The sequence below is a fragment of the Microvirga guangxiensis genome (assembly GCF_900102135.1).
Taxonomy (GTDB): Bacteria; Pseudomonadota; Alphaproteobacteria; order Rhizobiales; family Beijerinckiaceae; genus Microvirga; species Microvirga guangxiensis.
Genome location: NZ_FMVJ01000002.1, coordinates 530,231 through 582,231, shown reverse-complemented (window position 1 = coordinate 582,231; position 52,001 = coordinate 530,231). Strand labels below are relative to the sequence as shown.

Annotated in this window: 51 protein-coding genes and 1 pseudogene; 24 read left to right on the top strand and 28 right to left on the bottom strand. The window is 60.7% G+C overall.

The genetic code is table 11. From position 1 onward, the window contains the following. Positions 1-353 (top strand): transposase (locus BLP10_RS02775; RefSeq protein ID WP_139165425.1); only part of this gene is annotated, 353 nt, incomplete at its 5' end. On the opposite strand, the gene BLP10_RS02770 is transcribed toward BLP10_RS02775, so the two are convergent. The 5 genes from BLP10_RS02770 to BLP10_RS22780 all read right to left on the bottom strand — a co-directional run bounded on the left by BLP10_RS02770 (position 350) and on the right by BLP10_RS22780 (position 6,186). Further along, positions 350-1,333: a GDP-mannose 4,6-dehydratase gene (locus BLP10_RS02770; RefSeq protein WP_244510358.1), complete on the bottom strand. Its 984-nt coding sequence runs from the start codon at positions 1,331-1,333 to the stop codon at positions 350-352. The two genes, BLP10_RS02775 and BLP10_RS02770, sit on opposite strands and share 4 nt — an antisense overlap. Positions 1,334-1,340: 7 nt before the next feature. After that, the gene (gene gmd / locus BLP10_RS02765; RefSeq protein WP_091129453.1) at positions 1,341-2,318 is read right to left on the bottom strand and encodes a GDP-mannose 4,6-dehydratase; all 978 of its coding nucleotides are present in this window, start codon (positions 2,316-2,318) and stop codon (positions 1,341-1,343) included. A gap of 316 nt (positions 2,319-2,634) precedes the next feature. Next, complete coding sequence (locus BLP10_RS02760) at positions 2,635-3,768, bottom strand: class I SAM-dependent methyltransferase (RefSeq protein ID WP_091129450.1); 1,134 nt, start codon at positions 3,766-3,768, stop codon at positions 2,635-2,637. Further along, a complete protein-coding gene (locus BLP10_RS02755) occupies positions 3,765-5,645 on the bottom strand; it encodes a glycosyltransferase (RefSeq protein WP_175493750.1) in 1,881 nt (626 codons plus the stop codon). The genes BLP10_RS02760 and BLP10_RS02755 overlap by 4 nt, the downstream gene beginning before the upstream one ends. Before the next feature lie 235 nt (positions 5,646-5,880). Continuing rightward, positions 5,881-6,186 carry a hypothetical protein gene (locus BLP10_RS22780; protein ID WP_139165416.1) on the bottom strand — a complete coding sequence of 102 codons (306 nt, stop codon included), beginning with the start codon at positions 6,184-6,186 and terminating at the stop codon, positions 5,881-5,883. Positions 6,187-6,574: 388 nt separating this feature from the next. Here BLP10_RS22780 and BLP10_RS02745 point away from each other — a divergent pair. Continuing rightward, positions 6,575-7,633 (top strand): annotated as a pseudogene (locus BLP10_RS02745) (IS3 family transposase); the annotation flags it as partial. Positions 7,634-7,788: 155 nt separating this feature from the next. On the opposite strand, the gene BLP10_RS02740 reads toward BLP10_RS02745, so the two are convergent. Together BLP10_RS02740 and BLP10_RS02735 are read right to left on the bottom strand one after the other, a co-directional pair. Beyond that, a complete protein-coding gene (locus BLP10_RS02740; RefSeq protein ID WP_175493749.1) occupies positions 7,789-8,931 on the bottom strand; it encodes a glycosyltransferase family 4 protein in 1,143 nt (380 codons plus the stop codon). After that, entirely contained in the window at positions 8,921-10,150 is a 1,230-nt protein-coding gene (locus BLP10_RS02735; protein ID WP_091129432.1) for a glycosyltransferase family 4 protein, read from the bottom strand. Before BLP10_RS02735 ends, BLP10_RS02740 begins: the two co-directional genes overlap by 11 nt. A gap of 89 nt (positions 10,151-10,239) precedes the next feature. Between BLP10_RS02735 and BLP10_RS02730 the strand changes: the two genes are divergently transcribed. After that, positions 10,240-11,661, top strand: a complete 1,422-nt coding sequence (locus BLP10_RS02730) for a mannose-1-phosphate guanylyltransferase/mannose-6-phosphate isomerase (protein ID WP_091129429.1) — start codon at positions 10,240-10,242, stop codon at positions 11,659-11,661. A gap of 614 nt (positions 11,662-12,275) precedes the next feature. Here the strand turns inward: BLP10_RS02730 and BLP10_RS23995 are convergent. Together BLP10_RS23995 and BLP10_RS23815 are read right to left on the bottom strand one after the other, a co-directional pair. Further along, entirely contained in the window at positions 12,276-12,551 is a 276-nt protein-coding gene (locus BLP10_RS23995; RefSeq protein WP_139165424.1) for an HNH endonuclease, read from the bottom strand. A gap of 81 nt (positions 12,552-12,632) precedes the next feature. Beyond that, positions 12,633-12,767, bottom strand: coding sequence for a hypothetical protein (locus BLP10_RS23815; protein WP_280141065.1), 135 nt, complete (start codon positions 12,765-12,767; stop codon positions 12,633-12,635). Between the two features lie 186 nt (positions 12,768-12,953). Between BLP10_RS23815 and BLP10_RS23360 the strand changes: the two genes are divergently transcribed. Continuing rightward, positions 12,954-13,226, top strand: a complete 273-nt coding sequence (locus BLP10_RS23360; protein WP_210183584.1) for a hypothetical protein — start codon at positions 12,954-12,956, stop codon at positions 13,224-13,226. A gap of 433 nt (positions 13,227-13,659) precedes the next feature. Here BLP10_RS23360 and BLP10_RS02715 read toward each other — a convergent pair whose 3' ends face one another. The 4 genes from BLP10_RS02715 to BLP10_RS02700 form a co-directional block, all read right to left on the bottom strand. Continuing rightward, a complete protein-coding gene (locus BLP10_RS02715) occupies positions 13,660-14,529 on the bottom strand; it encodes an aldose 1-epimerase family protein (RefSeq protein ID WP_091129418.1) in 870 nt (289 codons plus the stop codon). A gap of 223 nt (positions 14,530-14,752) precedes the next feature. Beyond that, positions 14,753-14,989 (bottom strand): HGGxSTG domain-containing protein, encoded by a 237-nt coding sequence (locus BLP10_RS23810; RefSeq protein ID WP_091129415.1) that lies wholly within the window; start codon positions 14,987-14,989, stop codon positions 14,753-14,755. Further along, on the bottom strand, positions 14,982-15,593 hold the full coding sequence (locus tag BLP10_RS02705) for a hypothetical protein (protein WP_091129413.1): 612 nt from the start codon (positions 15,591-15,593) through the stop codon (positions 14,982-14,984). The genes BLP10_RS23810 and BLP10_RS02705 overlap by 8 nt, the downstream gene beginning before the upstream one ends. 531 nt (positions 15,594-16,124) lie before the next feature. Beyond that, entirely contained in the window at positions 16,125-17,042 is a 918-nt protein-coding gene (locus BLP10_RS02700; protein WP_091129409.1) for an aldose 1-epimerase family protein, read from the bottom strand. A gap of 185 nt (positions 17,043-17,227) precedes the next feature. Between BLP10_RS02700 and BLP10_RS02695 the strand changes: the two genes are divergently transcribed. After that, entirely contained in the window at positions 17,228-18,175 is a 948-nt protein-coding gene (locus BLP10_RS02695) for an NAD(P)/FAD-dependent oxidoreductase (RefSeq protein ID WP_091129405.1), read from the top strand. Between the two features lie 6 nt (positions 18,176-18,181). On the opposite strand, the gene BLP10_RS02690 is transcribed toward BLP10_RS02695, so the two are convergent. Continuing rightward, positions 18,182-19,201 carry an alpha/beta hydrolase gene (locus BLP10_RS02690; protein ID WP_091129402.1) on the bottom strand — a complete coding sequence of 340 codons (1,020 nt, stop codon included), beginning with the start codon at positions 19,199-19,201 and terminating at the stop codon, positions 18,182-18,184. Positions 19,202-19,380: 179 nt separating this feature from the next. Between BLP10_RS02690 and BLP10_RS02685 the strand changes: the two genes are divergently transcribed. Further along, positions 19,381-20,709, top strand: coding sequence for a solute carrier family 23 protein (locus BLP10_RS02685; protein WP_091129398.1), 1,329 nt, complete (start codon positions 19,381-19,383; stop codon positions 20,707-20,709). Positions 20,710-20,817: 108 nt separating this feature from the next. After that, a complete protein-coding gene (locus BLP10_RS02680) occupies positions 20,818-21,678 on the top strand; it encodes an SDR family oxidoreductase (protein WP_091129394.1) in 861 nt (286 codons plus the stop codon). Positions 21,679-21,729: 51 nt separating this feature from the next. Here BLP10_RS02680 and BLP10_RS02675 read toward each other — a convergent pair whose 3' ends face one another. Continuing rightward, entirely contained in the window at positions 21,730-21,933 is a 204-nt protein-coding gene (locus tag BLP10_RS02675; RefSeq protein ID WP_139165415.1) for a hypothetical protein, read from the bottom strand. A gap of 198 nt (positions 21,934-22,131) precedes the next feature. On the opposite strand from BLP10_RS02675, the gene BLP10_RS02670 reads away from it, so the two are divergent. Next, positions 22,132-22,305 carry a DUF1328 domain-containing protein gene (locus BLP10_RS02670; RefSeq protein WP_009494036.1) on the top strand — a complete coding sequence of 58 codons (174 nt, stop codon included), beginning with the start codon at positions 22,132-22,134 and terminating at the stop codon, positions 22,303-22,305. Between the two features lie 67 nt (positions 22,306-22,372). Here BLP10_RS02670 and BLP10_RS02665 read toward each other — a convergent pair whose 3' ends face one another. Both BLP10_RS02665 and BLP10_RS02660 read right to left on the bottom strand, forming a co-directional pair. Next, entirely contained in the window at positions 22,373-22,912 is a 540-nt protein-coding gene (locus BLP10_RS02665) for a sigma-70 family RNA polymerase sigma factor (RefSeq protein ID WP_175493748.1), read from the bottom strand. Further along, the gene (locus BLP10_RS02660; RefSeq protein WP_175493747.1) at positions 22,909-23,124 is read right to left on the bottom strand and encodes a NepR family anti-sigma factor; all 216 of its coding nucleotides are present in this window, start codon (positions 23,122-23,124) and stop codon (positions 22,909-22,911) included. Before BLP10_RS02660 ends, BLP10_RS02665 begins: the two co-directional genes overlap by 4 nt. A 182-nt stretch (positions 23,125-23,306) precedes the next feature. Here BLP10_RS02660 and BLP10_RS02655 point away from each other — a divergent pair, with 182 nt between their 5' ends. From BLP10_RS02655 to BLP10_RS02635, 5 genes are all read left to right on the top strand, one after another. Beyond that, positions 23,307-24,113, top strand: a complete 807-nt coding sequence (locus BLP10_RS02655) for a response regulator (protein WP_091129387.1) — start codon at positions 23,307-23,309, stop codon at positions 24,111-24,113. Between the two features lie 290 nt (positions 24,114-24,403). Next, positions 24,404-24,925, top strand: a complete 522-nt coding sequence (locus BLP10_RS02650; RefSeq protein ID WP_091129384.1) for a hypothetical protein — start codon at positions 24,404-24,406, stop codon at positions 24,923-24,925. 249 nt (positions 24,926-25,174) lie between these two features. Next, positions 25,175-25,918 carry a PRC-barrel domain-containing protein gene (locus BLP10_RS02645; protein ID WP_139165414.1) on the top strand — a complete coding sequence of 248 codons (744 nt, stop codon included), beginning with the start codon at positions 25,175-25,177 and terminating at the stop codon, positions 25,916-25,918. Between the two features lie 289 nt (positions 25,919-26,207). After that, entirely contained in the window at positions 26,208-26,444 is a 237-nt protein-coding gene (locus BLP10_RS02640) for a hypothetical protein (RefSeq protein WP_139165413.1), read from the top strand. Positions 26,445-26,474: 30 nt separating this feature from the next. Beyond that, positions 26,475-27,023, top strand: a complete 549-nt coding sequence (locus tag BLP10_RS02635; protein ID WP_091129376.1) for a hypothetical protein — start codon at positions 26,475-26,477, stop codon at positions 27,021-27,023. Between the two features lie 76 nt (positions 27,024-27,099). Here BLP10_RS02635 and BLP10_RS02630 read toward each other — a convergent pair whose 3' ends face one another. Further along, on the bottom strand, positions 27,100-27,294 hold the full coding sequence (locus BLP10_RS02630) for a con-10 family general stress protein (protein ID WP_091129372.1): 195 nt from the start codon (positions 27,292-27,294) through the stop codon (positions 27,100-27,102). A 559-nt stretch (positions 27,295-27,853) separates the two neighbouring features. On the opposite strand from BLP10_RS02630, the gene BLP10_RS02625 reads away from it, so the two are divergent. Continuing rightward, positions 27,854-28,276, top strand: a complete 423-nt coding sequence (locus BLP10_RS02625) for an HIT family protein (protein WP_091129368.1) — start codon at positions 27,854-27,856, stop codon at positions 28,274-28,276. Positions 28,277-28,319: 43 nt separating this feature from the next. On the opposite strand, the gene glpK is transcribed toward BLP10_RS02625, so the two are convergent. The 8 genes from glpK to BLP10_RS02585 form a co-directional block, all read right to left on the bottom strand. After that, positions 28,320-29,816 carry a glycerol kinase GlpK gene (gene glpK, locus BLP10_RS02620; protein WP_091129364.1) on the bottom strand — a complete coding sequence of 499 codons (1,497 nt, stop codon included), beginning with the start codon at positions 29,814-29,816 and terminating at the stop codon, positions 28,320-28,322. An 18-nt stretch (positions 29,817-29,834) separates the two neighbouring features. After that, entirely contained in the window at positions 29,835-31,355 is a 1,521-nt protein-coding gene (locus tag BLP10_RS02615) for a glycerol-3-phosphate dehydrogenase (RefSeq protein WP_091129358.1), read from the bottom strand. Between the two features lie 54 nt (positions 31,356-31,409). Next, the gene (locus BLP10_RS02610; protein ID WP_091129355.1) at positions 31,410-32,639 is read right to left on the bottom strand and encodes an MFS transporter; all 1,230 of its coding nucleotides are present in this window, start codon (positions 32,637-32,639) and stop codon (positions 31,410-31,412) included. Positions 32,640-32,682: 43 nt separating this feature from the next. Continuing rightward, complete coding sequence (locus BLP10_RS02605; RefSeq protein WP_139165412.1) at positions 32,683-33,318, bottom strand: HAD-IA family hydrolase; 636 nt, start codon at positions 33,316-33,318, stop codon at positions 32,683-32,685. 848 nt (positions 33,319-34,166) lie between these two features. After that, complete coding sequence (locus BLP10_RS02600; RefSeq protein WP_091129348.1) at positions 34,167-36,245, bottom strand: hypothetical protein; 2,079 nt, start codon at positions 36,243-36,245, stop codon at positions 34,167-34,169. A gap of 8 nt (positions 36,246-36,253) precedes the next feature. Continuing rightward, complete coding sequence (locus BLP10_RS02595) at positions 36,254-39,058, bottom strand: DUF4159 domain-containing protein (RefSeq protein ID WP_091129344.1); 2,805 nt, start codon at positions 39,056-39,058, stop codon at positions 36,254-36,256. A gap of 2 nt (positions 39,059-39,060) precedes the next feature. Beyond that, the gene (locus tag BLP10_RS02590) at positions 39,061-39,987 is read right to left on the bottom strand and encodes a DUF58 domain-containing protein (RefSeq protein ID WP_091129341.1); all 927 of its coding nucleotides are present in this window, start codon (positions 39,985-39,987) and stop codon (positions 39,061-39,063) included. 10 nt (positions 39,988-39,997) lie between these two features. After that, entirely contained in the window at positions 39,998-41,014 is a 1,017-nt protein-coding gene (locus BLP10_RS02585) for an AAA family ATPase (RefSeq protein WP_091129337.1), read from the bottom strand. A gap of 201 nt (positions 41,015-41,215) precedes the next feature. On the opposite strand from BLP10_RS02585, the gene BLP10_RS02580 reads away from it, so the two are divergent. The 4 genes from BLP10_RS02580 to BLP10_RS02565 are packed head-to-tail and all read left to right on the top strand — an operon-like array spanning position 41,216 to position 43,951. After that, positions 41,216-41,818 carry a DUF1285 domain-containing protein gene (locus BLP10_RS02580; protein WP_091129334.1) on the top strand — a complete coding sequence of 201 codons (603 nt, stop codon included), beginning with the start codon at positions 41,216-41,218 and terminating at the stop codon, positions 41,816-41,818. Beyond that, entirely contained in the window at positions 41,815-42,453 is a 639-nt protein-coding gene (locus tag BLP10_RS02575; protein ID WP_091129331.1) for a CoA pyrophosphatase, read from the top strand. Before BLP10_RS02580 ends, BLP10_RS02575 begins: the two co-directional genes overlap by 4 nt. Beyond that, entirely contained in the window at positions 42,450-42,707 is a 258-nt protein-coding gene (locus BLP10_RS02570; RefSeq protein ID WP_091129327.1) for a DUF6111 family protein, read from the top strand. The genes BLP10_RS02575 and BLP10_RS02570 overlap by 4 nt, the downstream gene beginning before the upstream one ends. Then, on the top strand, positions 42,704-43,951 hold the full coding sequence (locus BLP10_RS02565; protein WP_091129324.1) for a CCA tRNA nucleotidyltransferase: 1,248 nt from the start codon (positions 42,704-42,706) through the stop codon (positions 43,949-43,951). The genes BLP10_RS02570 and BLP10_RS02565 overlap by 4 nt, the downstream gene beginning before the upstream one ends. Before the next feature lie 399 nt (positions 43,952-44,350). Here the strand turns inward: BLP10_RS02565 and hemF are convergent, their stop codons facing one another. Both hemF and BLP10_RS02555 read right to left on the bottom strand, forming a co-directional pair. Beyond that, positions 44,351-45,247 (bottom strand): oxygen-dependent coproporphyrinogen oxidase, encoded by an 897-nt coding sequence (gene hemF / locus BLP10_RS02560; RefSeq protein WP_091129321.1) that lies wholly within the window; start codon positions 45,245-45,247, stop codon positions 44,351-44,353. Between the two features lie 142 nt (positions 45,248-45,389). Next, a complete protein-coding gene (locus BLP10_RS02555) occupies positions 45,390-45,884 on the bottom strand; it encodes a tRNA (cytidine(34)-2'-O)-methyltransferase (protein ID WP_091129317.1) in 495 nt (164 codons plus the stop codon). A gap of 99 nt (positions 45,885-45,983) precedes the next feature. Between BLP10_RS02555 and BLP10_RS02550 the strand changes: the two genes are divergently transcribed. The 6 genes from BLP10_RS02550 to BLP10_RS02525 all read left to right on the top strand — a co-directional run bounded on the left by BLP10_RS02550 (position 45,984) and on the right by BLP10_RS02525 (position 51,969). Continuing rightward, entirely contained in the window at positions 45,984-47,849 is a 1,866-nt protein-coding gene (locus BLP10_RS02550; RefSeq protein WP_091129314.1) for an ABC transporter ATP-binding protein, read from the top strand. Between the two features lie 208 nt (positions 47,850-48,057). Next, positions 48,058-48,606, top strand: coding sequence for a ubiquinol-cytochrome c reductase iron-sulfur subunit (petA, locus tag BLP10_RS02545; protein ID WP_091130107.1), 549 nt, complete (start codon positions 48,058-48,060; stop codon positions 48,604-48,606). A 24-nt stretch (positions 48,607-48,630) separates the two neighbouring features. Beyond that, positions 48,631-49,911, top strand: coding sequence for a cytochrome b (locus BLP10_RS02540; RefSeq protein WP_091129311.1), 1,281 nt, complete (start codon positions 48,631-48,633; stop codon positions 49,909-49,911). Between the two features lie 24 nt (positions 49,912-49,935). Continuing rightward, complete coding sequence (locus BLP10_RS02535) at positions 49,936-50,820, top strand: cytochrome c1 (protein ID WP_091129309.1); 885 nt, start codon at positions 49,936-49,938, stop codon at positions 50,818-50,820. A gap of 111 nt (positions 50,821-50,931) precedes the next feature. Beyond that, entirely contained in the window at positions 50,932-51,297 is a 366-nt protein-coding gene (locus tag BLP10_RS02530) for a hypothetical protein (RefSeq protein ID WP_091129305.1), read from the top strand. 63 nt (positions 51,298-51,360) lie between these two features. Then, positions 51,361-51,969 carry a 2'-5' RNA ligase family protein gene (locus BLP10_RS02525; protein WP_091129302.1) on the top strand — a complete coding sequence of 203 codons (609 nt, stop codon included), beginning with the start codon at positions 51,361-51,363 and terminating at the stop codon, positions 51,967-51,969. Positions 51,970-52,001 lie beyond the last annotated feature (32 nt).

The following is a 52,001-nucleotide window of genomic DNA, read 5'->3' as shown; positions in this document are numbered from 1 at the left end:
ATGATCGCGCTGAGGTGGGACAGTTGGCCCAAGCCGTGCAGGCGGCCACCGGCGAGAGCGTGGACCTGGCCTATGTCGATCAAGGCTATACAGGCGAGAGGGCCGCGGCGGCCGCCCGCGAGCATGGGATTGAGCTGGAGGTGGTCAAACTGCCTGAGGCCAAGCGCGGTTTCGTGCTGTTGCCGCGCCGGTGGGTGGTTGAGCGGACCTTCAGTTGGGCCACGCGCTTCCGTCGTTTGGTGCGCGATTACGAGCGCTTACCTCAAACTCTTGCTGACCTCCACGTCATCGCACTGGTCTGCATTATGTTAAGACAGGCCGTAAACTACATCGCAGTCCATAACAGCCTCTAAAGTGAGGTACGCCAGTAGCTCATCACATCCCGTACCGTGACCTCCCAAGGAATCGTTGGTTGCCATCCAAGTAAACCGCGAGCAGCTGATGCGTCACCGGTTGTTACGGGAGTATCGCTGGGGCGTAACCTTGCAGGATCCTGTCTGATTTGTATGGGAACGGTGGCTTGGCTGACGAGCTCTTCCAATATATCTCCAACTCGGCGAGGGCTGCCTGATGCAAGATTGAAAACCTTGCCGTAGAGGTTAGGAACCTCTTGGAACAATGCAAGTATATAAGCTGCCACTACGTCGCGCACGTCAAGGAAGTCTCTTTCTGCATCAAGGTTCCCAACCTCAATGACGGGTTTCTGAACCCCTTTCTCGATCCGAGCAATTTGTGAAGCAAACGCAGGGACAACAAAGGTATCACTTTGTCCCGGACCTGTGTGATTAAAGGGCCTAAACCGAACCGCGTTTAGGCCTTCGCGCACCATCTGCCCGATCATCAGATCTGCAGCTGCCTTGGAAGCGGCATACGCGTTAGTGGGGTCAAGGGGAGCACTCTCATCAACGGGCCCGTCCCACCATCCGAATGTGCCTCCATAGACCTCTGATGTGCCTGCAAAAATTACTTTAGCCCTAGGAGCAAAGCGCAATACTGCCTCAGCCACATTCATCGTGCCGCTAAGATTCACCTCCCACGCACGGCGCGGACTACGTCGAGCGTCCTGAACTGCAGTAACACCTGCGAGGTGGACGACACAGGTTGGCTGAATCGATGCAATGAGGGCCGATATCGCCTCTGCATCAATTAGATCGCACAGCACACTACTCTCGTTTGTGCTCGCAATAGCAACGGCGTTAGTGTGCCCCAGCGCGTATACTTGATCAACGCTGGAGAGTTTTGATCGCAAAGCTCGGAGCAGCCAGCTGCCAACGAAGCCACCTGCTCCGGTGACAAGAACACGCATACCTGGGGCGGAGCAGGTAACCATCATCAGAACCTTAGCGAACTAACGCCAAACGCTTGATGTCAGCATCGACCATTTCCCTGATCATTTCCTCCAGCGTCGTCTCTGCACTCCAGCCAAGCCTCTCCTCGGCCTTTGCGGGATTGCCAAGCAAGACGTCTACCTCCGCTGGCCGGAATAACTCTGGATCTATAATCAAATGTTCGTCCATCTTAAGTCCAGCATACTCGAACGCAATACGGCACATGTCTCGCACGGTGGTGGTACGGCCTGTTGCAACGACATAGTCGTCAGGCTTATCTTGCTGCAACATCAACCACATGGCTTTGACGTAATCGCGTGCATGCCCCCAATCGCGCTTTGCGTCAATGTTCCCTAGGCGCAGCTCCTGTGCGAGCCCCAGCTTAATACGAGCAACACTATCGGTCACCTTGCGGGTGACAAATTCGATACCACGCAGTGGGGACTCATGATTGAATAGAATGCCACTGGATGCATGCATTCCAAAGCTCTCACGATAGTTGACTGTGATCCAGTGGCCATACAGCTTGGCAACGGCGTACGGCGAGCGAGGATAAAATGGCGTAGTCTCGCTCTGCATCTCTTCCTGAATCAGACCATACATCTCCGATGAGGAGGCTTGATAGAAACGGGCGTCGGGACAGACCAAGCGCATTGCCTCAAGCATATTAGTGACCGCTAGAGCTGTAACGTTTCCCGTCAGGATTGGCTGGCTCCAAGAGGATTTCACAAAGGACTGAGCTCCAAGATTGTAGATTTCATCCGGTTTGATGTCGCCAAGCGCTCGTACGAGGCTCGACAGATCTGTGAGATTGCCATCGACGAGTTTTACTTGGTCGGCAATGCCGAGCCAGCGAAGCCGCACATCGTTGACATCTGCCGTGCTTGATCGCCGGATTAGCCCATATACCTCGTATCCTTTGCTAAGAAGTAGCTGAGACAGGTATGCGCCGTCTTGCCCTGTGATGCCAGTTATGAACGCTTTCTTCATTGGTTTATCCCAACTGTAGATTTAATCTGGGCGTGACATATGCCCTGCACTTAACCTTAGCGCAAGCCATCGCTCTCAAAAGTGCCAATCAAACCGATCGGTGCTTGCTTAGGCCCTTATCCTAGGATTAAAGTAATGTTGTTTCCCTGGGGTGAAAACTTATCCATTAGCTCGACTCTAGTCGGACGGAGCGCATCTCTCATGCGGCCTGTTGCCTTGCCTGCAGTCCTGCATAGTATTCCCGACCGATAAATTGCTACTCAGGCTTCCACGCGAGTAAATTGATCGGAATCTATACTTTGGCTTAGCGCGACCTTTACCTTCCTTGGACGAGCTCTCTGAGCTTCGTGATTAGCTCTTCCTGCTCCTTAATCAGATGATCTCGATATGAGATTTCACTGCGAAGACGGTCGATAAACTGTTCCTGTTCTTGAACCAATTTACTAACGTGCGGATCAAGCCCACCGGATGCTGATGTTGAAGTCTCCGCCATCAACTTGAGAAGGTCAGCTCCAGGCACAGCTTCACTCGGAGAAAATGTCTTGGCAACCAGCTCTCGTGTGCTTTCCGAAGGTGCCGCCCACCCGTTATCTTTGGCAGGGTACCGATCGGATTTTTTGAGAGCCACGTGCACAGAACAAAACAAATAACCCTCGTGATAAAGTACAAGATTAGGATAGTGCGCAATTTTCTTCTCGGCAGAAAACTCGCCACTGGTGCCTCGTAAAAAGGGGACGAGATCGCGACGAACCTTAAGTGTTGCATCTGAGATACTGGTATCTAGCTCATCAATGGGCTCTAGTCCGCTCGCCTCAATAATGTACTTTTCGAGCTTTTCATTTGTGAATAGAATTACATTGGGGTCCCAGCCGTCCGAGCCTGGTGGTCCAGCAAGCTTGAACTCTGTTGCAATGGTCGCAACCCCGCCGGGCTTTAGTACTCTGCCGATTTCGTAGGCTGCGTTCGCCACGTATTCAAGAGATCCGAAATGTTCAATAGACCCAGATGAGTAAATGCCGTCGAAGAACTTATCTGGGAATCTGAGGACCCGCGCATCCATATGAAGTGGTACCAGACGGGACTGATCAAACTCGTACGGTGAGAATAGAGCTGGATTCGCAAGAAATCCCAGGGGCGCTACGTCCACCCATTGTTTTGACGCTGCGTAGATGTCAGTGGCAAAAACCTGCTCGACATGCCGGGTAAGATAGAACGAGGTCACTTCTGTCCCCGCACCAACTCCCAGGATTTTGGAGGAACGGTTCAGTAACCCTGTATCGCGAAGTGTTCGGACTGACATTGCGATCTCCCACTGCTTGGAGTCAGCAACGCCATTCGGGTATCCTTGCGGGAAGGCACCGATTTCGTAAAAAAAGATCTCACGAATAAGATCAGAGATCGCGGGATCATCGAAATCTTCAAGGCTGCAGACTTTATTGTAGGGAATCATTGCTTCCTCGGCGCTTCAGAAAGATAGTCGGCACGCATAGCGTCTAGCGTGCCGTTGGAGAGGAACCACTTTCGCGCGGACATTGCATGCGCCTTTAGCGTCGCAGGATCAGATGCAAAACCAATGAGTAACGCACTCAGTTGCTTTAGGGCAGTTTCCCCAGGTGTTACACGCGGACAAACCTCTTCAGGAATCTCGCGCCATTCTGGGATGTCGCTAATTATGGTCGGTTTGCCGGCGGCAAGAGCCCTAACCAAGATTGCGGACATCCCAAGACGACTCGGCCAACGGATGTTCACCACAACATCGACCAGTGCCATGAGAGCATGAAATGCATTCGGAGACGCATAATCGATTAGAGCTATTCGCTCACCAAATCTACTTTCCTTTGTCAGCGCCTCAAGCTTCTGCCTGTACTCAGCGTCATAAGCTCGGCCAACTATCAGAAGGACGGAAGTTGGATACTGGTTGCAAAGTTCCTCAAAGGCCCGAGCGACAAGATCTAACCGCTTCCACTTGTCTACTATGCCAAAGCAACCAATGCACAGGGCATTAGGCTTAATCCCAAGTGCTTGCCGCCATGACTGCATAGGCAAGTGGCGGACCTTAGGTAACATGTCAGTCGCACCCATACGTATTGTGCGGGTATTAGCGTCTGGATACTCTTCTTTCAACTGAGAGCGAAGCGGCTCAGTGTGGACCAAAAGCGAGTCTGTCGACTCAACTAGCCACCGTAATAGCTTATGTCGGTCAAAAAAACCGTCCAAGACGTCCCGTGGCGGATCCCGGAACTGCGCAAGCATACGCCCGTACTCTTTATGCGCATGCTCTCCCTCTGGTAAGACGACCTTGTCTTCGAACTCGTTTAGAGCGTCACCACCCTTGGCCAGAAAATAAAAACCCAACGACATCGAGAGATCATGGAGTACAACAGTCCCACGATGCCTACGGATTGGCTCGTACATGAACTGCTGATAGCTCCGCCCGCCCATTTGGAAAATGTTCATAGTCGGCTCGGGCAACAGATCAAAATCGCGAGGGTGGCGATACCGTGCGCAAGTCGGGATAAAAGCGTCTGGGCGGTACTTTCCATCTACATAAACATCCACATCATGGGTCGCCGCCAGTGCGTCGACTAGTTCTCGCGAATAATCAGCGACGCCGCAGTCCAAGGGCGGCATTGAACTCCAGATTGCCGCAATCGGGCGCCTATCTGGAGATGCCCGGCACTCGGACCGAGCCACCCGCTTATATGCTTCGTATGTAGCTGTCCCTAGTGCCGTCGGATCATGAAAAAGGCGGGCGCGGGTTATAGCCCTTTGTTTAAGTTCTGCTCTTAAGCCTCTGTCAGTCGCTAATGTTACTATAGCTTGCGCCATTTCCTCTACGTTGATTGGATCCACAAGGAGCGCAGCATCTCCCGCAATTTCAGGCAGAGAAGATGAGGTAGTCGTAATTACGGCCGCTCCGCAGCTCAATGCTTCGGCTACGGGATAGCCAAATCCCTCGTAGAGAGAAGGCTGCACAACAAAATCAGCGCGATTGTAGAGGTAGGCAAGTTCCTCCTCGGAGACAGCAGCGATAGGAATGACATTTAAAGGTGTCCCGAATTGACGAATGAATTCAAGCCGGGCCCCCTCACTTGGAAGGACGATAACAAGTGGTATCTCTCGCCCAATTAGGCTTAGAGATTGCATATAGGCTTCTAGCAGAGTTTTGACGTTTTTACTTCTGTGGATCCCTGTTACGCTCAAAATAAAGCGCTGGCTTAGATCAATATCTTTCAGAGACGGAGCTGAAAATGAATTAAGCTCTTCTGGATTGATTTTTCTAAATCGATCCTCAACTAAAGGATATACGATTTGCGTTTTTGCCAAATCGTATCCTGTATATAAATATAGATCTCTCGCGGCCGACTCTGAAATCGCTATGACACCATCCGACCTAATAACATTTTGCAGGCACTGGGTATGGAATGCTCTTGCCGCATGTGAGGTGAAGTAGTCTTTCGGGAAAATTAATGGGATTGCATCATAGAAAGTTGATACTACCCCGCATACTGATACAGATGCGTATTGTGGTGTCATAAACGGAGTAGAATTGTGAAATACGTCAATTTTTAAAAGATTTCAGAAGCGTCTGAAGCCGGTGCGAGTATTCAAGTAAAGCATCAAAACTTGAAAGCTGCGATAGGCTTAAATCATATCCGTCAACTGAGACTGGAACGATTTGGACGCGACTTTCGGATATCCAGTCGTGAAGCATTGAAGATTTATCGATTTGCCCGTGCATGAGCAGAAAAATCTCAACGCCGCGATCAAGCTGAAGTACTTCTCGAACCTGCTGCTGAGTGTAACGCCCCATACCTCGCATGGCAGCATCGGTCGAGAGTACCTTGAAGTCTACAGCGATACGCACTCTCGTTCCCCTTGGAAACTGCCGTACACAAGGCTTGATGCAGCCTACGATGGTCTTGTAGCGACAGGATTCCCTTACCCGTAAGTTCCCTGATAATCGTGTAATACCTATCCAGTGGGGTGGTGAGACGCAAGTGGTTACTCGCACTCGGATTGGCAAGCGTGACGTCATTCATTGCTCGCCTGTGACCTGCTATGGAGATTTCCTCTAGATGAGGTTAGAGTTCGCTGGTTGATTGCGCTGCAGCTGATGTGAGCCCGTAAAACTGGGTCGCTTTTGGCTAGACTTTTCCGCGCTAGGATACCGGGCTGGTAATGGAGCGGAGAGCCATGAAAGCCTCGCAGTTTTCGCTTCGCGGACCTTCGGTTCAGACGCCCAGAAGGCGTTCATCTCAAGCAGGGCCAGGACGGCGTGCCGGTGGCGGAGATCTGCCGCAAGGCCGGGATCAGCCAGGCAACCTACTTCAGCTGGAAGAAGTATGACGGTCTGCTGCCGCCGGAGATGCGCCGCCACAAGCAGCTTGAGGAGGAGAACGCCAGGCTGAAGAAGATCGTCGCCGATCTGACGCTGGATCGCGAGATGCTGCAGGATGTCATCCGCCGAGAACTCTAAGGCCTGCTCGCAAGCGCAAGCTGGTGGAGGGGGTGCGTGGCGAGTGGGGTGTGTCGATCCGGCGGGTGTGCCGGGTGCTCGACGTGGACACCTCGACTTACCACTACTAATCCCGTCGCCCCGAGCAGGCCGACCTCGAGCGGCGGATCCGGGAGATTTGCCAGATGCGGGTGCGGTATGGCTACCGGCGCGTTCATACTCTGCTGCGCCGTGAGGGCTGGCGCGCCAATCACAAGAAGACCCGGCGGATCTACAAGGAGTTGGGGCTGCAACTGCGCAGCAAGACACCGAAGCGGCGGTTCAAGGCGAAGCTCCGGGAGGACCGCTGTGCCGCCACGCGGCCGAACGAGATCTGGGCGATGTACTTCGTGCACGACCAGCTGGCGACCGATAGAAGCTGTGGATCCTAACCATGGTGGACATCTTCTCGCGCTACTTACCGATCATCGATCCGCGCTTCAGCTACCGGGGTGAGGACGTGGTGCAGGTGTTGGAGCGGACCTGTGCTGAGACTGGCTATCCGACAACGATCTAGGTCGACCAGGGCTCGGAGTTTGTCAGCCGTGACCTAGATCTGTGGGCGTATGCCAGGGGTGTCATGCTGGGCTTCTCCCGCCCCGGAACGCCTACAGACAATGCGTACATCGAAGCGTTCAACAGCCGCCTGCGGGCAGAGTGCCTGAATGCCTCGTGGTTCCTCTCCATGGCCGATGCCCGGGAGCGGATCGAAGACTGGAGGAGAGATTACAATGAGACCAGACCGCATACTGCGCTCGGCGGCTTGACCCCGAGCGCCTTCGCCCGACAAACTTACCTAGCCCGGAAAGTTGCATAGACCGTGGATCACATATGGGGGCAGGTCCACCAGGACCGGAGAGTCTCACATGATCTGGTCCAACTTCTGGGATGCAGCCAGGGTCTTCCGCTCCTTTCCCAGCTAGAGAAAATACCGCGGAAAACTCTAACCCAAACTGATCCAGCGTTAAGGTATCAGATCAACTGATTGCTGCTTAAGTCTATCCAACCCGTCTCGCTTTGGCGTTCAATCAGTAATTTGGCTGACGCAGAAGACAACTCCGCAAGACGCCCTGGCTCTTCAAGGATGATTTGCACGCTGCGGCGGAAGCTAGCTGCATCAACTGTTTCGGCAACGACACCAGCTGTTCCGAAGCCGATCTGCTCTGGTAGCGCTCCTGAAGGCATGACCAGACATGGCATTGCCCACGAGAGTGCCTCAGCGACAACACCAGATTGGCTGGCTTCCGTATACGGACACAGGAGCAGGTGGTGAGTGGAGTAAAGGGTCATTGTTCGCTCATTGGAAATCCATCCCAACTCTAGCTCAACTTGCGGCCACTCGGAGAAGGTATGTCTGATCTCAGCCTCAAGAGGGCCTGAGCCAGCAATGGTCAGCTGCCAACCGGGAGAGGTTCGCAGAGGAGCCAGAGCTTGACCGAGAAGATCGAGGCCTTTGTACGGGAGGAGACGGCCATAAAACAGAAACCGGATCGGATCGCCCGCAGTCGCGCAAAAAGGTAGGTGTGTACGTTTCGTTGGGTAAACAGACTCCAACGAGAGTACGGATATTTTGCTGCGCGTTGATGGAATTCTCTCAGTCACCCGCTGAGCGACACTCTTGGACAGTACTACGATCTGATCCGCGCTCTTGAGCAAGAGGTCCTGGGTGACACGCTGCCAAAGGGCGGCATAGTCGCCTGGATGCGGTTCGGCATCATGGGCCACATATGCCACTCGAATCCCAAGTCTCTGCAGAGCATAGATGAAGGGCCACGCGAACGGTGAGTTCATCGTAATGATAACGACGTCGGGCCTGAGCATTGCAAGTTCGTTGGCATGCATCCGGAGGCGTTTGGGGAGACGCCATCCTGCGTGCCAAAGGGTCGAGAGATGCGGCCGCTCAAGCGTCAGAATAGGCAGGCCGGTCGCCCTAAAGGACACCATGTCATCGTTGCTGTCGGCCAGCGACAGAAACACATCAACGGGATCCTGCGACGCTTTTAAATGCTGGGCCAGAAGCAGTGTGAACAGGGAGCCGCCCCCCCGGCGTCCCCAGTAATGAAGGACAACCCGAGGCCGGACGGATGCAACGCCGGGCGCGCGGTTATTCGACATGCTGCCTGATCCTAGCTTCCAGACCGAGGCCTGCCTGCAACTGCTCGAGGGAGAAGATGCGCTGGGCGGCCTCAACGGAGGCCGCACCGCGACGCGAAACCTCCTCATGGTTCCGAGCTGCGCCTTTCATGGCTTCGACGGCAGCCGTCAGGTCGGGTTCAGCCCATCGGGCCCCCGCAAGTTCGTAGCGGCCCGTGGCGTCGATCACAGGCACCAGAGTGACCGGTACAGGCCAACCGGTCTCTAGCGAAATATACTCGGCGGTCGCTGACCAGTCTGTCGAAATCACCGGAATGCCACGGAGCATGGCCTCAGCGGGCAACAGCCCGAAGCCTTCGGAACGGTGAAGCGAGACGAAAACATCAAGGCCCCGCCACCATTCCTCCATGCGCGCAGGCGGAAAATCTCCACTCAGGACCTCCACAGGGGGGCCATCGGTTGCCGCCAGGGTCTGCAGCTGCGCAAACATAGCGGGATCAGCGCCGACATCCCGAAGCTTGATAGAGAGCGTAACGGCATCCCCGTGCCTGAAAGCCTGACGATAGGCTTGCAGCACCGCCAGCGGGTTCTTGCGGGCCGCAGTGGAGCCAAGATCCATCGCGGCACCGAAGCGGAGTGTGCCGCTCTTGCCCCTGGGGGCCAGAGGAGCCTGCGCGATGCCGATCGGATAGCGTAGGAGCCTGACAGGAAGGTCCATATGGCGCGCGAAGGTCTCCGTGCAAAAACGGCTTGGGCCGGCCAAGGCATGGACCAGCCGCGATTGCTCGATCCAGCTCTCGGGCAGGACCTCCAGATCCCACACCCAGCAGCCGATCCGGAGCTTGTCGGCGAGCATCGGGCGGCCAATCAGGGTGAGCGCGTGCCCCACATTGGGAGGCTGGACCGCCAAAAGAAGGGTACCGGGCCCGGTCGAGGGCGGTGGCAGGTCGGGGAGAGGGATCATGCTCTTTTGAGCGAGATCCTTCGACAGGTCGATGGCGCTCACCCGGTATCCCCCGGCGATGAGGCCGTAGAGAAGTTGCCGCGCGGCCTCGCCGAGACCAGTCGGAGCGCTCAGAGCGCCTGCGACAATAAATGGCTCGGCTGGCTCCCGCGGCGTTTTCTCCGTCCAGGTTGCCTTTGAGCTCACAGCCGTGGTGGCCTTTTCATAGACACGCCTGCGGGCCTGTGCCGGAAACAGGCGCCAGATACGGTGAAGGAGCGGGAGCAGGCTGACCATGATAGATATTTGCAATAATCCTGCAGGCTGAGTTGACGAAGAAGAGGCTGGTGTTTACGACGCGCCAAACTGAAAGAGAAGGGCAGAATATGAGCGAGGGCAGCACCAAGATCCTCCCTGTTGTGATGTGTGGCGGTTCTGGCACCCGGCTGTGGCCAGCCTCCCGCGACAGCATGCCGAAGCAGTTCATCGATCTGCTCGGTGAGCGCTCGACCTTCCAAACCGCGGTTCAGCGTGTCACGGCGCCGCAGGTGTTTCTGCGCCCCACCATCATCTCCAGCAACGATGTGCGCTTCATCGTGGCCGAGCAGCTGGCCCAGATCGGGGCCGAGGCCGATATCATCCTCGAGCCCGTCCAGCGCGACTCCGCCGCCGCGATCGCCGTGGCCGCCTGCCATGCCGCCCGTCACAACCCGGAGACGATCGTGCTCGTCATCGCGGCCGACCACGTAATCGACGATCCGGCGGCCTTCGTGGCCTCCTGTGAGGATGCCATTGGGCCAGCCGGCCAGGGGCACATTATGACCCTCGGCGTGGTGCCGCAATACCCGGCGACCAGCTACGGCTACATCCAGCCTGGCAAGCCGATCAAGAACACCGATGCCTTCCGCGTCGACCGCTTCGTGGAAAAGCCGAATGCGGAAACGGCGCAGGGCTATATCGACCAGGGCTTCCTCTGGAACAGCGGCAACTTCCTGTTCCGCGCCGACGTGATGATCGAGGAGCTGGAGCGCTTCCAGCCCGAGATCCTGGCCGCTGCACGGGAGGCTCTCGAAACCGCGACCGTCGACCTCGACTTCATCCGGCTCAACGATGAGGCCTTCAAGAAAGCCCCGAAAACCTCCATCGATTATGCCGTCATGGAGCGCACGGAGCGGGCGGGCGTGGTGCCGGTGTCGTTCCACTGGTCTGATATCGGCTCCTGGGGCGCCCTGTGGGACGCCTCGCCGCGCGACGAGGATGGCAATGCCCTGCGCGGCAACGTGGAAGTGGTGGAGGCCCGCAACAGCCTCATCCACAGTGACGAGATCCTCACCACGGTCGTCGGCCTCGACGATGTGGTCGTGGTGGCCAAGCCGGACGCGGTGCTGGTGACCTCGCGCAGCCGCTCCGAACTGGTGAAGGACCTTGTGGTCGCCATGCGCGCCAAGGCGCGCCCTGAGGCCAGCGAGCACCACCGCATGTACCGTCCCTGGGGCTGGTATCAGCGCATCGACCACGGCACGCGCTTCCAGGTGAAACGCATCATGGTGAAGCCGGGCGGGCGTCTCTCGCTGCAAAAGCATCACCACCGCGCCGAGCACTGGGTGGTAGTCAAGGGCACCGCCGAGGTGACCGTGAACGAGAACGTGAGCCTGATCCACGAGAACGAGTCAGTCTATATACCGATCGGCGCTATGCACCGCCTCGTCAATCCAGGCCGCATTCCGCTTGAGGTGATCGAGGTCCAGGTGGGAAGCTACACCGGTGAAGATGACATCATTCGCGTAGAAGACATCTACGGTCGTTAAAGCCGATTGTACGGGTCGCAAATTGGCTCCGGTCTCAAGCAGGCCGGAGCTTTTTCGGACGCAGGGGCTCTTCGGAAGCGTCGGGCAGCTCAAGGAAGATCGTCATCAAGTGTCGTGGCTCTGACCTAACGGGACGGTCACGATTACCGGGCAATCATTGCGTTTTCCCTCGAACCTGACAGGGTGACATAGCCAAAGCTCAATGCCCTCGGTCTGCAGGGAGCTTCACCTCTATGCCAGTTGCGGCACGCTGAGGGGGGCATGCTGAGGCAGCGCGCTGGTGTGCCATCTGTCTGCGCGCCTTACCCTGAAGCAAGTCGTCGTAAGGCGACAGGCGGTCGCCCCTTACGAGCGTCACACGTGGCTGCTCCAATCCGTCCCTCGGGCAAAGTGTGCTAGGAACTCGTCGCGCTAGCCTCGAAGAGGATTTCGTGCGCATTGCGGCTCCCTCGATCGGGCGACCGGACGACAATAGTCCAGGTGTGGGAGGTCCCTGTGACTTAAGCCTCTTGTGGAAGCATGCCATCGGGCTTGAGTAGTTCACTTTGAGATGAGCAGTGCCGTGTATCAAGTGAAGCGGAGGCAGGCCATTGCATGAAGCTCCTGCTGGAATCTCACCGCCTAACGATCCGTCCTGAAAGTGTCCTCTTCCATGGACTCCGTTTACCACTAGGCAGGGGCCGTTTCGACCCGTAAGCTCCAATGTCTTGGATCTTCTGCCGTTTAGCTTTGGCTGCTCGACGGTGATCATCCTGGGTTTTAACCATAGCGCAGGCCTCATGCGCCGGTCCCATATTCTCCAGTGTATCAGCTCCTCCCAGCTCAAGTGCCCGGATGTGTTCCGCTATCCACCGCTCGCGCGCGCCATCGATCCTGCGATCACAAAGTATGCATGTGCCGCCGGTTTGGCGTCATTTTCCGGCGGGGAGTTGTAACCACATCTTCAACTTCGATGTAGGGCATAGCCCACCCTAGTCGTGTGATGAAGGATTGAGACGGTCGAGAGCGTCGACCGCCAAGGCCTCCTCATTGAGAAGGGCAATGACCTGCTGAAACAAGTGCTCCCATTCAGCGCGTAATGTTTCGCACGAGGTAATTAGATCCATGAGTTGGCGCTCCCGGTCAGGATTTGGTGGAGCCAGGTGCACACGCATTCCTAGGGAAGCGACCGTCAAAAGATTTCCGTTAGCGGGTGTGTGTTTCGATACTGCCTGAGGGCTAGAAGACAGGGGATGCTTTGTTGTCATCGGGAAATTTCCTTCACGAGGGACTTTCCTACCTGGGTGATCCACATGGCGCGGAAGATGCTGTGCCTGCAGCGTCGTTCCTACGCCTATGTTCTTACGACGAAGCCTACGCTGCTTAAAATTCATTGCAGCTCTTGGCGAGAACAGCGGAATACGCCACAACGAATGCCAACGGTTGTGCCCTTTACTGGCGCAATGGCCCTTCTGGAAAGCAGCATAGTTGGCGAGCTGAAACTGGAGTCGTCTTTGATCGAAAAACAATCACTTGATATATTTCATATCATTTTGGACTTGAGCTGTCAATATGAGATCAAGTGATTGTTCTGCGATCACGGGGTCCCAGATCCGTGCTGCACGCGCGTTCTTACGATGGAGTGCTGAGGAGCTTGCAGCGCGAGCTCAGTTGGGGGTTGCCACAATTCGACGTGCAGAGGCTCAGGATGGTCCTGTCGCCATGACGCTGGCCAATGCAGGTGCTATTCAGCGTGCGTTTGAGACTGCCGGTATCCAGTTCATTCCAGAAAACGGCGGTGGGCCTGGTGTGCGACTGCGCCATCCAATCCAAGACGGTCCTAGCAAAGATCCAAACTCGTATCGCCGGGGCTCAACCAAATTCGGCTAAAGCGCCAGGTCTGGTCAGAAAGCGTGATGGCTCAGATGCATCCTCTTGCACCAGCTAAAGTCCAGAGGTGACTTAAACAGATCAGAATTACACTATGGTGTAGGATCAGGGGCGCAGACAGCCGAGACTTCAGACCGTTGCTAACGAGATCGCCATCTCAAATGTGCGCACTTCACCTGGACCGATCAGAGCGATGCCTGGCTTCTCAGCGAACTCACCAATGAAGTTTTCGGGGTCGGCATAGCCATGCCAGGGCTCGATGCAAATGAATCCTGCCCCAGGTTTTGTCCAAATGCCCAAGTGAGGCAATCCTGGAAAGGCGACGCGGATTGAGCGCTGACCTGGCACCCCGTAGGACAAAAGCTGGCTATTGAGCTGATCGAACACAATCGCGCCTGTATCAAACAAATGATCGCCCAGAACCAGCCGATTCCCAGTCACCGGTGTGGGGTGTGGGGTTGTCTCAATCAGGCCATCGCGAGACCGCCGTGTCGGTTCAGGCTCTGGAACCTCGAAGCGGATCTCGTGTGCCTCGCGCGCGCCGTCATAGGGCAACGGCCAGCGGAATGCGGGATGGAAGCCGAAGGATACTGGCATAACAGGGCGCCCAGCATTCATGACTACGGCTTGCACAAGAAGGGTAGAGCCTTCGAGGCCGTAGATCACATCGAGCCCGAACTCGAAAGGATATTGCGCCCTGGTTGCCGCATTTGCGGAGAGGCGAAAATGACAGAACGCTTCACCCTTGGTGATCACCCCAAATAAGGAGGTGCGAGCAAAGCCATGCTGCTTCAGACCGTACTCTTGACCCATGATTCGCGCGCGATCGTTGCGCACCCGCCCCACAATGGGAAACAGGAGGGGAGATTTTCCAGTCCAAATAGCTGGGTTCCCGTCCCAGAGGAGATCGTGACCGTTTCGATCACGCAGGCGTACTAATTCCGCCCCCATCGTTGAAATCTGGGCTTCCAGCTCCGAACAGGCGATCGTAACCAACATGAAATCTTCGCACTCCTGATGCAGGAACAAAATTCTGGCTGAATCCACTCCGGAAGCAAGTCACGGATGCGGTGACCGCGATGTTTCGAGCAAAGATCAGCAATACGTCCAGCACCAGAGGTTCCCAGTTTGCCAGCATACAGCGACCGACCTGGGTTCGAAAGTTCGCGGGACGGGCAGCATGCCGACCCGGTCGGGAGTGGACCGACGCTGAGACGCTGGGTCACTCGATCTGCTCCAGTGTCTGCTGTGCCTCTCGAAGCAAAGCCCGAAGCGCCCGCCGTGTCTCGATCGCTTCCCGCGTGTACAGCCCATTTTTAAGAGCGTTGCGGTTGCCGATCGGAGCGCCCGACCCGGCGGCTCCACCGTGCATTCGGCAACGCTCTTTGCCATTGACCGCAGGGGCTCGGCAGCACCCGCCGGTGCGAGTTTTAGCCCTGCATCGGGGAGCCTTAAGCATCGCCAATCGGCTCATTGGAGCCTCGGCCCAAAGGTTGCTCGATCAGCTCATTGGCCCCGCCAAGGCCAATCGGGATCACTGGGCTTGACGTGAGTGCCGGGATCCTTGGCTCGTGAGCGGGCCTCTTGTGCTTTCGTGGCGGCTTGGCTTCCACGCTGCCAACGATGGCTTGACCACCAGACTGGACATTCACGGCCCCGACATTCACCTGTGGGGCTCCCTTGCCACGATGCCGGTTCAAACCATCGAGTTGCTGGAGGTAGATAGCCAGGAACTTGGACGCAAGGCGCAGATTGACCTCAGCGCCCGTCACATTAGCGCCTGCTTCTGCCGCTCGCTTGAGACATTCCATCGCTGCATTGTGCGTGCCAACCATCTGGCTCGCCAACAGTCCCTCGAAAATGTCCTGGGGCTTCATTTCATGAAGGACGGCAAGTGCAGCCACAGCCCTAGAGCCATCCTCGTCTTCAGATAGTGGGAACCATAGCGCTTCGACCACTTGCCTGAGAAGGCCGATCTGTACATCGTCGTTGCTGGTGCCAAAGATAGCGCCGAGGTTGGAAAGCGCGTTCTGAAGGGATTTGTTTTCGCTAAGCTGGCTCACGTTCCGTCTCCATAGGTTCGTTCAACGTCCACCAGATGTACCGCGTCATAGGAGTAGTGCGGCAGAGGCCAATGAAAACGGCCAAGTCTCATAACAGTGGATAAATCCCAATGCGACTGGGATGGTCACGCCGATGTTACGGGGCGACATGAGCAACCGTAGTGGCATCCTGCGGCCTTTGCATGGGGTTGATTTTCGAAATTTTTTGTCTTGGTGCCAGCTGGCCTTCGTCATGGAGTAGTGGCCCGTCCGCGCGGCACGAGAGAACTTTCATGTTCAAATGCACCAGAGCACACCTTCACCATGGAATTTTGCTCACCCGTCGGGGAATGAGAGCAATCACTCGTATCTCCGAACCAACCTCATGGGGTGTGCGAGATTGGCTGAACGACCCAATCGCCTCAAGCTCATTCCTCGCCAGCAAATCGAAATCCGTTTGGGCAGCCACAAGGCGACGCTGACATCGATCGCGTTGCGGATATCAGCGGCCGAAGGTGGTCTCTGATCAAGACTTCGTCTGAGGCTTCAATCTTAACAGGCGGGGTCCCCTTGTTGGGAGGGGCCACGCTTGTTGGACGAGTTCGGCGGATCAACGATGATCTCCGTCGAAAAATCACGGTTCTCCCCGGCCGGGATCATCACGATCCCGGGCTTGTCCTTAAACTCGCCTGCAAACCCAACGGGGTCGGCATAGCCCTGCCAGGGCTCGATGCAGACATAGCCCGCCCCAGGCTTCGTCCAGATGCCGAGATGCGGCATATCCGGAAATGACACCGAAAGGGAGCGGCGACCGGGAACGCCATAGCGCACCGTACGGCTCTTGAGTTCGCTCCAGACAAGTGCTCCATCCTGAAACAGGCCATCATGCAGCGGCAGGCGGTCGCCTTGTAGGGGAGATGGACGCGAAGCCTCTCCAACCAATCCCTCCGCCAGCGTGTGCAGGGAGGCTGCCTCCGCCTTTTCAAAGCGGATCTCATGCGCCTCGCGCTTGCCGCCATAGGGCAGGGGCCAGCGCAGGGCTGGATGGAAGCCGAATGAGACCGGGATTGCTCGGTTTTCCAGATTGAAGACGGATGCAGTGAAGACCAGCCGGGCACCATCGACCCGGTAGGTCACGTCGAGCCTGAAATCGAAGGGATATTGCTCGCGCGTCTCGTCGCTCGCGCTCAGGCGGAGGCGGCAGCTCTCAGTGCCGGCATCGACGATGTCGAACGTGGATGCGCGGGCAAAGCCGTGCTGTTTCATGGAATAGGGGCGGCCCTCGATCAGAGTCCGGTCATCGCGCAGACGGCCAACGATGGGAAAGAGAAGAGGAGAGCGTCCGGTCCAGAACGTAGGTTCTCCATCCCACAAAAGGTCATGACCTGCTTCATCTTGAAGCGCCACCAGTTCGGCCCCAAGTCCGACAATTTGAGCCTTTAGGTGAGAGTTCGAGAGGGTTATGCGCATAGAGAGCCAGCCTAATTGGCAAGGAGAAATCTGTTAAATGAGACCCTACAGATATGCGGCTCTTGGGCAATGGATAGTTGGGCAGTGGTTGTAGTTGCTGGACGAGCCAGTGCTGCTCCGGATGATCTTTTGGCTCTCTTGCGAGTTGTGCTCCCTCTAGGGTTATTTCGAGGGAACAAGGCTGGATGGAATCCAATGGAGACATGCTCGACTGCCTGATCGTCGGCGGTGGACCGGCGGGCTTGACGACGGGGCTTTATCTGGCGCGGTTCAAGCGCCGTTTTCTGATCGTCGACAGCGGCACGCCGCGGGCGGCTTGGATTCCGACCAGCCACAACATTCCCATGTTCGCGGACGGCATTTCCGGCAAGGATCTCTTGGGCCGGGCGCGCGCCAATCTGGAGCAATACGGCAAATGCATCCGGGCAGGGCGGGTGACGGGCTTGAGCAAGCAGCCGGACCGCTTCATTGCCATGGTCGAGGACGATGAGGGCGGCACCAGCCAGATCTCGGCCCGGCGGGTGGTACTGGCGACCGGCGCGGTCGATATCGAGCCCGACCTGCCGGACGTGCCCAATGCCGTGCAGCGCGGATTGGTGCGCTATTGCCCCATCTGTGACGGCTTTGAATCCCGCGACCGTAAAATCGCTGTCATCGCCTATGGCGCTCACGGCATCGGCGAGGCCGTGTTCATCGCCCGCACCTATTCTGACGACGTTACGCTGCTCACCCTGGGCCAGCCTCTTGAACTGAATGCCGACCAATGGTCCAAGCTCGACGAGCACGGCATCAAGGTGGTCGAAACGCCTGTCCAGTCCCTCGACATGGAGAACGACAGGATCTCCGCGCTCCATTCAGGGGGCAAGGAGCATCGCTTCGATGTGCTCTATTCGGCGCTGGGCCTGAAGTACCGATCAGACCTCGCGCTGGCCTTGGGCGCCGAGCACGATGCGACAGGCAGCCTCACCGTCGACAGTCACTGCCAGACGAGCGTGAAAGGGCTGTATGCGGCGGGCGATATCGTGCGCGGCCTCGATCAGATCGTCGTGGGCATGGGGCACGCCGCCCATGCCGCCACGCATATTCACAACCACTGCGAACTGCCGACGGAGGATGAGCCGGGCGGCGCCTGATCGAGGTCAGGTAAGAGCCTTCGCAACCAGGGGCAGGCTCACATCCATGCGGTAATCCACCGAGGAGTGGTTGTCGGGGAATTCCTCATAAACGTGCGCGATGCCGGCGGTCTCAAGTTTCCGGTGCAATTGGCGCGAGCCATAGACCATGTTGTACTGATCGATGTCGCCGCAATCGATGTAGAAGGCCTTCAGCTTGCGCAGGTTGTCCTGGCATTGCGTGTCATCAACCATGCGCAATGGGTCCCAGCGCAGCCAGTTCGCCCAACGCTCCTCGATCATCTCGCAGGTGTGCAGATCCACCGGAAGACGAATACCGCAAAATTGGCTCGGATCAGGATCGAAGCTCGCGGCCTGCGCGAGGATCATCAGCACATGCCAGTCCTGATCCTTGGCCTTCGGGCCTTTGGCGAACTTGTCGAGGAAGGTCTCGACGGACATGCCATAGCCCGCGAGGTGGCGCAGCGCGCCTGCGAACTCGCCGAGATGGTAGAGATATTCAAAACCCACATCCCCGGAGTGAGAGGCCGCCGCTGCCCACACCGAGCCGCCATGGCGCATGGCATGGACAAGAGAGCCATAGCCGCCTGAACTCTTGCCGAACACCCCGCGCCGCCCGTCTCCGCCGCAGCCGAAGCGGCTCTCGACGCAGGGCAGCATCTCGCGGATGAGGAAGGTCTCCCACGGGCCCATGGCGGCGCTGTCGACATATTGGTTGCCGCCGAGGCGGGTGAAGCAATCGGGAAACGCGACCATCACCGGAGGCATAGCCCCCGTGCCGATCAGGCGATCGAGCCGCTCAGGGACGTTCTCGCCGTAGTTCTTCCAATTGGTGTGGCCAGGCCCGCCCGCCGTATAGCCCACGAGGTCTACGAGAAGAGGGAGGCCGCGGCCGTCATGGCCTGCCGGGACATAGACGTCGACCCGCCGCATTGTGGGATCGCCGAGAAGATTGCCTTTCAGGCACTCGCTGTCGATCCGGAGGGAGTGCACCACGCCTTCCGGCACGTTGTGGTCCTTGCGCATCGCTGTTCCTCGTTGCTCATGGGGCGGACATTGGGAGAGGACAGATGTGGCCGTCCAATAGGCACTTGTCCAGAAATGGAGCTTTTGCAGCAGTTAATAAGTCATTTGAGGCGCTAGCTTTCCCTCCGGGCCTCGCACTAGGGTGCCACCTCAAGCGCCATAGTCTGGGGGAATAGAACATGAGCGATAGTTTCCTGCCTAAATGGACCTTGAAGACCGAGGGCACCATCATGCCCGATGAGCGGCTTCCGACAGGCCAAATGGTCGTCGTAGGCCTGCAGCATGTGGTGGCCATGTTTGGCGCCACCGTGCTGGCGCCCATCCTGATGGGCTTCGATCCCAATGTCTCGATCCTTTTCTCCGGCCTCGCCACCCTGATCTTCTTCTTCGTGGTCGGCGGCCGGGTGCCGAGCTATCTCGGCTCGAGCTTCGCCTTCATCGGCCCTGTCTTGGTGGCAACCGGCGCCTCGGTCGGCAGCCCGAACCCGAACATTCCTCTGGCACTCGGCGGCATCATTGCGGCGGGTGCGCTCTATTTCATCATCGGCCTCATCGTCCAGATGGCAGGGCACCGCTGGATCGAGAAGCTCATGCCGCCGGTGGTCACCGGCGCCATCGTGGCCGCCATCGGTCTGGTGTTGGCCCCGATCGCGATCAACAGCGCCTCGGGCGTGACCCCGGATAATGCCGACGGTTCCAACTTCGCCCGCTGGATCGCGCTCGCGACGGCGCTCTCGGTCGGTATCGTCGCGGTTTATGCGCCGGGCATGTGGAAGCGCTTGCCGGTGCTGCTCGGCGGCGCCATCGGCTATCTGGTTTATTACATCTTCGCGAACCACCTGGGCTACGGCACAGCCATCGACTTCACGAAGATCCGCGAGGCTGCCTGGTTCGGCCTGCCGACCTTCCAGAGCCCTGTGTTCGACATGCGTGCCATGAGCCTCATCGCGCCTGTCGCGATCATTCTCGTCGCGGAGAACCTCGGGCACATCAAGGCCATCGGTGCCATGACGGGACGCAATCTCGATCCCTATCTGGGACGCGCGTTCATGGGCGACGGCCTTGCCACGATGCTTTCCGGTTCTGCCGGCGGTACAGGCATGACGACCTATGCCGAGAACATGGGCGTGATGGCGGTGACCCGCATCTATTCGACGCTGGTCTTCCTCATCGCCGCGGGTTTCGCTCTTCTGCTGGGCCTGTCGCCGAAATTCGGCGCCTTCATCGGCACGATTCCGGGGCCTGTGCTCGGTGGATTGTCCATCGTGGTGTTCGGCCTCATCGCAGCAACGGCCGGCCGCATCTGGGTGGAAAACCGGGTCGATTTTTCGAACCCGCGCAACCTGATCACGGTGGCGGCAGCCTTGATCCTGGGCGCCGGCAACTTCAAGCTGAATGTTGCAGGCTTCACCCTTGATGGCATTGGCACGGCAACGTTCGGAGCGATCATCCTGTACCATATCCTGAACATGGGATCTCAGCGCGCCAACGAGGTTCCGCGCGCCTAAGGCCTTGCAGGAACACGTCTCTGGAGCCCGCGTTGAGCCATCAACGCGGGCTTTTCTTTGTTCAAAGGAACGGAGCCCGCATCGCTTTTTCAAAGAAGGGATGGTGCGATGAGTTCCGAACAGAAGCAGACGCTTCCGCCGCAGGTGCAGGACCGGCAGCCCGGACACGAGACCGAGATGAACCCGAGACCCGATTACGAGCCGCGCTATCCGGGCAGCAACCGGATGAAGGGAAAGACGGCTCTCATCACCGGTGGCGACAGCGGTATCGGTCGCGCGGTGTCTGTGCTTTTTGCGCGCGAGGGTGCGGATATCGCTATCGTCTATCTCAATGAGAACGAAGATGCGCAGGCCACCAAACAGCTCGTGGAGAGGGAAGGGCGCAGGTGCCTGGCCATCGCTGGCGATATCGGTGATCCGGCCTTTTGCCGTTCCGCCGTCGATCAGGTGGTCCAGCAGTTCGGCAAGCTCGATGTGCTCGTCAACAACGCGGCCGAGCAGCATCCCAAAGGCGATATTTCCGAGATCCCGCCCGAGCAGATCGAGCGCACCTTCCGCACCAACATTTTCGGCTATTTCTACATGACGCAGGCGGCGATGCAGCATTTGAAGCAAGGGGCCGCCATCATCAACACAACATCCGTCACGGCTTACCGCGGCAGCTCGGAACTTCTCGATTACAGCGCGACTAAGGGCGCCATCGTCGCCTTCACACGTTCCCTGGCGCAGAAGCTCGCGGAGCAGGGAATCCGTGTGAACGGGGTCGCGCCCGGCCCGATCTGGACGCCTCTCATCCCGGCGACCTTCCCGGCCGAGAAGGTGAAGAGCTTCGGCGCGAATACGCCTCTCAAGCGCCCCGGTCAGCCAAATGAGGTGGCTCCGTCTTACCTCTTCCTGGCCTGCGAGGATGCTTCCTACATCACAGGCTCGATCCTGCATCCCAATGGTGGGGACGCGACGGAAACCTGAAACAGAAAAAGGCGGCTCAAGCGAGCCGCCTTTTTTGAAGTCTGGAGCCGTTCAACGACGGCGACGAACACGTAACGGGATCGGAGCGGGAGCCTGCACCGTCAGCGCGAAGAAAAGCAGCACAGCGGACAGGGATGCGCCGATCAGGAATACGACTTCTGCAATTTGGGCTTGCGAAGCGACGCCGGTGACGGCCGCAAGCAAAGTAAGAACCGCAAAAAGAATAAATGCACGAAGGGCAACGGAACGGGTCATCGACATATCTCCCAAGTGTTCTGAAAAACGTGCCTAGGAGTGCTGAGTTCCATACTGGGTGCTCTTACGCAGAATACTTATGTCGAGCTTCCCCGTATCTTAGACACATAGCTTTTTCGCGGAACCGCACAGCCGCGCTTGGCGTTGTTTCAGCGTCATCAGCTCAAAGCTGATTATAAATCTTAGCGAGGTAACACCATGCTCGGTTGGGCTGTCACTTTTCTCATCATCGCGCTCGTCGCAGCTCTGTTCGGTTTTGGCGGCATTGCCGGTACGGCCGTCGAGATTGCCAAGCTGATCTTCTTCGTTGCGATCGTGCTCTTCGCCATTTCGGCTGTCATCGGCCTTCTGCGCGGAAGAAGCCCCATGTAACGAGGTCTTCCCTGGCTTTAAGAAAACGCCGCCCACTGGGCGGCGTTTTTCGTAGATAGGAGGCAGTTCAGCCTTGAAGGGCTGCGCGGGTCATGCTGTCGGGGCCCAGATCGTCCATGTCGTCCACGTTCAGGGTAGCCGCCAGCCGAAGGCGGGCCCGGTTGACGCGGCTCTTGATGGTGCCGATGGCGCAACCGCAAATGCTGGCGGCTTCCTCATAGGAGAAGCCGGAGGCCCCGACCAGAAGCAACGCCTCGCGCTGATCGGACGGAAGCTGGGAGAGGGCCTCTCGGAAATCCTCGAAATCAAGATGTGAGCCCTGCTCGGGCTGAATCTTCAGCCGGCTCGCGAAAGAGCCGTCGGGGTCTTCGACCTCACGCCGACGCTTTCTGTACTCGGAATGAAAAAGATTGCGCAGAATCGTGAAGAGCCAGGCATTCAGGTTTGTGCCGGGCTCGAAACGATGAAGATTGGAAAGAGCGCGGAGGAGGGTGTCCTGGACAAGGTCGTCTGCCCTGTCGACCTGACCTGAGAGCGAGATGGCAAAAGCGCGTAGGCCGGGAACGGCGGCTAGCAGAGCCTCTCGCAGGTCAGGCTCCGGGGTCATTGCGCCCCATCCTTCTTTTTGTCGAGCTGGTCCAATAATTCCTTGAAGCGGTCCGGAACGGGCTGCTGCATCAATTCATCATACATGGCGCGCAATTGATCGCCGATACGTTTCTGACTGCTGCTATCGAGTTTTGCATCGGTTCCAAGCCTGTCATCGAGTGATGAGCCCGGGAGCGCCCGAGCCAGCTTGTTACCCTTGTCACCTGTCATCTGATTCCCCTTGCTACCCCATATATTATTAAGGGATAGCCAACCTTGGCAGTAGCTCTATACTCATTTTCGAGCAATAACGCTTGTTGTTGAGCACAGTTCCAGAAATGGAACTTTTGCAGCTTTGCAGCGTTGAATGGACCATCGGTACAACGATTCATAAGCACTATAAGGGGAAGCGAATGTCGACAGCTCAGCTTGTCGTCCAGCACTTACCATACCTTCGTCGCTACGCACGCGCTCTCACTGGCAGCCAAATGGCTGGCGATGCCTATGTGGCCGCAACGCTTGAAACCTTGGTGAGCGAACCCGAGACCATCGGGCCTTCCGGCAATGTCAAGGTTGAGCTCTTCCAGGTTTTCACGCGCATCTGGAATTCGCTCTCCGTCAACGGGCGCAGCGAACAAATTCAACGCGATCTTCCGGCGGAAGTTCGGTTGGGCCAGATCACCCCGCTTCCCCGCCAGGCTTTCCTCCTGTCCTGCCTTGAGGGCTTTGGAGAGGAAGAGGTCGGTCAGATCCTCGATGTGGATACCAAAACCGTGCGCGAGCTCGTCGACGAAGCCGGCCGTGAACTGGCTGCCGACATGGCCACGGACATCCTCATCATCGAGGACGAGCCCCTGATCGCCATGGATCTGGAGGCCTTGGTCGAAGGCCTCGGCCATAATGTGACGGGTGTCGCCCGGACCCGCACGGAAGCTGTCAAGCTCGCTTCCACCAAGCAGCCGGGCCTGATCCTGGCTGATATCCAGCTTGCCGACGGCAGCTCCGGTCTCGACGCGGTCAACGACCTCCTGAAGTCGTTTGAGGTGCCGGTAATCTTCATTACCGCCTATCCGGAACGCTTCCTCACCGGTGAGCGGCCGGAGCCGGCCTTCCTCATCGCCAAGCCCTTCCAGCCGGCGAACGTCTCGGCTGTCATCAGCCAGGCGCTGTTCTTCCAGCAGAGCGCCAGGCGGCGTGAGCCGCGGGCTGCAACGGCCTGATCAGCTGATCAGGTATGCTCAAGTAATCGCCCGGCTTTCGAGCCGGGCTTTTCTTTTGTCACGTTGTAATCGGCATAAAAAAAGACGGGCTTCAAAGCCCGTCTAAAGGTGCCGGCCAATGCACAAGGGGAATGCGGGGAGGACCAGGAGGCCGGTGCTTAAAGAACGCTGCTTGGAAAATAAAGGTTCCCACCTTTTTTCTTGGAATATCCTCTAGGGATGCGCAGGAACATCAAAGATAAGGTCGCGTTGTTTTCTCGAATGGTTCAGCTAAGCAGCGGGAGACAGGGATGCTCCTTACGTCCTCGAGATTCTACGTTCTGACTGGAGCCGCCCTTTTGGCCGGTGGCATTGCCTTCGCGGATACGGGCTTTGCCCCACTCAAGTCGCCGCATGATTTCCTCAGGTCGGCGCTGTTTCAAGACCGGGTCGCGTCCAAGGGTGACCGGTTGGCGGCAGTGCGCCCGGCTGAAGTCCAGGCAGGCGTTTCCATCGTCGAGATCGTTGGTCTTGAGCGTGCCACCGTCATTCTGCGCGGAGACGACGGCAAGGTTCTTTACCGGTCGGATCCGCGATCGGGCGTGACGGCAATCTCGAAGAATATGGATCTTCCGGCTCTCACCATGAAGGACGAGATGCAGGTCCCGTCAGTCCAGCATTCGCCTGCCGTGCGCGAAGGCGTAGAAGAGCCACGTAAGCCGAAACGGAAGAATACTGTCGGCTGCGTGGCGGATGTGAGCCCTCTCGTAAGAGCTAGCGCCAATCGAATGCCGAGCCTGTGCCTCGCATCGCTAGATAAGCCCCTGTCGTGAGACAGCAAGGCGTGTCTTCATTCCTCTGACAATATCTGGATAGGCTCAGAGAGATGGTAGGCTAAGGTATGCATAAGGTATTTCGAGCGTTTTCAATGAATATTCGTTCATAATAAAACTTTGTAATGCTGATTATCGGCTCGCCATCCTAATGGGGTGGATTTTGGAACGTCTATAAGGTTGCTGCGTTTTGCTCTCGCGCAATTTGGCGCTTATCGCGATTCATTGGATACCCAGGAGAATATCACGATGCTGAAGAAGCATATGGCAGCTTGCCTTGTCGTGACAGCTTTCGCGGCTGCGCCCGCTTTCGCTCAGACATCCCCGTCGGCTCCGACTGACCGTCCGACAGCCTCGGGCTCCGGAGCGGCGACCTCGGGTTCTCCGGCCATGCAGCCGGGCGCGTCTGGAACGCCGTCCACGAGTCCCTCAACGGCTGCGCCCGCCAACTCATCTGCGATGAACCAGGGTGGCTCGCAGGGGCAGTTCATGACCCAGATGCAGATGGGCCAGATGATGGCTTCTGATCTGATCGGCACCCGTGTCGTCAGCACCAACAACGAATCCATTGGCGACATCAACGATGTCATCATGGATCGCAACGGCAAGATCATGGCTGCTGTGGTCGGCGTGGGCGGCTTCCTCGGCATCGGCGAGAAGGATGTGGCTGTTCCGTTCGAGGCACTGGAATTCGCCAATGATCAGCAGGCCAATGCCATGGACAACAACGCAGCGACCACTGGCTCAACTGCAACGGGCCAAGGCTCGGCTGGCGCTACGTCGAACTCGAATATGGCCACGAACAACGCTCCGGCGGCCAATAGCGGAGCGGCTTCCTCCAACAACGAGCCGGATCGCGTCGTGCTTCGCATGACGAAGGCTGAACTCCAGGCTGCTCCAGCCTTCAAGGCGAATGGCGATAATAGCGCGAACCGTTCGAACACCGGGGCGACAGGTGCTGCCGGAACGGGCGGCACTGCGCCCCAGCAGTAATCGTCTCGCAAAGCAATCGCTTGGCGGCGCCTCGGTTTTGGGGCGCCGTTTCGTTTGAGGGGTGAACCGAAACGGCAAAATAAAAGGCGCAGTCACGAATGACTGCGCCTTTAAAGGTGCCAGTCCGAGGGGGCGTTCGGACCGGTTGCTGACATAACGCAGTTCATAGGGAGGGGGTTCCCAACTTTTTTCAGAAAATTTGCGACGCCCCTTGAGGCGAAGTTTCGCCCCCAGAGGAACCGGGGCGTTTCGGGCACGTTGCCGAAGCAAGATAGATGCGGAGATGACAATGACTGCGACCAACGAATTGGATGCGGCCCTGTGCCAGGAGGAGCTGCCCGACGAGTTCGCCCGGCTCGCTTCAAGCTCCTCTCCTTATGAAAAGCCGAATGTCGCGTGGTTGCTCAGTGGCATCGTTTCGACCTGCCATCAGGATGAAGTCACATGCCCCCTGATGCTGAGGAGGCACTTGGTGGTGCCTGCTTGGTACCCGGGCTTTACCCCGGCCATTCAGCACCACTCGTAAGTTTAAAACCGTTTCAGGCTTGTTCGTTTGATGACCGATGCATCCTTGAACTTCCACGTGCACGACACTGTCGCTGTTCTCTTACACCCCAGCGTCGTTCCGGTAATTGATGTCTTTCGCTCCATCGGTTGCCTCGACGACCAATACGATTTGGCTTTGCTCGATGGCCCCGAACAGGCCCTGTCCGCTTATGTGGAGCCCTCTGCCGCCAAAGGTATTGTGTCGGATGCGCTGCTTCTGGCCTTTGCGCTTACGCGGCAGAGAGGAGGAGCATTCGAACACCGGCAGGTTCGATCACGGCACGCGACCATCGACGAATATTGCCTCATGGCTCTCATCGGCGCTTCGCGGCAGCCATCTTCCGATGTTGCCCGGGAGGCCGCGATGCTTCTTAGCGTCTCGCCTCTCGACCTTCTGTCTGCGCTTGCTGGAGAACTGGCGCGCCACATCGATTTTGGAACGATCACGTTCCCAATGCCAAGTCTCGGCGAATTCAGGGCGATCATCGGGGTCGAAGGTGAGCGGATGGATGCCATCGTCGAGGCCTTCGTCAGCCCTGGGCGGAATTTCAGCTTCTGAACTATATTCTTCTTTGCAAGGTTACATAAGTAAAGGGGCCGCTTGGCGGCCCCTTTTCATGTGGCTTTCAGGTAGATTACTCCTGGTTGCCACGTGTGTTGCCCGAGGCCTGACCGCCCTTACGGCCTGCCTCGGAGGCAAGCTCGCGATCCTGGGAGAAAGATCTTTTCTCTGCCGGGACGCTCTTGCCGCCTTTACTTGCAATTTCGCGCTGACGATCTGAATCCATGGATGCGAAACCGCGCTTAGAAGTCGAACCACTGGGCGCCATCTTATGCCTCCTTTACGAATTGTGTTCGTGGTTGAACAACCACTCGCAAAATCGATGGTTCCGACAAGGAAGGCGGAACCTTTGCAAAAAATTCTCCATGAAAAAAATCAATGTCCCAGAAGAACGTATTCCGGTTGATTGGCTCATTGAAATAATGGCTATGCTTTGTTGCTTGCACCTTCTCAGGCGCGGGGTGCGACAAGTTGACTATGCATAGAAGAAAGGCAATTTTATTTAAGAAGTTAACCTGATTATTGCGTCAATATTTCGGCCCGGTTGAGTCTAGTACGGAGTCTGGCAAGGTTCCCGGATGTCGAGCAGACGGCTAATTCGCAAGCAGTGTGGGCCTATTATTCTATGAACGTCTTCTCATGACGCTATGGCCAGTCATGTTCGACTCTGAGATTTTCCTCTCCTTCATTGATTGACTCGAATGTGAAGCCGCAGCTCAAAGGCTTTGTTTTATGGGATTTGAGGGCCTAAGGGGGCACCGGGCGGTTTTCCGGAGGCTCCTGCCCGGTGTATGAGATCTCTAGCCACGAATGACGAGAGGGTAAGGATGACCTACGACGACAACAACGTGTTCGCTAAGATCCTCAGGGGCGAGCTGCCGTGCCACAAGGTCTATGAGACCGAGCATGTCTTGGCTTTCATGGACATCATGCCCCGCGGCGACGGCCATGTGCTGGTCATCCCCAAAGCGAAGTCTCGCAACATCCTCGACGTGAAGCCCGACGATCTCGCGGAGCTCTCGAAGGCGGTCCAGGTGGTCGCTCGCGGTGTGAAGGATGCATTCTCGGCTGATGGCCTCACGATCCAGCAGTTTAATGAGAGCGCCGGCGGGCAGGTGGTGTTTCACCTGCATGTCCACGTCATTCCGCGCTTCGAAGGCGTGCCGCTGAAGCCCCATACAGGCCAGATGGAAGCCAACGACAAGTTGGCTGAATTTGCCGAAAAGATCCGCGCGGCCTTGCAGGCCTGAAGCGAGAAGCAGAAAGCGGCCCTTGGGCCGCTTTTTGTTGCTCTTACTCCGCCCAGTCGAGGGAGCGGGAAACGGCCTTGTCCCATTCCGCATTGAGGCGGCTGCGGCGGTTTCCGTCCATGGCCGGGGTCCAGCGCTTGTCGATGGCCCAGTTGCGCACGAGATCGTCCGTTCCTGCCCAGAAGCCGACGGCGAGGCCCGCGGCATAGGCGGCGCCGAGCGCCGTTGTCTCGATCACCTTCGGGCGCACCACCGGCACGTCGAGAATGTCGGCTTGAAACTGCATCAGCAGCTCGTTCACCACCATGCCGCCATCCGTGCGCAGCTCCTTGACCGCGATGCCGGTGTCCTTGGCCATGGCCTCCAGCACCTCGCGGGTCTGGAAGGCGGTGGCCTCGAGCGCCGCGCGGGCGATGTGCGCCTTGGTGGCATAGCGGGTGAGACCGCCGATGAGGCCGCGCGCATGGGAGTTCCAGTGCGGCGCATAGAGGCCCGAGAAGGCCGGCACGATGGTGACGCCGCCGTTGTCCTCGACGCTGCGCGCCAGGGTCTCGATTTCCGAGCTTGCCTGGATCATCCCGAGATTGTCGCGCAGCCACTGCACCAGAGCGCCAGCGATGGCGATGGACCCTTCTAGCGCATAGACCGGCTTTGCGTCGCCGAACTTGTAGCCCATGGTCGTGAGCAGGCCGCATTTGGAAGGGTAGGGCGTCTCGCCGGTGTTCATGAGCATGAAGCAGCCGGTGCCATAGGTGTTCTTGGCCTCGCCCTGCTCGAAGCAGGCCTGGCCCACGAGGGCTGCCTGCTGATCGCCGAGGATGCCGGCAATCGGCACGCCCACCAGATCGTCCTTGGCGACGCCGTAGACTTCGCTCGAAGACTTGATCCGTGGCAGGCAGGCGTGGGGGATGTCGAAGAGCTTCAGGATCTCCTCGTCCCAGTCCAGGCTCTGAAGATTCATGAGCTGCGTGCGGCTGGCATTGGTCACATCGGTGATGTGGCAGCCATCGTTCACGCCGCCTGTGAGATTCCAGACGAGCCAGGTATCGATATTGCCGAACAGCACGTCACCGGCTGCGGCCTTCTCCCGCGCGCCGGGAACGTTGTCGAGCAGCCACCGCAGCTTGAGACCGGAGAAATAGCTCGCGAGCGGAAGGCCCGTCTTGGCGCGCAACCGATCGTGCCCGCCGTCCTTCGCGAATTCCTCCACGATGGAATCGACGCGGGTGTCCTGCCAGACGAGCGCATTGTGGAGCGGCTTGCCCGTGCGCTTGTCCCAGATCAGCGTGGTCTCGCGCTGGTTGGTGATGCCGATGGCGGCGAGGTCCTGAGGCTTCAGGCCCTTCTTCGCCAGCGCCTCCTGGATCACGCCTTGCGTGTTGCGCCAGATCTCGAGCGGATCGTGCTCCACATAGCCGGGCTTGGGATAGATCTGCTCATGTTCCTTCTGGCCGACGGAGACGATGTTGCCCGCCTTGTCGAACACGATGAAGCGCGAGCTCGTCGTGCCCTGGTCGATGGCGCCGACGTAGGTGGCCATGGTTTCTCCCCGATGTTCTTACTGAGCCGCGATCGATGCAGTCTTTTGCTTGGCTATGTAAGCATCAATCTTGGCCGCAGCACCAGCCGGAACATGCAGACCGAGCTTTGAGCGGCGCCAGAGAATGTCTTCCGCCGTGCGCGCCCACTCGTGGCGCATAAGGTAATCGACTTCCGCGGCTGTCAGGCCAGCGCCAAAATCCTCGCCGAGATCGGCCATGGACTTGGCTTGGCCGAGCAGTTCGAGAATGCGCGTGCCATAGGCGCGCGACAGGCGGTGAGCCACCTGCTCGGGCAGGAAGGACCAGCGCTGGCGCACGGTGACAAGGAACTTGTCGAAATCGGCGTCGATGATGTCGCCGCCCGGCATCTTGGCATTCTCAGTCCAGGACGGCTTCATGTCCGGGAAATAGGCCTTGAGCTCTTCGAGGGCGTGCTCCGAGAGCTTGCGGAAGGTGGTGATCTTGCCTCCGAAGATGGACAGCACGGGAGCCTGGCCCTCCGGGGCGTCCATGTCGAACACGTAGTCGCGGGTCACGGCGGAGGCGTTCGACGAGCCGTCGTCGAAGAGCGGGCGCACGCCGGAATAACTCCAGACCACTTCGGCGGGCGTGACCTGCTTCTTGAAGAAGTGGTTCACGATGTTGCAGAGGTACTGCACCTCGTCCGGGCTGATCTCCACCTTCTTGTCCGGCACGGATTCGACCGGGATGTCGGTGGTGCCGATGAGCGTGAACTTCTCCTGATAGGGGATGGCGAACACGATGCGCTTGTCCGTGTTCTGCAGGATGAAGGCTTCCTGGGTGTCGAAGAGCTTCGGCACCACGATGTGGCTGCCCTTCACGAGGCGCACGTTCTTCGTGGTGTTGAGGCCGAGCTTGGAGTTGAGCACGTCCGCCACGAAGGGGCCGCCTGCATTGACGATGACCTTGGCGCGCACGTCCTGGCTCTCGCCGGTCTCCGTGTTCTGCAAGGTCGCCACCCAGATCTTCCCGTCGCGGCGGGCGGAGACGAGCTTGGTGCGCACCCGGATGTCGGCGCCCTTCTCGAAGGCGTCGAGAGCGTTGAGCGCCACCATGCGGCTGTCCTCGACCCAGCAGTCGGAATAGACGAAGGCGGTGTCGAAGCCGGGCTTCAGGGCCTGACCGGCCGGATGCCTGGTGAGCTTGATGCCTTCCGTGCCCGGCAGCTTCTTGCGCGGGGCGAGGTGGTCGTAGAGGAAGAGGCCGAGGCGCACGAACCAGGCCGGGCGGATGCCCTTCTCATGGGGAAGGATGAAGCGCAGAGGCCAGATGATGTGAGGAGCCGAGTTCAGCAGGCGCTCGCGCTCGAACAGAGCCTCGCGGACAAGACGGAACTCGTAATATTCGAGGTAACGCAGGCCGCCATGGATCAGCTTGGTCGAGGCTGAGGAAGTATAGCCCGCCAGATCGCCCTGCTCGCAGAGCACCACGGAGAGGCCCCGGCCCACCGCATCGCGCGCGATGCCCGCGCCATTGATGCCGCCGCCAACGATGAGAAGATCAGTTACTGCCGTCACGGAACGCGTCTTTCTTCAAATACAAGCAATTCTGTTTCCCAGCACATGAGTTCTTTAGCCGTCTAACGCAAGTGAATTTTCGGAATTTTCACCTCCCTTTTGCAACAGGAGGACGGCCAGGAAGAAGCCGAGGGAAAGGAGGGACATTCCTAAGCACAGGATCATGACCGTGCTGTAACTTCCCGACCAGGCCCAGAGCGCGCCGAACAGGAAGGGGGCGGCAGCGGTGGTCAGGCGCACCGGCATGGCGATCATGCCCTGGACCGTGCCGTAGCCCTCACGTCCGAACAGCTCGGGGGGCAGAAGGGCGCGGACAATCGTCATCATGCCGTTGGAGGCGCCGAACAGGACCGCGAAGGCAGCCACCAGCCACGAGCCGGACGGGAGCATGGGCAGGAGCCCGAAAGCGAGGACGCCGAGGCCCAGGGTGACGATCCCGGTGCCCTTCATGCCGAAAGCGCGCTCCCCGAGCGCCATGGCCATCCGGCCCGCCACCTGAGCGGGACCGATGATCGAGAAGGCGATCACGGCCATTTCCAGGCTGTAGCCTTTTTCGGTGAGGAGGGGGATCAGATGGATCGGCAGGCCGGCCGCGATGAGGCCCTGCAGAACCGAGGAGACGACGAAGCACCAGAAGGAGGCCTTCAGAAGCACGCGGCGGGCATTCTGCGGAAGCGCGCGGTGTTCTTCGGCGTGGGAAGGCGAAGACTTCTTGAGGGCCGGCGGGATGAAAACCGCATGCACGACGGCGCAGACGAAGAGGTTGAAGGCGGCCAGCACCAGGAGCGCGTGACGCCAGCCGAGGTGCTCGATCAGCAGATGGGTGAGGGGGATGAAGACCGTGCTGGCGAAGCCGCCCACCAGGGTCATGAAGGTGATGCCCCGTCGCGTGAGGAACCCGAGCCTGCGGGCCAGAACCGCAAAGCCCGGCTCGTAGAACACGGTGCTCATGGAAAGGCCGAACGCGGCCCAGATCAGGATGAAGACCAGGTAGCTCTCGACTTGAGACCAAGCCAGCATCAGCACTGCTGCCAGAATCGAGCCTCCGGTCATCACGGTGCGGCCGTACCCGAGGTCGATGAGCCGCCCGACCGGCACGGCGAAGAAGGCGGAAGTGCCGAGCGCGAGGGAATAGGCTGCCGTGAGCTCGGTCTTGTCCCAGCCGAGTTCCCGGCTCATCGGCTCGATGAAAAGAGCGAAGGCATAGAAGATCGTGCCGTAGGAGATCAGGACGCTCAGGGACAGAGCGGAGACAAAGCCCCAGGGCATGCGGGAGGAGGACATCGAGCGGACTTTCAGCCGTGGTGCTTCTCGACTGGCGACATGATCAGAATTGCAGCCTCAAGCCGCCTGAAGAATCTCTTATCAGTTCAACCTGCCTGTAACTTGAAATCCAGGTATCGGCGAACCCGGTCAAGTGGCTTGAGGAGCCGACACCCACGATCTTTGCCCCGGCTTGGCGTCCGGCTTCCATTCCTGCCTGAGCATCCTCGAAGACGATGGCGTCCGTTGCAGGGTGTCCAAGGCGCTCCGCCGCGAGGCGGTACCCTTCAGGATCGGGCTTGCTGCGCGACACATCTTCGGCAGCGACGAGTGTTTTCGGCTGAGGCAGGCCCGCCGCTGCGAGCCACCGCTCCGCGATGAAACGCTTCGCCGACGTGACGATGGCCCATTCATCCGGCTTGAGCTGGGCGAGGAAGGCATCGGCGCCCGGAATGGCCTTGATCCCCTTTGTCTCCTTGGCAGCTTGCTGGTTGACCCAGGCAGTCTCGGCCTCCTGATCGACGCCCTCCGGCGCGAAGAGCCGAACCGTCTCGGCGGCTTGCCGTCCGTGAGCCTTGGCGAGAACGGCATGTCCGTCGATGCCATGCCTCTCGGCCCAACGATGCCAGATCTCCTCGATCACGCCATTGGAGTCGATCAAGGTGCCATCCATGTCGAACAGGAAGATTTGCCCCTGCATGATCAACGTTCCTTTCGTCCCCGTTTCCAGCGTTGTTGCGGGATGTCCATCGGCAACGAAACTTTATGTCACGCTCTCGATGGGACTGGTAGCGATTCAACGAGCCCCCTTGTTGTTCCTTGTGCAGGGCTGATGCAGCTTCTGCTGAAACGTCATCGATGGCTGTCAAAGAGCATGCGGGAATGGCCTCGCGAGCGTGTGGCTCCGAGGGTTTGGTGGTCGAGGGAGGGCGCGAGGAGGCGTCCGGCTCGTGTGTCTAGTGTGTGAAGAACCCGACGGCTCCTCGCGCACGGTTTGTTTAGGCGTACACCGCATCTTGCAGCGATGGGCCTCCCGTCACAGACGCTGCGTCAGCACCTGCACAGGACCGTTCCGGCTCCCATCATTCACGACGCCTCGCGAGCGCGCCCCTCCTGGAGCCGGATGCCCATAGCTATAGCCCAGGTTAGGATCATTGTCAAGAACAAAGTAAGAACATATCATCCGCTGCCGTGCTTGGATGAGGCGCGTGTTCCCTCCCCCTTGCGGGGAGGGGCAGGGGTGGGGGTCGAGCGACCGGGTGAGACCTCAAACCAGTGAAGCGCAGTTCCAATTCTCCCGAGCGGTTAGAACTGAGCCTTGTCCGGCGAGGGCACTCCCTCACCCCTGCCCCTCTCCCACCCGGGAGAGGGGATCTGCTGTAGGGCTGTCGTGTTCACTGGAGCAGATGCAGCGCTCCGACTTTACGACCCCCACCCCCACCCCTACCCCTCCCCGCAAGGGGGAAGGAACATGCGCTCGTCTCGGCTGACGATTTCGGTTCTCCGTCACGCCGCATCCCGGAGGACGCTGTGGATGTTGCAGCAGTTTCACGCCCTGCGGCGGCCTTCGGTCAGCCAGGCGGCGAGCGTTGCGCCGATCAGCAGGGCGAGGCCGATGAAGCCGAGCGCCAGGGGGAAGACGGAGACGCCGCGCACGATGGCGCTGTCGCTGGGCTTGAGGCCGATCCAGTCGCCGCCGGAAAAGCGCGAGCCGGAATGCACGGCGAGGATGCGCGGTACGGTGATGCTTTGATCGCCCGCCATCGCCACGCGCCGCACGGAGCCGCCCGTCGCTTCCGCGATGGGGGTGAGCGCTTCCGTGTTGCTGAACACGTCCGTCAGCTCGCGCGGATTGGCCGGGCCGATGCTCACGAAGGCGATCAGATCGCCCGAGCGCACCGTGTGGAGGCCGAGTTCCTTGCCTTCGACTTCGGCGGTGAAGAGACCCGGGCGGCTCTCATTGAGGGCGATGCTGCTCTCGCCACCGCTCGGCGTCGTGAGGGTCACGGGCGCGGCCGTGTCCTCCATCGTTTGCCGCTCGATGGTGATGGTGCGGCCGGAGGCGGAGGCGCGCAGGGCTTCTTCCTCGAGCGCCGGCTCCTTCATCAGCCAATGGGCGAGGCGGCGCAGCAGGTCGAGATGCGGGCCGCCATCCTGATAGCCGCGCGCCCACAGCCATGCGTGATCGGACAGAAGCAGTGCGACGCGGCCCTTCTCCTCGCGGCGCAGCACGAGGAGCGGCAGCTCGTTCGCGCCCGACATGAGCGTCGAGCCGGATTGCACCTCGGAGCCGATGATGCGCAGCCACTCGCCCCATGCGGGAGGCGATGTCTCGGAGCCGGGAAGGTCACGCGTCACGGGATGGCGGTTGCCGGTCTCTGTGATGCTCGCCTTGTAGGGTTGCTCGATGATGCGTCCGTTGGGAGTGCCGGGAATGACGGGCGCAAGGCGCGTCTGCGCCAGGCTGCCGTAGCTTGCGAATTCGGGGCCGGCCGCCACGAGGATCGCGCCGCCCTCGCGCACATAGCGCACGATGTTCTCGAAATAGCTCGACGGCAGGATGCTCTGGTTCGCGTAGCGGTCGAAGATGATGAGGTCGAAATCCTTGATCTTCTGCTGGAACAACTCCCGCGTTGGAAACGCGATCAGCGACAATTCGTTGATCGGCGTGCCGTCCTGCTTCTCCGGCGGGCGGAGAATGGTGAAGTGGACGAGGTCCACATTCGCATCGGATTTCAGAAGATTGCGCCACGTGCGCTCGCCCGCATGAGGCTCGCCGGAGACGAGCAGCACGCGCAGCTTCTCGCGAATGCCCTCGATGGGGACGACGGCGCGGTTGTTGGCCTGGGTCAGCTCATCGGGCAGGCCTTCCACCTCGAGCTCGACCACGTTGGTGCCGCCATGCTCGATGCGCACCTGCAATGAGAACGGCGTATCGGCGCGCACCTGCTGGCGCGACAGCACCTGTCCGTCGCGGCGGAGCGTGACGAGCGCCGTGCCCGTGCCGCCGCGCTCCATCACCTGCGCGCGGATGGTCTGGTCCTTGCCGACGATGCCGAAGCGGGGAGCTTCGATCAGCTTGATCTGCCGGTCACGCTCATCGGGTCGGCCCGTGATCAAGGCATGAAGAGGCGCACGGAAACCGAGCGCTTCGATCGAAGGCGGAATATCGTGAACCACGCCGTCGGTGATGAAGATCACGCCCGCCAGACGATCCGGCGGAACATCGGCGAGGCCGTTGGAGAGAGCCGTGAACAGGCGGGTTCCCTCATCGCCTCCGCGGTCATCCGCCGCGATGTAGCGCGGTTCCACATCGGCAAGCGAGCCGAAGCGGCGTTCCAGCTCGCTGCGCACCTGCTCCGTCATCGCGGCGCGGTCGCCGAGCGTCTGCGAGGTGGAGAGGTCGGTGACGACGGCCACGATGTCCTTCACCTTCTCGCGTTCTTCCTGCACGAGGGAAGGGTTGGCGAGCGCGAGGAGCACGAGCGCCAGGGCCACGGCCCGGAGGATCGCGATGGGGCCGCGCGAGACGATGGCGAGCAATGCGAGAAGCGCTGCGACGGTGCCGACGATCCACAGCGCATAAACCGGGATGAGAGGCGAGAAGCTGATCGAAAGAACTGACATGAACCGCCTTACTGCCCCAGGCGCTCCAGGAGCGCGGGCACGTGTACCTGATCGGCCTTGTAGTTTCCGGTGAGCGAATACATCACGATGTTGATGCCGCTGCGATAGGCCAGCTCACGCTGACGCGGATCGCTTCCGACGACGGGAAAGAGATATTCGCCGCGCGGACCGACGGCCCAGGCCGCGGCAAGGTCGTTGGAGGTGATGATGATGGGAGACACGCTGTCACCGGAGCGGGCAGGGCGGTTCTCCTCGCCTTCCGTCTGCGGAGGCAGAGCCTGGACCCAGGTCTGCCCGGTGGCGTAGCGGCCGGGGAAAGCATCGAGAATATAGAACGTCTTCGTCAGAACGTGATCGTTCGGCACAGGCTCGAGCTCGGGAATATCGAGGGTCGCGAGCATGCGGCGCAGATATTGCCCTTCCGCGCTGACGGCGCCGTCGGGACGGTTGTTGAAGGCATCGCGCGTGTCGAAGATCACTGTGCCGCCGCCCTTCATGAAGGCGTCGAGCTTGCGGATGGCGGATTCCGGCGGGATGGGCCGCGTGGCCACGATGGGCCAGTAGATCAGCGGGTAGAACGCGACTTCGTCTCGCGACGGATCGATGCCGATGGGATCGCCGGGTGTGAGGGCCGTGCGCTGCGACAGGATCTGCGTCAGACCGGCAAGCCCCGCGCGGCTCGCTTCATCGACCCCCGCATCGCCTGTGATGACGTAGGCGAGGCGCGTGACGAGAGCGGGATTGGCATTCTCGTCAATCCGCCGGGAGCCCAGCTCCTGCGCCTTCGCGTCGAAGCCCGATGTGAAGAGCATCATCGACGCGAGAAGGATGGCGGCGGCAGCGCCTGCCTTGCGCAGGCGTCCCGTCAGATTCGAGAGATGGCCTCCCAGCCAGAGAGAGGCGAGCGTGTCTGCAAGAAGCAGGATGAGGGCGAGCATGAAGAGCGGCATGCGCAGATCGATGGTTTGAGCGCCTGCCAGCGGAGCAATCCGCGCGTTGAGCGGAGCGACGTCGAGAGGCACGAGCTTGTCTCCAGGCAAGAGCGCATTCAGGGCAAGGCTGGAATCCACCGGGCCGTAGAAGCCCGGCGGGTGCTCGCCGGTGGCGCGCTCGGCGTAGCTGCGCGGGATGGCGCGGGCATTGGCGGGCGGCGTCGTGAACACGCCGTAGCCGTCGAGGGTCAGGCGGGGAGCAATGGTTTCGATCTCCGCGGCGCGCGCTTCCGCATTCACGTCGCTGGTGGTGCCCGCAAGAGCCGTGATCCGGCGGAGCATGTCGACGAAGAGGCCGGAGAGGGGAAGGTTCGACCAGGTGGCATCTGCGGTGACGTGGAAGAGCACGACGAGACCGTCACCACGCTTGTCCGCCGTCACGATGGGTGTGCCATCCACGAGCGAGGCCCAGGTGCGCGACGGCAGGTCACCGTCGGGCTCCGCGAGAATCTGGCGACGGATTCCGATCTCCTCCGGAACGTCGAGGCCGAAGAACGGGCTTTCGCGGGTGAAGGGCGCGAAGGTTTTCGGCGTGTCCCATGAGAGCGATCCGCCGAGGCTTCTCCCGCCGCGGCGCAGGCGCACCGGCACGAGTTCGTCATTGCCTGCGGCCAGGCGGGAGCCTGCAAAGCGTAGCAGCAATCCGCCCTGCTCGACGAAGGCCGTGACCTTGCCGAGGGTCTCGCGGTCGAGGCCGCCCACATCCGCGAGCACGAGAATGGAAACCTGCTCCTCGATGAGCTGGTTCACCGCATCGGCCACGCCGCCGCGGCCCATGCGGATTTCGGAATAGGGCGAGAGCGCGCGCTCGATGTAGTAGAGCGGCGACAGAAGCGGCTGAGTCTGATCGGCGGTGCCGCCGAAGACGAGACCCACGCGTCTGCGCTTGCCGCGCTCGTCGATCAGGTTCACCGCGCCCGCCGAACTCTCGCCGAGGATTTCGATGCGCGCGATCGAGTTTCTGATCTCGGTGGGAAGATCGAAGGCGACGCTGGTCTCGGTCGCATTCCCGTCGAAGCTGAAGCGCATGTCCGCGAGCGGCAGGTTCTTGAGATCGACCGCACGGAGCGTTCCTGAATCGCGGCCGTTGGGCTCTGCGCGCACGACACGGACATTCAGGCGGCCGCCCGCATTCTCGATGCCTGCCAAGGCAAGCGTGGAGGCGCGTTCGGATTTGAGCACCGTGACCCGCTGATCGTCAGTCATCTGCGCCAAGCCGTCGATGAAGCCTTGCCCGTCAACGCCGACCACCCCGTCGCTGATCCAGACGATATGCGTATCGGGCGTGCTGTCCAGGAGACGCCGGATGGATTCGAGATGCGCGCCGCGATCCTGAAGATGCGGTTGCGGCTTCAGGGAGCGCAGGCGCTCCAACGCGGCGGCCGGGCTGGTCAGTTCGAGTGCGGCGGACGCTTCCGCCGTGCCCAGAACGGCGACGGTGCGCCCGTCGCGGCCCGCCGCCTCGATGCGCTCGGAGGCCAGATTCAGTCGGTCGCGCCAATCGTGAGCGGCGGCCAGGCCGTTATCCACGACGAGCAGCAGGGGCGTGCGGCTGTTGTCCTCGGCCAGGGGATTCCAGATCGGGCCCGACGCTGCGAGAATGAGAAAGGCCGCGAGCAGCAGCCGCATCAGCAGAAGCCACCAGGGCGTGCGGGCGGGCGTTTCCTGCTCGGGGCGAAGGTCGGCGAGAATCTTGAGCGGCGGAAAATCGACGCGCTTCGGCTGCGGCGGCGTGATGCGCAGGAGCAGCCAGATCGCCGGCAGCGCCGCGAGCGCCGTGAGAACCAGCGGAACTGCGAAGGTGAGGGGAAGGCCCAGCATGATCAGCGCCCTCCCACACTCGCGCCGCGCGCGGCGGCGACCAGGGTGAGGAGACGAAGCGCCGCTTCGCTCGCGGGTCGGTCGGTGCGGTGGATCGTGAAGGTCCAGCCGCGGCGGCGCGTCAGCTCCTGCAATTCGGCGCGATGCATCTCGATGCGCTCGCGATAGGCGCGTCCCCAAGATTCCGCATCGCCGATGCGCAGAGAGATTCCGTCCTCCAGATCGTGAAGAACGGCCTGGCCCTGAAACGGGAAGATCTCCTCGACAGGGTCGACGATCATGACGAGATGGCCGCGCGCCCCGCGGGCGGAAATGCCTTCCACGGTGGCGGCGATGTCGCGCACGGGGGTGAGAAAGTCGCCGATCAGGATGGCCTCATGCTGAGGGGCGATGGGCGCGCCGGGGGGAAGATCCTCTTCGAGGGAAGTGCGGTCCGTCACCAATGTCTGGGCCATGGTCTCGGCGATGCGCCGCGTGGCGCGCGGAGCCATGAGGCCCAGCATGCCGACCCGCTCCCCGGCCTCCACGAAGCTGCTCGCCATCGCGAGACCAAGCACGACGGCGCGTTCGATCTTGGGAGCCTGCGCGAGTTCCGACGAGTAGGCCATAGAGGCGGAGCGGTCGATCCACACCCACAGGGTCTGCGCGGTCTCCCATTCCCGTTCGCGCACATAGAGCCGGTCGTCGCGGCCGGAGCGGCGCCAGTCGATGCGCTGCGCCGCCTCGCCCGCCACGAAGGGGCGGAACTGCCAAAAGCTCTCGCCCACGCCCGAGCGCCTGCGGCCATGGATGCCGTGGGCGAGGTTCGCCGCCACGCGCCTCGCCTCGAGCACGAGGCGTGGCATGCGGTGAGCGAGCGAGAGGGCGCTCTCGGTTTCCTGGCGTCCCGGCGAACGGGCGCTCTCGGGAAGGACCCGGACGCGGGTCATGACGCGGGCCTTACCCTGCCAGCCGTGCGGTGAGGCGACCGATGACGCTGGAAAGCGTCTCTCCGTCGGCCCGCGCTGAGAAGGTGAGCGCCATGCGGTGCTTGAGAACGGGCTCCGCCAGCGCCACCACGTCCGCGATGGAAGGTGCGACCCGCCCCTCGATGAGCGCGCGGGCGCGCACGGCCAGCATCAGGGCCTGGCTGGCGCGGGGGCCGGGGCCCCAGAGAATCCGGTCGGTCACGCCCTCGAGGCTCTCGCCCTCGGGACGGGCGGAGCGCACGAGATCGAGGATCGCCTCGACCACGCTCTCGCCGACGGGCAGACGGCGCACGAGGCGCTGGGCGTTCATCAGCGCTTCGGCGTTCATCACGGCGACGGGCTTGTGATCCTCCGCGCCGGTGGTTTCGATGAGGATGCGCCGCTCCGCCTCGCGGGTCGGGTAGCTCACGTCGATCTGGAGAAGGAAGCGGTCGAGCTGTGCCTCGGGCAGGGGATAGGTGCCTTCCTGCTCGATGGGGTTCTGGGTTGCCAGCACATGGAAGGGCTGGGGCAGGTCGTGCCGCTCGCCGCCCACGGAAACGTGATGCTCCTGCATGGCCTGGAGCAGGGCGGATTGGGTGCGCGGGCTCGCGCGGTTGATCTCGTCCGCCATGAGAAGCTGGGCGAAGACCGGGCCTTTCACGAAGCGGAAGGAGCGGCGGCGGTCGGCGCCCTCGTCGAGAATCTCGGACCCCAGAATGTCGGAGGGCATGAGGTCGGGGGTGAACTGGATACGGCGGGCGTCCAAGCCCAGGACCGTGCCGAGGGTCTCAACGAGCTTCGTCTTGGCGAGGCCGGGAACGCCCACGAGCAGGCCGTGACCGCCCGCGAGCAGGGTGATCAGGGTCTGATCGACCACGTCCTCCTGGCCGAAGATGACCGTGTGAATGGCCTCCCGGGCGCGCCCGACAGTCTCAAGCGTCGCCTCCGCATTGCGGATGATCGCATCGTCCAGGGCGGTGGGCGCTTGAGAAATGCTGGCCGTCATGAGGTCACTCTCCCTCTTCCTTGCATACGCCCCCAAACACTTAGTCTGCCTTCGATGCCTATCGAGTGGCAAGGGTCGATGCGCCGCAGAGGGGGGGCTCGAAGGATTGGACGTTGCTGCTGAGGACTCTATGCTTAGGAAGTAGCCGATAGCCGCCCCACGTCGATCCCCAAAGCCATATTAATTGTTCACGCTTGTGTCATGACGGATTCCAACACCTCCATTCCCGGCAGCGCCCTGTCCCGCCTCACGGAGGCGCTCGGCTCCGACGCCAAACGCAAGGGGCCGCCTCCGGTCGAGCGCTGGAACCCGCCCTATTGCGGCGAGATCGACATGCGCATCGCGGCTGACGGCTCGTGGCATTACATGGGTTCGCCCATCAACCGGCCCGCTCTCGTAAAATTGTTCTCCACAGTTCTTCGCAGGGATCCCGAGCGCTACGTGCTGGTCACGCCGGTGGAGCGGGTGGGAATCATCGTCGAGGATGCCCCCTTCCTTGCCGTCGAGATGGCTCTGGAAGGGGAGGGAGAGGCGCGCCAGATCGCCTTCCGCACCAATGTGGACGATCTCGTGCAGGTGGGGCCGGATCATCCCCTGCGCTTCGAGCAGGACCAGCACGGGGGCGTGAAGCCTTATGTGAAGGTGCGCGGCGACTTGTGGGCGCTCGTCACCCGCGCGCTCGCCCTGGACCTGATGGCCCTTGCCGAGGAGCGGGAGGTCGAGGGCCAAAGGATGTTCGGGATCGCGGTGGAACGGGCCTTCTTTCCCATCGTCGCAGCCTCGGATCTGGGGGAGGTTCCATGAGGGCCGCACCCCTGGATGCCCCGGATTTCCTCGCCCTTGCCGCGCAGCGCCTGCGCCACGAGCCCCCGCATCTGGAGGATGCGCTCGCCGATCCGCGGGGAGACCACAGCCTCGACAATGTGCCTCTCGTTTATCCTCTCCAGCCCAAGCCCGCCGCCGTGCTGGTGCCCGTCGTGATGCGGGAGGAGCCTGCCCTGCTGCTGACGGAGCGCTCCGCTCATCTGCGCCAGCACTCGGGGCAGATCGCCTTCCCCGGCGGGCGGGTCGATCCGACCGACGATTCGATTCTGGCGGCGGCCTGCCGCGAAGCTCAGGAGGAAATCGGCCTCGATAGCCGTTACATCGAACTCATCGGCTATCTCGATGCCTATCTCTCGACCACCAATTATCTCGTCATTCCCGTGGTGGCGCAGGTTTCTCCGTCCTACACGCTCAGCATCAACCCGAACGAAGTGGCCGACGCGTTCGAGGTGCCGCTGACATTCCTCATGAATCCGGATCGCCACGAGCTTCATTCCCGCGAATGGAAGGGAACACTCAGGCGTTATTATGCAATGCCCTATGAAGGGCGCTATATCTGGGGCGTAACGGCGGGCATCATCCGCAATCTGTATGAAAGGCTTTACTCACCATGACACGCGCGTTCTTGCAGGGATTGGTGCTGTTTCTCCTGCCTTTCGTTCTCTTTGCTTCCTATCTCGTCATCCGTCGCCGCAATGCATTGGTCTGGTCCTCCTGGAGCGATCAATCGTTCTGGCTTGCCCTTGCAGGGCTCGTCATGGTCATTGCCTCGTTTCTCGTCACGGGCTTGACGACCGAGCGGAATACCGGTGCTTTCGTGCCCACGCATATGGAAAACGGACGGGTCGTCCCGGGGCAGTTTCAGTGAACGATACTCTCGACCATAAGGCGCTGCAGGCGCTGCTCGAGCGCCCGCAGCTGCGCCGCCTGCTCGAGGCCTTCAACGGCGGCGGCGAGGAGACGCGCATCGTGGGCGGTGCGGTGCGCAACGCGCTGATCGGCAAGCCCCTGTCCGATGTGGATTGCACCACCACGATGCTGCCCGAGGCCATGATCGAGCGGGCCAAGGGGGCAGGCTTCAAGTTCGTGCCGACGGGCATCGATCATGGCACGATCACGGTGATCATCGATGGCGTGCCCTTCGAGGTCACGACGCTTCGTGAAGATGTGGAAACGGATGGTCGCTACGCCGTCGTCCGCTTCGGCCGCGATTTCGAGGTGGATGCGAAGCGGCGCGATTTCACCATCAATGCGCTGTCGCTCGGCCTCGACGGCAAGCTCCACGACTACACGAATGGCGTTGCCGATCTGAGCGCGCGGCGCGTGCGCTTCATCGGCGATGCGCGCACGCGCATCCGCGAGGATTACCTGCGCATCATGCGTTTCTTCCGATTCCACGCGGAATATGCCCAAGGCGATCCGGACGCGGAGGGACTTGCCGCTTCGGGGATCGAACGTCAGGGACTGGCGATCCTGTCGAAGGAACGAATCCGCCATGAGCTGCTCCGGCTCCTCGCGGCGCGGCGCGCGGAAGAGACGCTTCGCGTTCTCAGCCATCACGGTTTTCTCACGTGGCTTCTCGCCGGTGCTGCCGAACTCGGACGGTTCAGCCGCGTTGCGGATTTCGATCGGGACAATCCGGTTGCGATCTGGCGTCTCGCGGCCCTCGCCATGATGGTGGAGCAGGATGCGGAGCGCCTGCGCGAGCATCTGAGGTTGTCCAACGACGAGCACAAGAAGCTCGCGGCCTATGCGCGCCTGCTCGCTGTGTTGAAGACATGGGCCCTGCCGCTCGATGCGAACGCCGTCCGTCGGCTCGTGGCCGATCACGGCGTGGAGACGTTGAGCGCCGTGCTTGCTGCCATAGCCGGAGAGCCGGCGCCGATCGTTCAGGACGATGCAAGGAGCGCGGTCGAGAACTATCGAACAGGCGCGGAGCCAGTGCCTGTTTTTCCATTGCGCGGCGCGGATCTCGTCGCGGGAGGAATTCCGAAGGGGCCGAGAGTCGGCGAGGCTCTCACGCGGGCGCGTCAGGCCTGGCTTGCGGAGGGATGCCGCACGGACGATGCCTACGCGAAGGACTTGCTGCAGCGGGTTTTGGCGCAGGGCTGACCGACGCATCGGTCATGATGAATCCGTCATTGCGAACGGCGCATACGAGCCAGGACCGTCGGGAGGATCGAGCGCGTATTCCCTCCCCCTTGCGGGGAGGGGAAGGGGTGGGGGTGGTCTGACCGGGTGAATGGCTGAACCAGTTCTGTCATCCCCGGCGAGCGTCAGCGAGGGAAGGGGATCCATAGCGCAGTGCGTGTGGGTGGATTCCCTTCCCCTCCGCTGCGCTTCGGCCGGGAATGACACTGTCGGGCTGTCGTGTTCACTGGAATAGCCGCAGCGCTCTGACTTCACGACCCCCACCCCTACCCCTCCCCTCAAGGGGGAGGGAAGAGCATGCGCTTCTCGTCACGCGATCCCGGCTGTCGCTTCGCAGTCCCGCATGACGCCTGAGAAACCTTACGGCCAGCGCACCGTCGGCGGCATGGAGGACAGGATCGACGCGATGTTGCCGCCGGTCTTCAGGCCGAAAATCGTGCCGCGGTCGTAGAGCAGGTTGAACTCCACATAGCGGCCGCGCCGCACCTGCTGCTCGATGCGGTCCTCCTCGGTCCAGCTGTCGAACACGTTGCGGCGCACGATCTCGGGATAGATCTTCAGGAAGGCTTCGCCTACATCCTTGGTGAAGGCGAGATCCTCGTCCGGATTTCCCGTCCAGTGATAATCGTAGAAGATGCCGCCGATGCCGCGCGGCTCGTGACGGTGCTTGAGATAGAAATACTCGTCGCACCATTTCTTGTACTTCTCGTAGGAGCCCTGCGGCGCGTGGCGGCTGCAGGCTTCTTCCATGAGCGCGTGAAAGGCGATCGTGTCGGGATCGTCCTGCGTGCGCCTGCGGTCGAGAACCGGCGTAAGATCGGCGCCGCCGCCGAACCAGGCTTTCGTCGTCACCACGAAGCGCGTGTTCATGTGAACGGTGGGCACGTTCGGGTTCCACGGATGGGCGATCAGCGAGATGCCGCCGGCCCAGAAGCGCGGGTCCTGATCGGAGCCCGGAATCTGGCCGCGGAATTCCGGTGCGAATTCGCCATGCACCGTCGAGACGTGCACGCCGACCTTCTCGAACACGCGGCCGCGCATCATCGACATCACGCCGCCGCCGCCCGGCGCGCCGCTGTGGTCCTTGCGCTCCCACGGAGTGCGCTCGAAGCGGCCCGGTTTCGAGGCCTCCGGCGGCAGGGGAGCCGTGACCTCGTCCTCCAATTGTTCGAAGGCGGCGCAGATCCGGTCGCGGAGAGAGGCGAACCAGAGCGGCGCTTCGATCTGCAGGCGCTCGATGTCGGCTTTGTCGGTCATGGCAAGGCTATCCCTTCGGATCAGATGGAAACCTCATCCTGAGGAGCCGCGTAGCGGCGTCTCGAAGGAGTGTCCAGAGTGCGCTGGAACCTCTTTCGAGACGGGCCTGCGGCCCTCCTCAAGACGAGGGCGGTGTTCGCGGTCACTGGTTCGGTGTCTCCGCGCGTGGAAACGAATGGGTCTGCCGCAAGGCTTCGCCGAGGATCATGGCGGCGGTCACGGCCACGTTGAGCGAGCGCATGCCTGTCTGCATCGGAATGATGATCCGGGCATCCGAAGCCGCGTGAACCTCGTCCGGCACGCCGGCCGACTCGCGCCCGACGAGGATGATGTCATCGGGTTCGTATGTGAAATCCGTGTAGGGCACAGCGCCCTTGGTGGTGGCGAGCACCAGCCGTCCTTTTCCGGCCTGCCGCCATTCCTCGAAGGCCCGCCAGGAAATGTGACGCGTGATCGTCACGCTGTTGAGATAGTCCATGCCGGAGCGGCGCAGGTTTCGGTCCGAGACATCGAAGGCCGCGGGCTCGATGATGTGGACGGGCACGCCGAGGCAGGCCGCGAGGCGCAGCATGGTGCCGGTGTTCTGCGGAATGTCCGGCTGGAAAATGGCAAGGCAGGGCGTGGAAGAACGGGGCATGGCTCCGTCATCGGGGCAGGAAGGGCTCTCGTCAAGTGAACGCTTAGGTCCGCCTCGTGTTAAAGCAGGGTGACTTCAGAACAGAATTCGGGGAAGGGCATGTTCCGGTGGCTGGAAAGTCGGATCGATCCGTTCGCGCCGTTCGATGAGAACAAGACCCCGCCGGGTACGGTGGGCGGCTTCACCTGGCACTATCTCAGGCCGGTCCGCTTCTGGCTCGTCATCCTGTTCTTCGTGGCGCTGGCCGCGGGGCTGTTCGAATCGTCCCTCTACATCATGCTGGGCTGGCTGGTGGACATCCTGGCCGGTTCCACCCCGGACCGGATCTGGGCGGATCATGGAACCACGCTCATCGTGATGGCAGCCCTCGTCGTGCTCGTCAGGCCCGTCCTGCACTTCGCGCATGAGGTGGTTTCCAATCAGGTGCTCATTCCCCAGAGCACCAACATGATCCGCTGGCGGACCCATGTTTACACGCTGGGCCATGCGGTGAGCTATTTCCAGGCCGATTTCGCGGGCCGCCTCGCCAACCGCGTCATGCAGGGCGGCGGGGCGATCCGCTCCATCGCCGTGACCCTGATCGATACGCTGCTCTACGTGGTGATCTATGCGGTCACGGCGCTCGGCGTCTTTACCAGCATCAGCCCCTGGCTCGCCCTGCCCATGGGAATCTGGGTTCTCGGATATGGCCTTCTCCTGTGGTTCTTCGTGCCGCGCGCCAAGGAGCGGTCCCTGAAGGTGGCCGACACCCGCTCGCAGCTGGTGGGCCGGGTGGTCGACAGCTACACCAACATCCTCACGGTCAAGCTCTTCGCCCGTGCCGACGAGGAGCGCTCGGCCGTCAGGGAGGCCGTGGGGGCGAATACGGACGCCTTTCTGCGATCCCTGAGGCTGAACACGTCCGTCACGGGCGTTCTCTCGATCATGAACAGCCTGCTTCTCGCCGCCACCGGAACCCTCTCGGTCATGCTGTGGAGCCGGGGCGTCATGACGAGCGGCGACGCCGCGGCGGGGCTCGCCCTGGTCATGCGCATCCTCGCCATGTCCGGGTGGGTCATGCATACGGTCCGCGACGTGTTCGAGAACATCGGCACGGTCCAGGAAAGCATGCAGACCATCGCCCGCCCGCACGGGCTCGTGGATGAGCCCCAGGCGCCCCGCCTGAGAGTGGCGCGGGGCGAGATCCGGTTCGAGGACGTCTCCTTCCATTACGGGAAGGAGGGGGGCGTGATCGAAGGGCTCAATCTCACGATCCGGGCCGGCGAGAAGGTGGGCCTCGTCGGCACCAGCGGCGCGGGCAAGACCACCATCACCTCGCTTCTCCTGCGCCTTCACGACGTGGAGGGCGGGCGTGTCCTCATCGACGGGCAGGACATTTCCAAGGTCTCGCAGGATTCCCTGCGCTCCGCCATCGCCGTGGTCACCCAGGACACCTCGCTCCTCCACCGCTCGATCCGGGACAACATCGCCTATGGCAGGGCAGGGGCCTCGGAGCGGGAGATCATCGAGGCCGCAAGGCTCGCTCACGCGCACGATTTCATCATGGGCCTCGAGGATCACCGGGGACGGCGGGGCTATGACGCCCATGTGGGCGAGCGGGGCGTGAAGCTCTCTGGCGGCCAGCGCCAGCGCATCGCGATCGCCCGGGTGATCCTCAAGAATGCCCCGATCCTGGTGCTGGACGAGGCCACCTCAGCCCTGGACTCGGAGGTCGAGGCGGCGATCCAGGAATCCCTCTCCACCCTCATGGAGGGCAAGACAGTGCTCGCCATCGCCCATCGCCTCTCCACCATCGCGGCCCTCGATCGGCTGATCGTGCTCGAGGAGGGGCGGATTCTGGAGGAAGGCAGCCATGCGGAGCTGCTTCGGGCCGGCGGCCTCTACGCGCGGCTCTGGCGTCGCCAGTCGGGCGGTTTTCTCGGGGCCGGGGAGGGAAATGGAACCCCGGAAGCGGTGTCTTTCTAAGGGAACAGGTTGGAACAACTCCAATCCGGCTATGGACAGCCGGGCTTGGCCGTGCCAAAGAGCCACCGCGCGGCGACTCCCAGTCGCATTGCGTGCGCGTTGACGCGTATGCTTGTTCCTTATTGTAGGAGCCGGTGTGCCGAATGCCTTGCGTCGCAAGGCATTGCCGATGCGCGGTTCTCGTTTTTGATCAATGCTGGAGAGCCACGTGGCCGAGACCACCACTCATGTCGCTGAGCCGACACGGCGCGATTTCCTCTACATCGCCACGGGCGCAGCCGCCGCTGTCGGCGGAGCAACCCTGGTATGGCCCTTCGTCCAGTCCCTGGCGCCCGACGCGGCGACGGTGGCTGCGGGCGCCCCCGTCGAAGTCGACCTGACTCCGATCGCCGAAGGGCAGATCGTTAAGGTCTTCTGGCGCGGCAAGCTGATCTTCATCCGTCACCGCACGGCCGAGGAGATCAAGTCTGCCGAGGACGTGAACGTGGCGAGCCTCCGCGACCCGCAGGCCGACTCGGCCCGCGTGAAGGAAGGCAAGCCCCAGTGGCTCATCGTTTACGGCAACTGCACCCATCTGGGCTGCGTGCCGCTGGGCAATTCCGGCGAATACAATGGCTGGTTCTGCCCCTGCCACGGCTCTGTCTTCGATACCTCCGGTCGCGTCCGCGGCGGTCCGGCTCCGATCAATCTGCCGATCCCGCCCTATTCCTTCGCGTCCGACACGAAGATCATCATCGGCCAAGAAGCCACGGCGTAACCCCGGGACGATCAGGCGATAATCATGAGCGCACATCCTACAACTTACGTTCCCAAGAGCGCCTTCGGTAAGTGGTTCGAAAGCCGCTTGCCCATCGCAGGCCTCGTCCATTCCTCGTTCATCGCCTTCCCGGTGCCGCGGAACCTCACCTATTTCTGGACCTTCGGCGCCATCCTGGTGTTCATGCTCGTCTCGCAGATCGTGACGGGCGTGTTCCTGGCGATGTACTACACGCCGAATGCGGGCCTCGCCTTCCAGTCCGTCGAGCACATCATGCGCGACGTGAACTACGGCTGGCTCATCCGCTACCTGCACGCCAACGGCGCGTCGATGTTCTTCGTCGCCGTGTACATCCACATCTTCCGCAACTTCTACTACGGCTCCTACAAGGCGCCGCGTGAAGTGCTCTACATCCTGGGCGTGATCATCTTCCTCCTCATGATGGCCACCGCCTTCATGGGCTACGTGCTTCCCTGGGGCCAGATGAGCTTCTGGGGCGCCACCGTGATCACCAACCTGTTCTCGGCGATCCCGGTCGTCGGCGACACCATCGTCAGCTACCTCTGGGGCGGCTACTCGGTGGGCAACCCGACCCTGAACCGCTTCTTCTCCCTGCACTACCTGCTGCCCTTCATGATCGCGGGCGTCGTCGCCCTGCACATCTGGGCGCTGCACGTGCCGGGCCAGAACAACCCGACCGGCATTCCGATCAAGTCGGGCAAGGACGCGGTTCCGTTCACGCCCTACGCCACGATCAAGGACATCTTCGCCGTCGTCGTGTTCATGCTGTTCTTCGCCTACTGGGTGTTCTACATGCCGAACTATCTCGGCCATGCGGACAACTACATCCCGGCGAATCCGGCAGTCACGCCCGCGCACATCGTCCCCGAGTGGTACTTCCTGCCCTTCTACGCGATCCTGCGCGCCATTCCCGACAAGCTCGGCGGCGTCATCGCCATGGGCGCTGCCATCGTGATCTGGTGCTTCATGCCCTGGCTCGACACCTCCAAGGTGCGCTCCACGGCCTACCGCCCGCTCTACAAGCAGTTCTTCTGGCTGTTCGTGGTGGTGTGCGTCATTCTCGGCTGGCTGGGTTCCCGTCCGGCTGAGGGCTGGTACGTGATCGCGTCGCAGATCTGCACCGTGTACTACTTCGCCCACTTCCTCATCGTCCTGCCGGTGCTCGGCTTCGTCGAGCGTCCGCTGCCGCTGCCGAATTCGATCCTCGAATCCGTGATGGGCGTGCAGAAGGGCGGGGCAGGTGTGCCGGCCGGCGCCAATCCCGAGCCGCATTCCAAGGGCTGATGCGAGAGTAGAGGAAACAGAACAATGATGAAGCGTACTCTTCTCATCGCGGCTGCCGTTCTCGGCTTCTCGGGCGCCGCCTTCGCGGCCGGCGAGACCCCGGTCCCGCCGCAGCAGAAATGGACTTTCCAGGGTCCGTTCGGCACCTTCGACCGGGCTCAGCTCCAGCGCGGCTTCAAGGTCTACCGGGAGGTTTGCGCCTCCTGCCACGGCCTGAGCTATGTCGCCTTCCGCAATCTCGCGGAGCCGGGCGGCCCGGAATTCTCCGAGGCGCAGGTCAAGGCTCTCGCTGCCGAGTATCAGATCAATGACGGCCCGAACGAGTCCGGCGACATGTTCCAGCGCCCCGGCCGCCCGGCCGACCGCTTCCCGTCGCCGTTCCCGAACGAGAACGCGGCCGCTGCGGCCAACGGCGGCAAGGCTCCGCCGGATCTCTCGCTGATGGCCAAGGCCCGCACTTACGAGCGCGGCTTCCCCTGGTTCATCACCGACGTGTTCCGCCAGTATTCCGAGAACGGCGCCGATTACCTCGTGGCGCTGATGACCGGCTATCAGGAGCCCCCGGCTGGCTTCACGGTGCCCGAAGGTGGTCACTACAACCACTATTATCCGGGCCACGTGATCGCGATGCCGAACCCGCTCAGCAACGGCCAGGTGGAGTATCCGAAGAACGAGGCCGGCCAGCCTCAGGCTCCGGAAACCGTCGAGCAATACGCCAAGGACGTGACGGCCTTCCTCACCTGGACGGCTGAACCGCACCTCGAAGCCCGCAAGCGTCTCGGCTTCCAGGTCATGCTGTTCCTGCTGGTGCTCTCGGGCCTGCTCTACTTCACGAAGAAGAAGGTTTGGGCCCGGGTGGGCGGCGAGGTCGAAGGCCACGCGACGCCTCCGATGACCCACAATCCCTAAAGTTCGAAAGGCCCCGGAAACCGGGGCCTTTTTCTTTTCGGCTTTGAGCGATCAGCGAAACGGGACGTTCGCAACCGTGTTGTCAGAGAGGGCTTAACCCTTGGAGGCAACATGCGCCTGCGCATAGGGATGTCTCACATAGCGTATCTCGCCCTGCTGGTGGTGAGCCTGGGTGCAACGTCCTATGTCGCCTATAGCATTGTAGGATTCCTAGGCGTAGGCATCCTCGGCTTGATTGTCGGGCTGATCGCGCTGACGGTCGAACTGGAGCGCGGAAGACCTATTGTCCACGGGCAAGCTGCAAGTCTCTACATCCAGTTCATGGCTGCCGAGGAAAGAATGTCCTCAGCCGAGAAAGCCGCGAGGCGTGCTGAAATCGAGAGCGCAGCATTGCCGCTCCTCATGGCCAAGATCGTGAGTGCTGGACTCATCCTCATTGGCTTCGGGCTATTCTTTGTCTTCCAGCGGGGTGCGTAGATCCAAATTCTTGCCTTTAGGTTTCGGGTGACTTCCCACAAGGACGTCTTTAATGCGGACGGCATGCTGCAGACCATTGCCGACGATATCTGGGGCCAGCGATGCCTCGCCTATCACGTCCAGCCACACCTTTCTGCCGAAACTCAGGCTTCTCTCGCCCAGGTGCAGGAGACGATTGCCGGGTGCTGGCCCGTTCCGCTCTTCATGGCTCCGCCGGAGGCGTTGCACGTCACGCTCTATCCCTTTGTTCAGGTGAAGCACCGCTTCGACAAGGAAGCCTATTGGAGCAGCATCTTTGAGCCTTGCCGCGCTCTGGTCGAGGGGATCTGCAGGGGGCATCCGCCGCTCGAGCTGCGCTTTTCCAGACTGAAAGTGACGGATACGGCCATCATCGCCATAGCGGATGATGAATCGGGCCTGATCGACGAAATGCGCGGGGCTATCGTCGAAGTCATTCCGCCGCCTCCGGGTCAGAGGCCGATCTTCTACGATCTCATCCATACGACGCTCGCCCGCTACCGGACCCCCGACATGATACCGGACGAGATCGTCGCGGCTGTCGAGGCGATCCCAGTCTCGGTCACGGCTCCTGTGGAGCGCCTCAAGATCATCCGCGAGACGGTCTTCCCCTGTCAGGGCCTCGACGAGATTCACTCGTTCCCCCTGGCTTAGAGGCCGCTCTAAAGCACTACCGCTCTTTCCCC

Coding starts and splice junctions, on each gene's coding strand:
- BLP10_RS02770 (WP_244510358.1), bottom strand. CDS start 1,333: ATGATGGTTACCTGCTCCGCCCCAGGTATGCGTGTTCTTGTCACCGGA.
- gmd (WP_091129453.1), bottom strand. CDS start 2,318: ATGAAGAAAGCGTTCATAACTGGCATCACAGGGCAAGACGGCGCATAC.
- BLP10_RS02760 (WP_091129450.1), bottom strand. CDS start 3,768: ATGATTCCCTACAATAAAGTCTGCAGCCTTGAAGATTTCGATGATCCC.
- BLP10_RS02740 (WP_175493749.1), bottom strand. CDS start 8,931: ATGTCGAATAACCGCGCGCCCGGCGTTGCATCCGTCCGGCCTCGGGTT.
- BLP10_RS02735 (WP_091129432.1), bottom strand. CDS start 10,150: ATGGTCAGCCTGCTCCCGCTCCTTCACCGTATCTGGCGCCTGTTTCCG.
- BLP10_RS02730 (WP_091129429.1), top strand. CDS start 10,240: ATGAGCGAGGGCAGCACCAAGATCCTCCCTGTTGTGATGTGTGGCGGT.
- BLP10_RS23815 (WP_280141065.1), bottom strand. CDS start 12,767: ATGGATCTAATTACCTCGTGCGAAACATTACGCGCTGAATGGGAGCAC.
- BLP10_RS23360 (WP_210183584.1), top strand. CDS start 12,954: ATGGCGCGGAAGATGCTGTGCCTGCAGCGTCGTTCCTACGCCTATGTT.
- BLP10_RS02715 (WP_091129418.1), bottom strand. CDS start 14,529: ATGTTGGTTACGATCGCCTGTTCGGAGCTGGAAGCCCAGATTTCAACG.
- BLP10_RS23810 (WP_091129415.1), bottom strand. CDS start 14,989: ATGCTTAAGGCTCCCCGATGCAGGGCTAAAACTCGCACCGGCGGGTGC.
- BLP10_RS02700 (WP_091129409.1), bottom strand. CDS start 17,042: ATGCGCATAACCCTCTCGAACTCTCACCTAAAGGCTCAAATTGTCGGA.
- BLP10_RS02695 (WP_091129405.1), top strand. CDS start 17,228: ATGGAATCCAATGGAGACATGCTCGACTGCCTGATCGTCGGCGGTGGA.
- BLP10_RS02690 (WP_091129402.1), bottom strand. CDS start 19,201: ATGCGCAAGGACCACAACGTGCCGGAAGGCGTGGTGCACTCCCTCCGG.
- BLP10_RS02685 (WP_091129398.1), top strand. CDS start 19,381: ATGAGCGATAGTTTCCTGCCTAAATGGACCTTGAAGACCGAGGGCACC.
- BLP10_RS02680 (WP_091129394.1), top strand. CDS start 20,818: ATGAGTTCCGAACAGAAGCAGACGCTTCCGCCGCAGGTGCAGGACCGG.
- BLP10_RS02675 (WP_139165415.1), bottom strand. CDS start 21,933: ATGACCCGTTCCGTTGCCCTTCGTGCATTTATTCTTTTTGCGGTTCTT.
- BLP10_RS02670 (WP_009494036.1), top strand. CDS start 22,132: ATGCTCGGTTGGGCTGTCACTTTTCTCATCATCGCGCTCGTCGCAGCT.
- BLP10_RS02665 (WP_175493748.1), bottom strand. CDS start 22,912: ATGACCCCGGAGCCTGACCTGCGAGAGGCTCTGCTAGCCGCCGTTCCC.
- BLP10_RS02660 (WP_175493747.1), bottom strand. CDS start 23,124: ATGACAGGTGACAAGGGTAACAAGCTGGCTCGGGCGCTCCCGGGCTCA.
- BLP10_RS02655 (WP_091129387.1), top strand. CDS start 23,307: ATGTCGACAGCTCAGCTTGTCGTCCAGCACTTACCATACCTTCGTCGC.
- BLP10_RS02650 (WP_091129384.1), top strand. CDS start 24,404: ATGCTCCTTACGTCCTCGAGATTCTACGTTCTGACTGGAGCCGCCCTT.
- BLP10_RS02645 (WP_139165414.1), top strand. CDS start 25,175: ATGCTGAAGAAGCATATGGCAGCTTGCCTTGTCGTGACAGCTTTCGCG.
- BLP10_RS02640 (WP_139165413.1), top strand. CDS start 26,208: ATGACTGCGACCAACGAATTGGATGCGGCCCTGTGCCAGGAGGAGCTG.
- BLP10_RS02635 (WP_091129376.1), top strand. CDS start 26,475: ATGACCGATGCATCCTTGAACTTCCACGTGCACGACACTGTCGCTGTT.
- BLP10_RS02630 (WP_091129372.1), bottom strand. CDS start 27,294: ATGGCGCCCAGTGGTTCGACTTCTAAGCGCGGTTTCGCATCCATGGAT.
- BLP10_RS02625 (WP_091129368.1), top strand. CDS start 27,854: ATGACCTACGACGACAACAACGTGTTCGCTAAGATCCTCAGGGGCGAG.
- glpK (WP_091129364.1), bottom strand. CDS start 29,816: ATGGCCACCTACGTCGGCGCCATCGACCAGGGCACGACGAGCTCGCGC.
- BLP10_RS02610 (WP_091129355.1), bottom strand. CDS start 32,639: ATGTCCTCCTCCCGCATGCCCTGGGGCTTTGTCTCCGCTCTGTCCCTG.
- BLP10_RS02605 (WP_139165412.1), bottom strand. CDS start 33,318: ATGCAGGGGCAAATCTTCCTGTTCGACATGGATGGCACCTTGATCGAC.
- BLP10_RS02600 (WP_091129348.1), bottom strand. CDS start 36,245: ATGTCAGTTCTTTCGATCAGCTTCTCGCCTCTCATCCCGGTTTATGCG.
- BLP10_RS02595 (WP_091129344.1), bottom strand. CDS start 39,058: ATGCTGGGCCTTCCCCTCACCTTCGCAGTTCCGCTGGTTCTCACGGCG.
- BLP10_RS02590 (WP_091129341.1), bottom strand. CDS start 39,987: ATGACCCGCGTCCGGGTCCTTCCCGAGAGCGCCCGTTCGCCGGGACGC.
- BLP10_RS02585 (WP_091129337.1), bottom strand. CDS start 41,014: ATGACGGCCAGCATTTCTCAAGCGCCCACCGCCCTGGACGATGCGATC.
- BLP10_RS02580 (WP_091129334.1), top strand. CDS start 41,216: ATGACGGATTCCAACACCTCCATTCCCGGCAGCGCCCTGTCCCGCCTC.
- BLP10_RS02575 (WP_091129331.1), top strand. CDS start 41,815: ATGAGGGCCGCACCCCTGGATGCCCCGGATTTCCTCGCCCTTGCCGCG.
- BLP10_RS02570 (WP_091129327.1), top strand. CDS start 42,450: ATGACACGCGCGTTCTTGCAGGGATTGGTGCTGTTTCTCCTGCCTTTC.
- hemF (WP_091129321.1), bottom strand. CDS start 45,247: ATGACCGACAAAGCCGACATCGAGCGCCTGCAGATCGAAGCGCCGCTC.
- BLP10_RS02555 (WP_091129317.1), bottom strand. CDS start 45,884: ATGCCCCGTTCTTCCACGCCCTGCCTTGCCATTTTCCAGCCGGACATT.
- BLP10_RS02550 (WP_091129314.1), top strand. CDS start 45,984: ATGTTCCGGTGGCTGGAAAGTCGGATCGATCCGTTCGCGCCGTTCGAT.
- BLP10_RS02540 (WP_091129311.1), top strand. CDS start 48,631: ATGAGCGCACATCCTACAACTTACGTTCCCAAGAGCGCCTTCGGTAAG.
- BLP10_RS02535 (WP_091129309.1), top strand. CDS start 49,936: ATGATGAAGCGTACTCTTCTCATCGCGGCTGCCGTTCTCGGCTTCTCG.
- BLP10_RS02530 (WP_091129305.1), top strand. CDS start 50,932: ATGCGCCTGCGCATAGGGATGTCTCACATAGCGTATCTCGCCCTGCTG.
- BLP10_RS02525 (WP_091129302.1), top strand. CDS start 51,361: ATGCTGCAGACCATTGCCGACGATATCTGGGGCCAGCGATGCCTCGCC.